Below are 57671 nucleotides of genomic sequence, written 5' to 3'. Positions count from 1 at the left end.
TCGGCGGCATGGTGGGCCAGCTCTTCGGCTCGTTCTCGCTGACCGTCACCGCGGCCCTGCTGGCCTCGCTGCTGGTCTCGCTGACCGTCGTCCCCGTCCTGTCGTACTGGTTCCTGCGCGCCCCCAAGGGGAGCGCCGAGGACCCGGACAAGGCGCGCAGGGAGGCCGAGGAGAAGGAGGCCCGCAGCCGGCTCCAGCGGTTCTACGTCTCGGTGCTGCGCTTCGCCACCCGCCGCCGGATCACCAGCATCGTCATCGCCGTCGCCGTGCTGTTCGGCACCTTCGGCATGGTCCCGCTGCTGAAGACCAACTTCTTCGACCAGGGCGAGCAGGAAGTCCTGTCCATCAAGCAGGAGCTCACCCCGGGCACCGGCCTGGCGGCCGCCGACGAGGCGGCCAAGAAGGTCGAGAAGGTCCTCGCCGAGGACAAGGGCGTCAAGGACTACCAGGTCACCGTCGGCTCGTCCGGCTTCATGGCGGCCTTCGGCGGAGGCACCGGAGCCAACCAGGCCTCCTACCAGGTCACGCTGAAGGACTCCGGGGACTACGAGGCCGCACAGGACCGCATCGACGAGGCCCTGGGCAAGCTCGACGGCATCGGTGACACCACCATCGCGGCGGGCGACGGCTTCGGGAGCCAGGACCTGAGCGTCGTGGTCAAGGCCGCCGACGCGGACACCCTGAGGAAGGCCTCCGAAGAGGTGCGCGCCGAGGTCGCGAAGCTCGACGACGTCACCGACGTCCAGAGCGACCTGGCGCAGAGCGTCCCGCGGATCTCGGTCACCGCCAACGCCAAGGCCGCCGACGCGGGCTTCAGCCAGGCCACCCTGGGAGCAGCCGTCGCCGGTGCGGTGCGCGGCACCCCGTCGGGCAAGGCGATCATGGACGACACCGAGCGCGACGTCCTCGTCAAGTCCGCCCACCCGGCCACCACGATGGAGCAGCTGAAGAACCTCCCCCTCGGCCCGGTCAGGCTCGGGGCGATCGCGGACGTGAAGCTGGTCCCCGGACCGGTCTCCATGACCCGGATCGACGGCCAGCGCGCCGCGACCATCACCGCCAAGCCCACCGGTGACAACACCGGCGCGGTCGGCAGCGCCCTTCAGTCGAAGATCAAGGCACTGGACCTCCCGGACGGCGCCACCGCCACCATCGGCGGCGTCACCGAGGACCAGTCCGACGCGTTCGTGAAGCTCGGCCTGGCCATGCTCGCGGCCATCGCGATCGTCTTCATGCTCCTGGTCGCCACCTTCCGGTCGCTCATCCAGCCGCTGATCCTGCTGGTCTCCATCCCGTTCGCGGCGACCGGCGCCATCGGCCTGCTCATCGTCACCGGCACCCCGATGGGCGTCGCGGCGATGATCGGCATGCTGATGCTCATCGGCATCGTGGTGACCAACGCGATCGTGCTGATCGACCTGATCAACCAGTACCGCGCCCAGGGCATGGGCGTCGTCGAGGCGGTCGTCGAAGGCGGCCGCCACCGGCTCCGCCCGATCCTGATGACCGCCCTCGCGACGATCTTCGCCCTCCTCCCGATGGCGCTCGGCGTCACCGGCGAGGGCGGCTTCATCTCGCAGCCGCTGGCCGTCGTGGTCATCGGCGGTCTGGTCACCTCGACGCTGCTGACGCTGCTCCTGGTGCCGACGCTGTACACGATGGTGGAGCTCTTCAAGGAGCGCCGCGCGAAGAAGAAGGCCGCGAAGCGTGCCAGGAAGGCCGGCCTCCCGGCCCCGGACGCCACGGAGGAGACCACCTCCGAGGAGCCGGAGCCCGCGAAGGCCTGACCGGTCGCACAGGAAGGCCCCGGTTCCTCGACTCGAGGTACCGGGGCCGTCCCGCGTGCGGGTGCGTCTACGGCAGTGCCAGCATCCGTTCCAGCGCCACCTTCGCGTACTTCTCCGTCTCCGGGTCGACCTCGATCCGGTTGACCAGGTTGCCCTCGGCCAGCGACTCCAGCGTCCACACCAGGTGCGGCAGGTCGATCCGGTTCATCGTCGAGCAGAAGCAGACCGTCTTGTCGAGGAAGACGATCTCCTTGTCCTCCGCGGCGAAACGGTTGGCCAGGCGGCGCACCAGGTTCAGTTCGGTGCCGATCGCCCACTTCGAGCCGGCCGGGGCCGCCTCCAGCGCCTTGATGATGTACTCCGTCGAGCCGACGTAGTCCGCGGCCGCGACGACCTCGTGCTTGCACTCCGGGTGCACCAGCACGTTGACACCGGGTATACGGGCCCGCACGTCGTTGACGGACTCCACCGAGAAGCGCCCGTGCACCGAGCAGTGCCCGCGCCACAGGATCATCTTCGCGTCGCGCAGCTCCTGGGCGGTCAGGCCGCCGTTCGGCTTGTGCGGGTTGTAGAGGACGCAGTCCTCCAGGGTCATCCCCATGTCCCGCACGGCCGTGTTGCGGCCCAGGTGCTGGTCCGGCAGGAAGAGGACCTTCTCACCCTGCTCGAAGGCCCACTCCAGGGCGCGCTCGGCGTTCGACGAGGTGCAGATCGTGCCGCCGTGGCGGCCGGTGAAGGCCTTGATGTCCGCGGAGGAGTTCATGTACGAGACGGGCACGACCCGGTCGGCGACGCCGGCCTCGGTCAGCACGTCCCAGCACTCGGCGACCTGCTCGGCGGTGGCCATGTCGGCCATCGAACAGCCCGCCGCCAGGTCCGGCAGCACGACCTTCTGGTCGTCGGTGGTGAGGATGTCCGCGGACTCCGCCATGAAGTGCACGCCGCAGAAGACGATGTACTCGGCCTCCGGCCGGGCCGCCGCGTCCCGGGCGAGCTTGAACGAGTCTCCGGTCACATCCGCGAACTGGATGACCTCGTCGCGCTGGTAGTGGTGCCCGAGGACGAAGACCTTCTCCCCCAGCTTCTCCTTGGCCGCACGGGCGCGCTCCACCAGGTCCGGGTCGGACGGGGAGGGCAGGTCGCCGGGGCATTCGACGCCGCGCTCGCTCCTGGGGTCGGCGTCGCGGCCGAGCAGGAGCAGGGCGAGGGGCGTCGGCTGGACATCGAGGTCCTGGACGGGGTGGGCCGTGGTCACGTCACGCACCCTTTCTTCTCTGCGGGAGGAAGCCTTTTCGTCTAATTGACGCTATCTATCATAACTGCTTCACGTCACTTTGACGATGCCGATAGCGTCGATGTGACGCATCCGCCCGTGCGGCCGGTGTGCGAGCATGAATGGAACAGGCAAACGCCCGGCCCGGAATGAATCCGCGGCCTCGACGGTTGCAACGTCGGCAAGCAGTCTCCGTACAACCCGGGAGAGAAGCAGATGTCCGTATCGGACGAGACCACCACCGTGAGCGACGGCATCCTCCTGTCCGACGCCGCCGCAGCCAAGGTCAAGGGCCTGCTGGAGCAGGAAGGCCGCGACGATCTGGCGCTGCGCGTCGCCGTCCAGCCCGGCGGCTGCTCGGGCCTGCGTTACCAGCTCTTCTTCGACGAGCGTTCGCTCGACGGCGACGTCGTGAAGGACTTCGACGGCGTCAAGGTCGTCACCGACCGGATGAGCGCCCCGTACCTGGGCGGCGCCTCCGTCGACTTCGTGGACACCATCGAGAAGCAGGGCTTCACGATCGACAACCCGAACGCCACGGGGTCCTGCGCCTGCGGCGACTCCTTCAGCTAGAGCGCGCACGGCCGAAGCCCCAACGGCGGCAGCGGCAGCGGCAGCGGTACGGCGGCGGCCCCGGGATTCCGATCCCGGGGCCGCCGCCGTCGTCGTACGCGGGTGGGCGTCAGCCGCGCGGCACCACGGTGCCCGACGCCGCGTCCACCACGTTCCGCTCACCGAGCGGGCGGTCCAGCGTCACCGTACGGGTCAGTTCCTTCGCGATCATGATGCAGGCCTTCCCCTTCTCCGGCTTCGTCTCCGTCAGGGACACCCGGACCGCGGAGCCCTCCTCGCTCGCGCTGGCGGCGTACTTGCTGCAGGCGCCGCCCCAGAAGGTCACCGAGAGCGTGCGCCCGTCGGCGCTGTAGGAGAGGATCGTGCGCCCGGACTTCGTCGTGCCGTCGTCCGGCGTTTTCTCCGCGGGCGCGTCCTTCGTCAGGTAGGCGGGATCCACCGCGACCTGGGTGACGGTGTCGCCCGTACCGCCCGCGCCCGGCCGGACCGTGAAGATCCAGGACGGCACGAGCATCTGGTTCCCGTCCACGTACCGGGCGGCCAGGCCGAAGGTCGCCCTGTCGACCGTCACCGTCGTCGTGGGCTCCGCCCCGGTCCGCTTGCCGCAGCTCATGCCGGAGGGCTTCACGCCGTCCTCCAGCGGTGCGGGACCGGCGCAGTCGCCGGTGTTCCCGCCGCGCGAGGGCTGGGCGGCGTTCAGCTGTTTCAATGCCTCGGACGCGCCGATCACCGGATACTCGGCGCCCTTCTCCAGGCCCTTCAACTGCCCGCTGCCGCCGACCACTTCGCCGTCGGGTCCGACCTGGACGCCGGTCGCCCAGCCGTACGTCGGCAGTCCGCCCACCACCGGGTTCGCGTTCACCACCCGGACCGAGCCCATCAACTGGCGGGCGTCCAGGGCCGCGTCGTCCTGGCCGACCGCCTTCAGCACCGGCACCGCGGCGGCCTTCGCGGCCTTCTCGCTCACCGGGTCCCCGGACCCGCCCGGGGCCACAGGCTTGTCCGAACAGACCTTCGCGCTCTCGCAGTGGTCCGTGCCGCCGGAACCGTACCGGGCGAACGTCCACGTCCCGGGCGCCTGCTTGGCCACCCGCAGCAACGGCCCCGACCCGTCCCCGTCGGAGCCCACCTTCCACGACGTTCCCTCGGCCCGCGGGGTGCCCTTGACGCCCAGCGCCTCGGCCAGCCGGGCCACGTCGGACGCCGGGACGGTCCCCTCGGCGCGCTGGACCGCCGCCTTGTCCGGGCCGTCCGGCAGGGCGCCGGACGCACGGTAGACCAGCCGGCCGCCGTGCGGATCGGGCTCACCCGGGGCGATGCCCTCGGTCGGGGCCGACGGCCGGGGGGAGGGGGTGGCCGGTCCGCCCGCCCGCTCGTCCAGGGAGAGCGGTGGGGGAGTGCCGCCGGAACCGTCCGAGGCGCTGTACTCGCCGCCGCCGTGGCCGTTCGCGGCGGTCGCCCAGTACGCGCCGCCGCCGCCCGCGAGGAGTACGGCCGCCGCCACCGACGCCACGGCGAGCGGGGACCGCCGCCGCCGGGGGCCGGTCACATCGTTGTCGGGTTGCTCGGTGCTCACCGGTTCGCTCCTTCGCCGTCGTACGCCATGGCCCTCGGAGGGCCCGTCCGCCGGTGCGGACACCGTTGGGACGGGGCGCGGGCGCGCGCGGTTCCCTCCTGGGGCGGCCGGTGCGGTGAGGAGCCCGGCCGCTCAGTCGCCGTACTCGGCCGTCGCGTCGATCAGCCGGGCCGAGGCGGGCGGTACCGTCACGCCGTGAATGAGGGAGGGCGCCACGGGGGTGGCGGCGGTCCTCGTGGGTACCACCCAGTGCGGAGCCATACGTGCGCAGTCCCCGCGCAGCTCGGCCAGACCGGTCTCGGACTCGCGCGGGGCGATGTGGTTCGACATATCCGCACCGTAAGCACCCCCGAGCCCAGGAGGAAAGCCCTACTATCGGGTAGTTTTCCCACCTTCGTCCGACTGCTGGAACCGGTAGCGTGAGAGGGCCCGGCAATCGGGGGGTGGGTGAAGGCTCACCTGTCACTCCGCCCCGGGAACCGTCGCCGTTCCCTCGACCTCCGCAGGAGCAGTCACCCCGTGCGTATCGCAGTCACCGGCTCCATCGCCACCGACCACCTCATGACCTTCCCCGGCCGATTCGCCGACCAGCTGGTCGCCGATCAGCTGCACACGGTCTCGCTGTCCTTCCTGGTCGACAACCTGGACGTGCGCCGGGGAGGTGTCGCCGCCAACATCTGCTTCGGCATGGGCCTGCTCGGCACCCGTCCGATCCTGGTCGGCGCCGCGGGCTCCGACTTCGACGAGTACCGCGCCTGGCTCGACCGCCACGGCGTCGACACCGGTTCGGTCCGGATCTCCGAGGTCCTGCACACCGCCCGCTTCGTCTGCACGACGGACGCCGACCACAACCAGATCGGCTCCTTCTACACGGGCGCCATGAGCGAGGCCCGCCTGATCGAGCTGAAGGCCGTCGCCGACCGCGTGGGCGGCCTCGACCTCGTCTCCATCGGAGCGGACGACCCCGAGGGCATGCTCCGCCACACGGAGGAGTGCCGCTCCCGCGGCATCCCCTTCGCCGCGGACTTCTCGCAGCAGATCGCGCGGATGGACGGCGACGAGATCCGCATCCTGCTCGACGGCGCCACCTACCTCTTCTCCAACGAGTACGAGAAGGGGCTCATCGAGTCCAAGACCGGCTGGACCGACGCCGAGATCCTCGCCAAGGTCGGCCACCGGGTCACCACCCTCGGCGCCCAGGGCGTGCGCATCGAGCGCGCGGGCGAGGAGCCGATCGAGGTCGGCTGCCCCGAGGAGAACGTCAAGGCCGACCCGACCGGCGTCGGCGACGCCTTCCGGGCCGGCTTCCTCTCCGGTCTCGCCTGGGGCGTCGGCCTGGAGCGCGCCGCCCAGGTCGGCTGCATGCTCGCCACCCTGGTCATCGAGACCGTGGGCACCCAGGAGTACACGCTGCACCGCAACCACTTCATGGACCGCTTCACCAAGGCGTACGGCCACGAGGCCGCGGCCGAGGTGCGCACCCACCTCGCCTGAGAGGGTCAGGACAGCCGGCGGACCACATAGGCCGAGCCCCGGTCCGCCGGCTCCTCACCCACGTACTCCTGCTCACGCATCGCACACCAGGCCGGAATGTCGAGGCGCGCCGCCTCGTCGTCGGACAGGACCGTCACCGTCCCGCCCACCGGTACCTCCCCGATCACCTTTGCGAGCTCGATCACCGGGATCGGGCAGCGCCGCCCCAGCGCGTCGACCACCAGCGAGGCGGCCGGGGCGGGGGAGGGGGCGGTCGCGGCGGGGGCGCCCAGCTTCTCCCGCACCCCTGCCACCGCCGGGGGCAGCACCTCCAGGAAGCGGTCGACCTCCTCGTCGGACGTGCCCGCCGGCAGCGACACCCGGACGTTGCCCTCCGACAGCACTCCCATCGCCCGGAGCACATGGCTCGGCGTCAGTGTGCTGCTCGTGCAGGACGAACCGGACGATACGGAGAAACCGGCCCGGTCCAGCTCGTGGAGCAGGGTCTCTCCGTCGACATAGAGACAGGAGAAGGTGACCAGATGCGGCAGCCGCCGCAGCGGGTCGCCCACCACCTCCACGTCGGGCACCAGCGTCGGCACCCGGGTCCGGATCCGTTCGACCAGGGCCCGCAGCCGCACCGACTCGGCGGCCGCCTCCGCCCGTACCGCCCGCAGGGACGCCGCCGCGGCCACGATCGCCGGAATGTCCTCGAAGCCGGCCGCCCTCCCCGACTCCCGTTCGTCGACGGGGCCTTGGGCCGCGAACCGCACGCCCTTGCGTACCGCGAGCAGCCCGACCCCGGCCGGTCCGCCCCACTTGTGGGCGCTCGCCGTCAGCAGCGACCAGCCGGCCGGCACCGGCCCCCACCCGAGTGACTGCGCGGCGTCCACCAGCAGCGGCACGCCCGCGGCCCGGCACAGCCCGGCCACCTCGGCGACCGGCTGCTCGGTGCCGACCTCGTGGTTGGCGGACTGGAGGCAGGCCAGTCCGGTGTCCTCGCGCAGGGCGCTCCCGTACGCCTCCGGGTCCACCGCGCCCGTGCCGTCCACGGGGACCTCGGTGAACGATCCGCCCCCGCTCTCGTGGGCGGCGGCCGAATGGAGCACCGCCGAATGCTCGACCGCCGACACCACCAGATGGCGGCCGACACGCCGACGCCCCGCGAGAGCCCCGGAAATTCCGGAGTGGATCGCGCGCGTGCCCGACGAGGTGAACGTCAGCTCGTCCGGGCGGCAGCCGACGGCCTCCGCGGCCGCCTCGCGGGCCGCGTCCAGCAGCAGCCTGGCCCGCCGCCCCTCCCGGTGCAGGCGGGCCGGGTCGGCCCAGCCCTCGTCCAGCGCGGCAAGCAGCGCCTGGCGGGCGACGGGATGGAGGGGGGCGGCGGACGCGGCGTCGAAGTAGGGCACCCGGTCACGCTAGCCCCAGACCGGCCCCCGGCCGGGACCGGCCGTCCGCACGACAGGGGAGAGGGGGCGTCAGATGGGGGCCGGAGGCCCGGATTCCACCCCTTCGGGGAGTCGGGCGGCGCGTTGGGCACCCTCCCCGCGCGACCCCAAATAGCGTCCAGTAGGGTTTGGTCCGCATAAACATCCAAACCCCTGCCCGCGTCAGGGCCGGCGACCGACCAGCGAGACGGGCGCGCCGACCGTGCGGGCGAGACTCTCGGGAAGGCGCTACGTGAGTCCCAACGGCTCCGACCGCTTGTCGCGGCGCCCGATGCGGCGGAAGCTGCCGCAGGTGCTGACTGCGGGCCTGGTCCTGGCGACGGCCTCCGGTTGTTCATACAACTGGGAGGATTTCCCGCGCCTCGGTATGCCCACCCCGGTAACGGAAGAGGCTCCTCGGATCCTTTCCCTCTGGCAGGGCTCGTGGGCGGCAGCGCTCGCCACGGGCGTCCTTGTCTGGGGACTGATCATCTGGAGCGTCATCTTCCACCGGCGCAGCCGGACCAAGGTGGAGGTACCTCCGCAGACCAGGTACAACATGCCCATCGAGGCGCTGTACACCGTGGTCCCTCTGATCATCGTCTCGGTGTTGTTCTACTTCACCGCGCGCGATGAATCGAAGCTCCTCGAGCTCTCCCCGAAGCCCGCCCACACGGTCAACGTGGTCGGCTACCAGTGGAGCTGGGGGTTCAACTACATCGAGAACGTGGACGGCTCCGCCGCCACGGGCAACGAGGTCCCCAAGGAGCTCGACGCCATCCCGGACCGGTTCCGCAAGGACTTCCCCAAGGGTGCGGACGGCGTCTACGACGTCGGCGTCCCGGGGACCCGGAACCCGCAGACCGGCAACCCGGGCCCGACCCTGTGGCTGCCCAAGGGTGAGAAGGTCCGGTTCATCCTGACTTCGCGTGACGTCATCCACTCCTTCTGGGTGGTGCCGTTCCTCATGAAGCAGGACGTCATTCCGGGCCACACCAACTCCTTCGAGGTGACTCCCAACCAGGAGGGCACCTTCATGGGCAAGTGCGCCGAGCTGTGCGGCGTCGACCACTCCCGGATGCTCTTCAACGTCAAGGTCGTCTCCCCGGAGCGCTACCAGGCGCACCTGAAGGAGCTGGCCAAGAACGGCAACACGGGCTACGTGCCGGCCGGCATCGAGCAGACTGACCCGGCCAGGAATGCGGAGACGAACAAACTGTGAGCATCCTCAATGAACCTCAGGGTGCCGCGGCAGCAGACGACTCGTACGAGGACGAGCTGCCGGTCCGGCGCAAGCAGCCGGGAAACGTCGTCATCAAGTGGCTGACCACCACTGACCACAAGACGATCGGCACGATGTACCTGGTCACGTCGTTCGCGTTCTTCTGCATCGGCGGACTGATGGCGCTCTTCATGCGCGCCGAGCTGGCCCGTCCGGGCACGCAGATCATGTCGAACGAGCAGTTCAACCAGGCGTTCACGATGCACGGCACGATCATGCTGCTGATGTTCGCGACGCCGCTGTTCGCCGGGTTCGCGAACTGGATCATGCCGCTGCAGATCGGGGCGCCCGACGTGGCGTTCCCGCGGCTGAACATGTTCGCGTACTGGCTGTACCTCTTCGGCTCGATCATCGCGGTGGCCGGCTTCCTCACCCCGCAGGGTGCGGCCGACTTCGGCTGGTTCGCCTACTCCCCGCTGTCGGACGCGGTCCGTTCGCCGGGCGTCGGCGCCGACATGTGGATCATGGGTCTGGCCTTCTCCGGCTTCGGCACGATCCTCGGTTCGGTCAACTTCATCACCACGATCATCTGCATGCGCGCACCCGGCATGACGATGTTCCGCATGCCGATCTTCGTCTGGAACGTCCTGCTGACCGGTGTTCTGGTCCTGCTGGCCTTCCCGGTACTGGCGGCGGCGCTCTTCGCGCTGGAGGCGGACCGTAAATTCGGTGCGCATGTCTTCGACGCGGCCAATGGCGGGGCGTTGCTCTGGCAGCACCTCTTCTGGTTCTTCGGGCATCCAGAGGTGTACATCATCGCCTTGCCCTTCTTCGGGATCATTTCGGAAGTGATCCCGGTGTTCAGCCGCAAGCCGATGTTCGGTTACATCGGCCTGGTGGCCGCGACGATCTCCATCGCCGGTCTCTCCGTGACCGTGTGGGCGCACCACATGTACGTCACCGGAGGCGTGCTCCTGCCGTTCTTCTCCTTCATGACGTTCCTCATCGCGGTGCCCACCGGGGTGAAGTTCTTCAACTGGATCGGCACGATGTGGAAGGGCTCGCTGTCCTTCGAGACGCCGATGCTCTGGGCGGTCGGCTTCCTGATCACCTTCACCTTCGGTGGTCTGACCGGTGTCATCCTGGCCTCGCCGCCGATGGACTTCCACGTCTCCGACTCGTACTTCGTCGTCGCGCACTTCCACTACGTCGTCTTCGGCACGGTGGTGTTCGCGATGTTCTCCGGATTCCACTTCTGGTGGCCGAAGTTCACCGGCAAGATGCTGGACGAGCGGCTCGGGAAGATCACCTTCTGGACGCTGTTCATCGGCTTCCACGGCACGTTCCTGGTGCAGCACTGGCTGGGCGCCGAGGGCATGCCGCGTCGTTACGCGGACTACCTGGACGCGGACGGCTTCACCGCGCTGAACACGATCTCGACGATCTCCTCCTTCCTGCTCGGCCTGTCGATCCTGCCGTTCTTCTACAACGTCTGGAAGACCGCCAAGTACGGCAAGAAGATCGAGGTCGACGACCCGTGGGGTTACGGCCGTTCGCTGGAGTGGGCGACCTCGTGCCCGCCGCCGCGGCACAACTTCCTCACGCTGCCGCGGATCCGTTCCGAATCCCCGGCCTTCGACCTGCACCACCCGGAGATCGCGGCGCTCGAACAGCTTGAGCACCACTCCGAGGACGACAAGGCCCTCGCCGGCGGCAAGGAGGCGGGCAAGTGAAGATCCAGGGCAAGATGTTCCTCGGTCTGGCGCTGTTCATCCTCATCATGGCCATCACCTACGGCGTGTGGTCCAAGGAGCCGGTCGGCACCACGGCCCTCGTCCTGGCCTTCGGCCTGAGCGTCATGATCGGCTTCTACCTGGCCTTCACGGCCCGGCGGGTCGACGCACTGGCGCAGGACAACAAGGAAGCCGACGTGGCGGACGAGGCCGGCGAGGTGGGGTTCTTCTCCCCGCACAGCTGGCAGCCGCTCTCGCTGGCGATCGGAGGCGCGTTCGCCTTCATGGGAGTCGTCTTCGGCTGGTGGCTGCTCTACTTCGCGGCCCCGGTCATCCTGATCGGTCTGTTCGGCTGGGTCTTCGAGTACTACCGCGGTGAGAACCGCACCCAGTGACACCGCTCCACCCGACGGGGGGCCCGCACTTCGACGAGAAGTGCGGGCCCCCCGTTTGCAGTCGTCCGACGCGCTGAATCGAATGAATCTTCTTAGCGTGGGTTCATGAACCACACGCCGCGTATCCGTCCCGTCATGAGCTGCGCTCTGCTGGTCGCGTCCCTGGCCGCGGGGGCGAGTGCCTGTGGGGAGTCCGACGGCCATCCGCTCTCGGCACAGCCGTACGACGCGGCGGACGAGATCTCCTCCAACGCCCCCGGGGGCGGTGAGAAGGCCGACCCGGACAAGCCCCTCGAGTTCAGCGTCGACGGGGACGACGGCCGGATCACCGATGTGAGCGCCATCGACTCCGAAGGCCGCCATCTGGCGGGCGAACTCACCGCCGACGGCCACCGCTGGCACTCCACCGCCCCGCTCGCCGCCGGAACCACGTACACCGTCAAGGTCAGCATGGAGGACGACGACGGCGCCCCAGGCGTCCGTACGCTCTCCTTCGAGACCGCGGCGGCCCAGAAGTTCCTGAAGGTCGCCTTCGGCCCGCAGGCGGGCACCTACGGCGTCGGACAGCCCGTCACGGCGGTACTCAGCGCCCCGGTCACCGACAAGGCCGCCCGCGCCACGGTCGAACGCGCCCTGAAGGTGCGCTCCACGCCCGCCGTGACCGGTTCCTGGTACTGGGTCGACGACAAGACGCTGCACTACCGGCCGCGGGACTACTGGCCGGCGAAGGCCACCATCGAGGTCACCAGCGAGCTGACGGGCATCAAGGTGACCAAGGCGCTGTACGGCGCCCCCGCGAAAGCGTTGAAGATCACGACCGGCGACCGCATCGAGGCCATCACCGACGCCTCGCAGCACTCCATGACGGTCAAGCGCAACGGAGAAGTGATCAACACCATTCCGGTAACCACCGGCAAGCCCGGCTTCTCCACCCGCAACGGCGTCAAGGTCGTGCTGGGCAAGGAGTACTACGTACGTATGCGCGGGGAGTCCATCGGCATCGCCGAGGGCTCGGAGGACTCGTACGACCTGCCGGTCTACTACGCGACGCGGGTCACCTGGAGCGGCGAATACGTGCACGCGGCCCCGTGGTCCACCGGATCACAGGGCTACGCGAACGTCAGCCACGGCTGCACCGGCATGAGCACCAGCGAGGCCGAGTGGTTCTTCAACACCGTCCGCGAGGGCGACATCGTCACGGTCGTCGGCAGCGAGGGCGAGACCATGACGCCGTTCGACAACGGCTACGGCGACTGGAACCTCTCCTGGGCGAAGTGGCAGAAGGGCAGTGCCCTGAGCAACGACGCCACGCCGGACCGCGTCGACACGGTCAGCACGGCGCGGCTGCGCCCCAAGGTCTGACGGCCGGGTGCACCGCGCCCCGGAGCGACGGCGGGACCGCGGGGCCTCAGGCCCCCACGGAGAGCCTGCTGCGCAGCAGGGCGGACAGGGCGTCCGCGAACTCGACCGGCTCGACCGGAAGGGTCACCGCGGCGTCCGCGCGGCTCCACGTGGCCAGCCAGGCGTCCTGGGGGCGGCCCATCAGGAGCAGCACCGGCGGGCAGCGGAAGATCTCGTCCTTGATCTGCCGGCAGACGCCCATGCCGCCCGCCGGGGCCGTCTCGCCGTCCAACACGCAGACGTCGACGCCTCCGTGCTCCAGCGCGTCCAGCACGGCGGGCAGGGTGGCGCACTCCAGGAACTCGACCTGCGGTACGTCCGCGGCAGGCCTGCGCCCGGCTGCCAGCCTCACCTGCTCACGGGTGTGTGCGTTGTCGCTGTAGACCAGGACCGTGGCGGTCGGCTGCATGGTTCCTCCGTGACATCCGTGTCTTCGGGGCTGTCGGGGCCCTCGGTGCGCGAGGGCTGTCCGATGCGCGGATCGTACTCCGCCCGATGGCCTGTCAGCATCGCTTCGGACAGCGGTTCCCTGGGCCGTTCGGGGAGGACACACCCCTCTGACACACCGAACGGCACCCCCCGGAGTGAGGGCGGGATAAGCGACCGACATAATGTCGGTCGTGGCGACAGCAACGACAGTAGAAACCGGGCACGCGCACCCGTCGGTCAATCGGCCGAACCTCACCAGCGTCGGAACCATCATCTGGTTGAGTTCCGAGCTGATGTTCTTCGCGGCCCTCTTCGCGATGTACTTCACCCTGCGATCGGTGACCGGAGCGGATCACTGGAAGGAAATGGCGTCAGCCCTGAACTTCCCGTTCTCGGCGACGAACACCACGATCCTGGTGCTCTCCTCACTCACCTGCCAGCTCGGCGTCTTCGCCGCCGAGCGGGGCGACGTGAAGAAGCTCCGCGCCTGGTTCGTGATCACGTTCGTGATGGGTTCGATCTTCATCGGAGGCCAGGTCTTCGAGTACACGGAGCTGGTGAAGAAGGACGGCCTCTCGCTGTCCTCGGATCCGTACGGCTCGGTGTTCTACCTGACCACCGGCTTCCACGGTCTGCACGTGACAGGCGGTCTCATCGCCTTCCTGCTCGTCCTGGGCAGGACATACGCAGCCAAGAGGTTCACCCATGAGCAGGCGACCGCAGCCATCGTCGTGTCCTATTACTGGCACTTCGTCGATGTCGTGTGGATCGGCCTGTTCGCCACGATCTACATGATCAAGTAACCGGGCTCGCACCCGATCCATCATCGACGCAGAAGATCCTGACACCGGGGTAATCCGTGAAAAAGCTCTCCGCACGACGACGCCATCCGTTGGCGGCGGTCGTCGTACTACTCCTCGCGCTTGCGGCTACTGGGGGGCTGTACGCCGCGTTTGCGCCCGCGAGTAAGGCGCAGGCCGACGAAACCGCCCAGTCCCTCGCCATCGACGAGGGCAAGAAGCTGTACTCCGTCGGTTGCGCCAGCTGCCACGGAACCGGCGGTCAGGGCAGCTCCGACGGGCCCTCGCTTGTCGGCGTGGGCTCGGCCGCCGTGGACTTCCAGGTCGGTACCGGACGCATGCCGGCCCAGCAGCCGGGCGCCCAGGTCCCGAAGAAGAAGGTCATCTACACCCAGGCCGAGATCGACCAGCTCGCGGCGTACGTCGCGTCGCTCGGCGCCGGCCCGATCGTCCCCACCAAGAGCCAGGTCAGCCCCGAGGGTGCGGACATCGCCAAGGGTGGCGACCTGTTCCGCACCAACTGCGCCCAGTGTCACAACTTCACGGGTGAGGGCGGTGCCCTGACGAACGGCAAGTACGCCCCCAGCCTCGAAGGCGTGAGCCCGAAGCACATCTACGAGGCCATGCAGACCGGCCCGCAGAGCATGCCGTCCTTCCCCGACTCGACGATGCCCAATCAGCAGAAGCGGGACATCATCGCGTACGTCAAGACCGTGAACGGCTCCGAATCCGAGTCCCCCGGCGGCCTCAGCCTCGGTGGCCTCGGTCCCGTCAGCGAGGGTCTGTTCGGCTGGATCTTCGGACTGGGTGGTCTGATCGCAGTTGCCGTCTGGGTCGCGGCCCACACCGCTAAGGCCAAGAAGTCATGAGTAGCCAAGAGATTCCAGAAGAGAACCTGCCCGCAGAGCAGGGCCCCGCGCACGCGGTGGACCAGGCGCACGACCCGTTCGCCGACCCGGGACTGCCGGCCCACAAGCCGCGCATCCAGGACATCGACGAGCGGGCCGCGAACCGGTCCGAGCGCGCGGTCGCGTCCATGTTCCTGTTGTCCATGCTGGCGACGGTGGGCTTCATCGCCTCCTACGTCATCTTCCCGGTCGACAAGATCGTCTACATCTTCCCGTTCGGTCATGTCAGCGCGCTGAACTTCTCCCTGGGGCTGACCCTGGGCCTGGCGCTCTTCCTGATCGGCGCGGGCGCCGTCCACTGGGCGCGCACCCTGATGTCCGACGTCGAGGTCGCCGACGACCGGCATGCCATCGAGGCCCCGCCCGAGGTCAAGGCGAAGGTTCTCGCCGACTTCAAGGCAGGCGCCGAGGAGTCGGTGCTCGGACGGCGCAAGCTCATCCGCAACACCATGTTCGGTGCGCTGGCCCTGGTGCCGCTCTCCGGCGTCATGCTGCTGCGCGACCTGGGTCCGCTGCCGGAGAAGAAGCTCCGCAAGACCCTGTGGGCCAAGGGCAAGCAGCTCGTCAACATGAACACCATGGAGCCGCTGCGCCCCGAGGACGTCGTCGTCGGTTCGCTCACCTTCGCCATGCCCGAGGGCCTGGAGGAGCACGACGAGGACTTCCAGACGCAGATCGCCAAGGCCGCGCTGATGATCATTCGCATCGAGCCGGACAACATCAAGGACAAGCGCGAGCGCGAGTGGGCCCACGAGGGAATCGTGGCCTTCTCGAAGATCTGCACCCACGTCGGCTGCCCGATCAGCCTGTACGAGCAGCAGACGCATCACGTGCTCTGCCCGTGCCACCAGTCCACCTTCGACCTCTCCGACGGCGCCCGCGTCATCTTCGGTCCGGCCGGTCACGCGCTTCCGCAGCTGCGGATCGGCGTGAACAGCGAGGGCAACCTCGAGGCGCTCGGTGACTTCGAAGAGCCCGTCGGTCCTGCATTCTGGGAGCGCGGATGAGTACTGCGACCGATACGAACCGCAAGGCGCCCGCCGGTGAGCGGGTGGCCGACTGGGCGGACGGGCGGCTGGGGATCTACTCCCTCGCCAAGTCCAACATGCGCAAGATCTTCCCGGACCACTGGTCCTTCATGCTCGGTGAGATCTGCCTCTACAGCTTCATCATCATCATCCTCACGGGTGTGTACCTGACGCTGTTCTTCCACCCGAGCATGAACGAGGTCATTTACCACGGCCCGTACGAGCCCATGCAGGGCATCCGGATGTCCGAGGCCTACGCGTCGACGCTGGACATCAGCTTCGACGTCCGCGGTGGTCTGCTGGTCCGGCAGATCCACCACTGGGCAGCGGTCATCTTCCTCGCCGGCATGTTCGTGCACATGTTCCGGGTGTTCTTCACCGGTGCGTACCGCAAGCCGCGCGAGATCAACTGGCTGTTCGGCTTCCTGCTGTTCGTCCTCGGCATGTTCACCGGCTTCACCGGCTACTCGCTCCCGGACGACCTGCTCTCCGGTACGGGTGTGCGCTTCACCCAGGGCGCGATCCTGTCGATGCCCGTGGTCGGCACGTACATCTCGATGTTCCTGTTCGGCGGGGAGTTCCCCGGCGGCGACATCGTCGCGAGGTTCTACTCGATCCACATCCTGCTGCTGCCCGGCATCATGCTCGGGCTCGTGGTCGGCCACCTCATCCTGGTCTTCTACCACAAGCACACGCAGTTCGCGGGTCCGGGCAAGACGAACAAGAACGTCGTCGGCATGCCCCTGCTGCCGGTGTACATGGCGAAGGCCGGCGGGTTCTTCTTCCTGGTCTTCGGCTTCATCGCGATCATCGCGGCCATCGCGTCGATCAACCCGATCTGGGCGATCGGCCCGTACCGTCCCGACCAGGTGTCCACGGGCGCCCAGCCGGACTGGTACATGGGCTTCGCCGAAGGCTTCGTCCGTGTGATGCCCGGCTGGGAGATCAACCTCTGGGGCCACACGCTGGTCCTGGGCGTCCTCATCCCGCTGGTCCTGTTCGGCGTGATCCTCGCCGCGCTGGCGCTGTACCCGTTCATCGAGTCCTGGATCACCGGGGACAAGCGCGAGCACCACATCCTGGACAAGCCGCGCAACGCCCCGACCCGCACGGCGCTCGGCGTCGCCTGGGTGACGATCTACTTCGTCATGCTGATCGGCGGCGGCAACGACATCTGGGCGACGCACTTCCACCTGTCGCTCAACTCGATCAGCTGGTTCGTCCGCATCGCCTTCTTCGTCGGACCCGTCCTGGCGTTCATCGTCACCCGGCGGATCTGCCTCGGCCTCCAGCGCCGCGACAAGGACAAGGTGCTGCACGGCCGCGAGTCCGGGCTCATCAAGCGCCTGCCGCACGGTGAGTTCGTCGAGGTCCACGAGCCGCTCGGACCGGAACAGCTGCACACGCTCACCGCGCACGAGCAGTACAAGCCGATCGAGATCGGCCCGACGGTCGACGAGAACGGTGTCGAGCGCAAGGTCTCGGCGCTGCAGAAGCTGCGGGCCAGGCTCAGCAAGGCGTACTACGGCGAGAACAACCAGATCGCCAAGCCCACCGCCGAGGAGTACAAGGAGATCACCAGCGGCCACGGCCACCACTGATCACCTGAACTGATCGCCACAGCGGGAGCCCCGTCCATTCGATGGACGGGGCTCTTCGCCGTCCCCGGGCCTCGATAGGGTGGACCCATCCCTTTATCGGCTGTGGACCCAGGAGCGGACCATGAACGTTGTGACCCCGGACGGCGGCGACAGCGTGGCGGCTCGTACCTGGCCCGGCGTGCTGACCCCCCTGCTCCGCGGCCAGGACCTGACCGAGGACGACACCGCCTGGGCGATGGACCGCATCATGAGCGGCGAGGCCACCGATGTGCAGATCGCCGGCTTCGCGGTGGCGCTCCGAGCCAAGGGGGAGACCGTCACGGAGGTCTCCGGCCTGGTCCGTGCGATGTACGAGCACGCCACCACGATCCACGTGCCCGGCCGCACCGTCGACATCGTGGGTACCGGCGGCGACATGGCCAAGACGGTCAACATCTCCACCATGTCGGCGATCGTCGTGGCGGGGACCGGCGCCAAGGTCGTCAAGCACGGCAACCGCGCCTCGTCGTCGGCCAGCGGCTCCTCCGACGTCCTGGGCAAGCTCGGCGTCAACCTCGAACTGCCGCCACAGCGCGTGGTCGAGGTCGCCGAGGAAGCGGGCATCACGTTCTGCTTCGCCGTGAAGTTCCACCCCGCCCTCAGGCACGCGGCGAAGGCCCGGGCGGAGCTCGGCGCGCCGACCACCTTCAACATCCTCGGGCCGCTCACCAACCCCGCCAAGGTGCGCGCGCAGGCGATCGGCGTCGCCGATCTGCGGATGGCGCCCATCGTCGCGGGCGTCCTCGCCGAGCGCGGCAACTCCGCGCTCGTCTTCCGGGGCGACGACGGCCTGGACGAGCTGACCACCACCGCGACCTCCCGCGTCTGGATCGCCAGGAACGGCACGGTGCGCGAGGAGACCTTCGACCCGCGGAGCGTCGGCCTGGACCTGGTGCCGGTCGACGCGCTGAGGGGCGCCGACGCCTCGTACAACGCCGACGTGGCCCGTCGGCTGCTCGCCGGCGAGACGGGCCCCGTCCGGGACGCCGTCCTGCTCAACTCCGCGGCGGCGCTCGTCGCACTGGACCCGGGGGAGGGCTCGCTCGCCGAGCAGCTCGCCGCCGGGATCGCGAAGGCCGCCGAGTCCATCGACTCGGGCGCGGCCGCCCGGGCACTGGAGCGATGGGTCGTGGCCAGCAACGCCTGAGGCGGGGCGCACGGACGTGAGGCGGGGCGCAGTCCAGATCATGGACTGCGCCTTGCGCGTTCCCGTGCGTATGGCAAGATGCTGGGCAGGTCATGAGTGACAGCGACTACGGCCCCGGCCCGCTGTCCGGCAACCCTCCGTCCGTGGCGGGGTGCCCCGGGTGAAGACCAGGCCGCAGGCAGCGAGGTCTGCGGCAAGCGCGGACCCCTCGACATCGTCAGATGTCCACCCGTGGGGTCCTGGTCCTCAGGGAGCCTCTTGTGAGCACGCGAATGCGCTAGGGCTTTTCGGCCCTTCTCCGCACACCCTTCTTCTCTTCTCCGTGCTGCCGCGTATCCGCAGGCACGCGGAATTCGCCTGCCTGTTACGGGAGTTCGCCATGTCTGTCCTCAGTGCTGCCACCGACCAGTCGATTTGTGCCCCGCTGCCGGTTCTGGGCAAGGATGTGACTGTTCCGCTGGTCACCGGCGGTGAGGTCACGTACGCCGCGCTCGACTACGCCGCCAGCGCCCCGGCACTCCAGCGGGTGTGGGACGACGTGGCCGCGTACGCGCCGTACTACGGCAGCGTCCACCGGGGCGCCGGCTACCTCTCGCAGCTCTCCACGGACCTCTTCGAGACCAGCCGCGCGACCGTCGCGGAGTTCCTCGGCTGCCGCGCCGAGGACCAGGTGATCTTCACCCGGTCCACCACCGACTCGCTCAACCTGCTCGCCGCCGCGCTCCCCGCCGACTGCCAGGTGTTCGTCTTCGAGACCGAGCACCACGCCTCGCTGCTGCCCTGGCGCGACGCCCGGGTGACGTACCTGAACGCCCCGCGCACCCCTGCCCAGGCGGTCGAGACGCTGGACCGCGCACTCGCCGACCGGGAGCCCTTCGGCCCCGCGCTGGTCTGCGTGACCGGCGCCTCCAACGTCACCGGCGAGCTGTGGCCGGTCAAGGAGCTCGCCGCCGCCGCGCACGCCCACGGCGCCCGGATCGTGCTGGACGCCGCGCAGCTCGCCCCGCACCACCCCGTCGACATCGCCGAGCTGGACGTCGACTGGGTCGCGTTCTCCGGCCACAAGCTGTACGCCCCGTTCGGCTCGGGCGTTCTCGCCGGCCGCTCCGACTGGCTGCGCGACGCCGAGCCGTACCTGGCCGGCGGAGGAGCCTCCCGCCAGGTCGCCCGGCGCGCCGACGGCGGGGTGGACGTCCAGTGGCACACCACCGCCGCCCGCCACGAGGCCGGTTCGCCCAACGTCATCGGCGTGTACTCCATCGCCTCCGCCTGCAAGGCGCTCACCGAGGCGGGATTCGACAGCCTGGTCGCCCGCGAGCAGCGGCTCGTCTCCGAGGTCCGCGCCGGACTCGCCGAGGTCCCCGCCGTCAAGGTGCTCTCGCTGTTCGGCGACGACGCCCCGCGGGTCGGCGTCATCTCCTTCGTGGTGGAGGGCTGGAACAGCTCGCACTTCGCCGCGGCGCTCTCGGCCGAGTACGGCATCGGGGTCCGCGACGGACTGTTCTGCGCCCACCCCCTGGTGCGCACCCTGCTCGGCAGTGAGGCGCAGGACGTCGGCGAGTGCGGCGCGCCGGAGGCGGAGCCGGGCGAGAAGTCGCTCAACGCCATCCGCGTCAGCTTCGGAGCCGGTACGCCGGACGAGCACGTCGAGCGCTTCCTGCGCGCGGTGAGGGAACTCGTCAGCGAGGGCGCCCGGTGGAAGTACCGCACCGAGGACGGCCGTTGCGTCCCGGACCGGGGCACGGCCACCCAGGTCTGAGGCCGCGGAGCACGTTGGGCCGGGTACGGACAGCTGTCCGTACCCGGCCCGACGTGTGCCCTTAGGCGTCCAGGCCGATGGCGAAGGCCGCTTCGAGGTCGTGCTGCGAGTACGTACGGAACGCGACGTGCGTGTCCGTGCCCTCGACACCGGGGATCTTGCTGATCCGGCCGGGGATGACATCGGCGAGGTCGTCGTGCTTGGACACCCGGACCATGGCGATCAGGTCGTACGTGCCGGTGACCGAGAAGACCTCGCTGACGCTGTCCAGCGCGGCGATGGCCTCGGCGATCTCGGGAATCCGGTCCACGCTGGTTTTGATGAGCACGATCGCGGTGATCACGGCTGGCTTTCTCCCTCGGTGGCCGCTGCTGGGGACTTCACTCTAGGGCCTCGCGGCCGCGCGCAGCGGACCACGCTCCCTCATCCCGCCTGATCCGGCCGCAAGGCCCGGGCCCCGCGCCGGTACCGCCCCCAGGCATAGAGGAACCCGGCGGCGAAGCCGACCACGTGGGCGAGGTAGGCCACCCCCGGCCCGCTGCCCGCGCCCCGGGCCGCCAGCCACTGGAGGACGAACCAGAAGACGAGCACGATCCACGCGGGGAAGCGCAGCGGCAGGAACAGCAGGAACGGGAACAGGCTGGTGACCCGGGCGCGGGGGAAGAGGTAGAGGAAGGCGCCCAGGACCGCCGAGATCGCCCCCGACGCGCCGACCAGGGTCTGGTCCGAGGTGGAGTGCGCGGCCGCGTAGGCGAGCAGGGCCAGATAGCCGCAGCCGAGGTAGAAGAACGCGAACTCGGTGTGGCCCATCCGTTCCTCGGCCATGGCCCCGAACACGTACAGGAACAGTATGTTGCCGAGCAGATGCAGCCAGCTGCCGTGGACGAACAGGGCGGTGAGCGGGGTGAGCACGGCGTGCGCCGAGCCGTCCCAGAGCTCACTCGGGATCACGCCCCAGCGTTCGAAGTACCCGGCCTGGGCGGCGAGCAGGGCGTCCGCGGTGCCGTAGACGGGGTTGAACCCCGACAGCGGACTGATCACGAAGACCACGCAGCACAGGGCGATGAGGGCGTACGTCACCGGCGGCCCGCCCGACGTGGCCGCACGAAGGATTCTGCCGGCCGCAGCCCGCCGATCGATCATGAACAGAGCATGACGCAAGTGGAGGGAACGGGACAGACCGCCTCGCCGTGCCGGTGGGAAGCGCCGAGGCCGTAGGGTTACCGGAGGACATCCGCTGTTCGACGGCGCACCGCGAGATCCTTGTCCGGCAGCTCACGGCTCGAGATAAGAGGACACAACGATGACGACGGTTCCCCAGCCGACCGACGGGACCCGCTGGCGCTGCACGCTCTGCGGAAACCTGACGAGGTTCGACGTGACGCGTTCGTCCAAGGTCGTCGAGTACGTTCACCTCGACCTGGCCGGTGAGGCCAGCGTCGAGGAACGCGAGGTGGTCAGTGAGACCATCGAGTCGGTGCGCTGTCGTTGGTGCAACGCGGTGGATCAGATCGAGCTAGTCGACAGGCCGGGTGCCGACTCCTGACGGGGCCGTGCGGACATAAAAAATGAGGTGACGGATGGTGGAGCAGCCCGCTGGCGGCGCCACGCCGGCCGACGCGGCCGGCGACGCCGTGGAGGTGCTCGACCGCCCGCTGCCCGAAGATGTGCGGCGACGGGTCGTCGCGCTGGTCTCGGACGCCTTCGGCGGCCTCACGGTCACCGAACTCCCGGCCCAGCTCCGGCAGTACGCCCGCTTCACGCCGACCCGGCGTGCCAAGTTCGCGGGGAACGCGATGGCGGCGGCGCTGGAGAGCGACGCGCCCTTCCGCCGGCGCATCGGTGAACGCCTGAAGGAGACCCAGCCGGAACTGGCCGGCGCGCTGGTGGCGGGGTCCCCGCCCGCCGCCGCGGACCCCGTCGACGTGGCCGCCGCGGCCTATGTGCTGCGCCCGGCCGGCTGGGTCAAGCTGGTGGCCGCCGCCGGCGAGGAGGCCGAGCGGGCCGGGGCGGAGCGCGCCGACGAGGAGATCCGGCTCGAACTGGAACGGCTGCGCGAGGAACTCGCCCGGGCGCGCGCCCAGACGAAGAGCGAGAACGAACGGCTCCGCGCCGAACTGGACGCCGCCCGCAAGGAGGCCGACTCGCTCCAGCGCAAGCTGCGCAGCGCGGCCAACGAGGTGAAGCGCGGCGAGGCGGCGCTGCGCCGCGGCAAGGCCGAGAGCGACGCCCTGCGGGCCGAGGCGGCCGCCCAGGTGTCCGCCGCCGAGAGCGAGACCCGGCGGCTGCGGGCGAGGCTCGGCGAGGCGGAGGCGTCCGTCGAGGCGAGCCGCAAGGCCGCCAGGGAGGGGCGCTCGGTCGAGGACATGCGGCTGCGGCTGCTGCTCGACACCGTGCTCGAAGCGGCCGGCGGGCTGCGCCGCGAACTGGCGCTGCCGCCCTCCACGATGCGTCCCGCGGACAGTGTGGACGCGGTCGAGCCCGGACGGATGTCGCCCAAGGACATTGCCGCCAGGGCCCTTTCGGAGACCGACCCGGCCCTGCTCGACCAGCTGCTCGCGCTGCCGCAGGCCCATCTGATCGTGGACGGCTACAACGTCACCAAGACCGGTTATCCGCAGATGCCGCTGGAGAAGCAGCGGTTGCGTCTGCTGGGCGGCCTGTCGGTGCTCGCGGCCCAGACGGGCGCCGAGATGACCTGCGTCTTCGACGGGGCCGAACTGGCGGCGCCGGTCCTGCTGGCGCCGCCGCGCGGGGTGCGGGTGCTGTTCAGCAAGCCGGGTGTCACGGCGGACGAGGTCATCCGTCAACTGGCGCGTGCGGAGCCGCCCGGGCGGCCCGTCGTGGTGGTCTCCACCGACCGCGAAGTCGCCGACGGGGTGGCGAAGGCGGGAGCCAGACCCGTGGCGTCCGTCTTGCTCCTGAAGCGGCTTTCGCGCGTCTAGCGCGGGTTGGGCGACTTGCCGGAAATGGGGGAACGGACCGTCAAGTCGCCGCTACACCCCGTGTGCTGTGGGTAAAGAAGTACCTCCTGTGACGAGATTTTGCCCGTGAGGATTTGAACTGATCACAAGATGGTCACTAAGGTCGGGCCTCGAACCTTCGCACGGTTGATCACCCATCCGGGGTGGCAGTGAAGGAACCGCCGAGGCCGTGACGTGCACGGAGCTGGGGACACGTCCTCCCTGGCCCCGATAGGCGGCTCGAGGAAGCAAGGAGCTCGCCTTCGTGGGGTCCCACCGTCGTCCCAAGCGCCCGAGCCGCACTCGCGTGACCGTGCTCACCGCGACCGCCGCCGCGGCCGTGGCTCTGACCTCCCAGGCGGCGCACGCCGACCCCAAGCCGACCAAGAGCGAGGTCAAGGAGAAGGTCGACAAGCTCTACGAAGAGGCGGAGCAGGCGACCGAGCAGCACAGCCTGGCCAAGGAGAAGCAGGAGAAGCTCGAGAAGCAGATCGGCGCTCTCCAGGACAAGGTGGCCCGCGGTCAGCAGGAGCTCAACAACCTCCGCTCCGGCCTCGGTTCCCTCGCCGCCGCGCAGTACCGCTCCGGAGGCATCGACCCCTCCGTGCAGCTCTTCCTCGCCTCGGACCCGGACAGCTTCCTCGACCAGGCCTCCGCGCTCGACCAGTTGACGGCCAAGCAGGCCGAGGCGCTGACCAAGGTCCAGGAGAAGCAGCGGGCCCTCGCGCAGGAGCGCAAGGAGGCCCAGGACAAGCTGAGCGACCTCGCGGAAGTGCGCAAGACGCTCGGCGAGAAGAAGAAGAAGCAGCAGGGCAAGCTCGCCGAGGCGCGCGAGCTGCTCAACACCCTCACCCAGGCCGAGCGCGACAAGATCCGCGCGGACGACCAGCGCGCCAGCCGCGCCGCGAACAGCCGGGTCGACCTCGGCAACGAGGCCCCGGCCTCCGGCCTGGGCGCCGCCGCGCTCCAGGCGGCCGCTTCCCGGATCGGCATGCCGTACTCACCCGGCCAGGCCGGTCCCGGCTCCTTCGACTGCTCCGGCCTGACCATGTGGGCCTACGCCCAGGCCGGCGCCAACATCACCCGCACCACGTACACCCAGATCAACCAGGGCACGCGGATCGGGCAGGGCCAGCTGAAGCCGGGCGACCTCGTCTTCTTCAACGGCAATGCGCACGTCGGTCTCTACGCGGGCAACGGCACCGTGCTGCACGCCCCGCACTCGGGCGCCTTCGTCCGCTACGAGTCGATGAGCACCATCGGCAGCTTCTACGGCGCGGTGCGCATCTGACCACGCCCGAACGGGCGAATTCCCGAGCCCCGCACTGACAGCCGCCCCGCCGGAGACCACAGGTCACCGGCGGGGCGTCACTGTGTGTGCCGTCCCTCCGACCGGCGCGGTCTTTGTCCGCTCCGTGATCGTCCGACTACTGTCTGCCTGCTGTGCAGCTCCGTGCGTCGGTCCGCCCGTCCCGGGTGGCAGGGGCTGCGCACGTCTGCGTACAGCGGAAGGGAGTGCGGCGTCCTGTGGTGTCCCATCGCCGTTCCACACAGCCCGGCACGAGCCGGAGCGTCCGGGTGACCGTTGCGTCGGCCGCGGCGGTGACCGCCGCGGCGGCCCTCGGTACGGCCACCGCGAGCGCCGACCCCCAGGACACACCGCGGAGTGCCGGCGCCCGGGTCGACCGCCTCCTCACCGAGGCCGAGCAGGCGACCGAGCACTACAACGAGGCCGGGGAGAACGCCGCACGGCTGCGCGGCGAGGTCAGACGGGCCCAGGACCGGGCGGCCCGGGGCCAGGAGCGCATCAACCGCATGCGGACGGAGATCGGCTCGGCCGCCCGCGAGCAGTACCGGACGGGCGGCATCGACCCCTCCCTCGCGCTGCTGCTCTCCTCCGACCCGGACAGCTATCTCGACCGGGCCGCCACCCTGACCCGGGTGAACGACCGCCGGGCCATGGCCCTGGCCGGCCTCCGCAAGGCCCAGCAGGCACTCGCGCAGACCCGGGCGGAGGCCGCCCGCTCGCTCGCCGCACTGGAGCGCAGCCGTGCCGCCGTCAGCCGCCACAAACGCACCGTCGAGCGCAAGCTGCTCCAGGCCAAGCGGCTTCTGGAGGAGCTGCCCGGACCCGAGCGGGCCGCCTTCGAGCGGGCCTCGCGCACCGGCCGCGAGGACGGGCCGGCGGCCGGTGCGACCGCGGGTTCGTCCAGGGCGGCGGCCGCCCTGGCGGCCGTCCGTCAGGCGCTGGGCCGTCCGTACGTCTGGGGGGCGAACGGGCCCTCCGGGTTCGACTGTTCCGGGCTGATGCAGTGGGCCTACGCCCAGGCCGGTGTGAGCCTGCCGCGGACCTCGCAGGCCCAGCGGTACGCCGGCCGGATGGTGCCGCTCTCCGAAGCCCGCCCCGGCGACCTCGTGGCCTACCGGGCGGACGCCAGCCACATCGGGATGTACGTGGGGAACGGCCAGGTGATCCACGCCCCGTACCCCGGAGCCCCGGTCCGCTACGACCCCGTCGGCATGATGCCCGTCTCCTCGGTCACCCGGGTCTGACCCACGGCCGGACCGCCGCCGCGCGGGCTGGACCGGGAGGGATCACGGGACAGCCCAGAGGCCGATCGGCACCTGAGGGCCGTCGCGGAGGCTGGGGGGCGCATCTGCCGCGTTGTCGTCGATCACCCTCTCCCCCTAGCCCTGAAGGCATGGGGGGACCCCCTCGCGAGGCCTCACTCCTCCGCCTTGCAGCTGCACGCACCCAGCCCCGCCCCTTCTTCCACCCCCAAGGCGCCGGTCGGCCTTACCCTCGGTCCTGTGGCTGATCAGGGGCGTACCGCGCGGCGGGCACGCGGTGGACGACGGCGCGCGGCGGGCGCCGTGCTCGCCGCGCTGCTGTGTGCGGCCGCCTGCACCGCCCCGGCCGACGAGGCCCCCGACACCACGGCCCGGGACATCCGCGCCACGCTGGACCGCCGGGCCGCCGCCGTGCTGCACCACGACGAGGACGCCTACGTGGCCACCGTGGACCCGGACGCCACCGCGCTGCGGGGCGCGCAGCGCAAGGAGTTCGGCCGTCTCGCGGACGTGCCGATCGGCGCCTGGACGTACCGGGTCACGGAGCTCGCCGCGCACGGGGCCGACCGGGCCACCGCCGACGTGACGCTCGGCTACCGGATCGAGGGTTACGACAGCGCGCCGGTCTCCGTGGACCGGGTGCTCGACCTGGAGCGCGACCCGGCCGACGGCCGCTGGTACCTCACCGCCGACCGGGCCGCCGACGGCGGGGGCAGGCAGCTCTGGGAGCAGGGCGACGTCGAGGTCGTCCGCGGGGCGTCCAGCCTGGTGCTGGGGGTCGGCCGGACCCGGGGCGAGCTGAAGGGGATCGCCGCCACCGCGGATCTCGCCGTGCCCGACGTCTCCGCCGCCTGGCCGGAGCACTGGGCGGGGCGCGTGGTGGTGCTGGTGCCCCGCACGGTGACGGACATGGCGCAACTGCTCGGCTCTCCCGCCTCGAACTACCGGGGCATAGCGGCCGTCACGACCGGCGAGACCGGCGGTTCGGGGAAGACCCCCGCCGACCGGGTGATCGTCAACCCGGAGGCCTACGCCCTGCTCGGTTCCTTCGGGCAGCGCGTCGTCCTCACCCACGAGACCACCCATGTGGCCACCCGCGCCGACACCTCCGCCGCCACCCCCTCCTGGCTCTCCGAAGGCTTCGCGGACTGGGCCGCCTACCGGGACCGGGAGCGCACCGCCACCGAGATCGCCCCCGAGCTGGGCGACGCCGTCCGCCGCGGCGACCTCCCCGCCGCGCTGCCCACGGACGAGGACTTCGGCTTCGCCGGGGACCCGGACCGGCTGGCGAGGGCCTACGAGGGCGGCTGGATGGCCTGCGAGCTGATCGCCGAGCAATGGGGCGAGGCGAAGCTGTACGCCTTCTACCGGGCCGTCGGGGGGCACGCGGGGCGGGACGGGGCGGTGGAGCAGGCCCTGCACGAGGTGCTCGGCGCGACTCCCGAGGACTTCACGGTGCGCTGGCGGGACTATCTGGAGAGCCGGCTCGGCTGAGCGGGGCCGGAGGCGGACCCCGCCGCCTCCCGGGCCGCCGCGCGGGGCGCGGCCTCGTCCCGGCCCGGAACCGTGTCCCGCCACAGCCGCGCGCACGCCAGCAGGGACGCCGCGACCAGGAGTCCGTTGCGCAGGAACATCAGGGTCACGCCCGTCGCGTCGCTGTTCACCACATGGCCGAAGCCGAGCGGGAACTCCAGCTGGGTGACCCCCGTCGCCACCAGCACCAGGGCCGCCGGCCAGGCCATCCGGCTCTCCCGGAAGACCAGGCACACCGCGGCCAGGCCCACCAGCCACAGCATGTACTGCGGGCTGATCACCCGGCTCGTGGTGGTGAACAGCAGCACCGCGGTGAACGCCGCGTCCGCCGTCGTGCTCACCCCGAACGTACGGGCCCGCAGCCGCCACACCAGCAGCCAGCCGAACGCGGCCAGGCTCAGCATCAGGGAGAGGGTGCTCACCAGCGGGACGTGCGGCCCCAGGAACTCCAGCGAGCCGTAGTGCAGCTCCACCCGGCCCTGCCAGCCGAACTGCCGCGCCACATGGAAGACCAGCGCCCCCAGCGACTCGACCTCGGTGCCCCGGTCCCGCTGGAAGCCCAGGAACGCCAGCGCGCCCGGGGCCGCCGCCGTGCACAGGGCCAGCAGCCCGAGCGCCACCCCGCCCGCCGTCGCCCACGCCAGGCGGGTACGGCGGCCGCGGGCGGTGCCGGCCAGCAGCAGCGCCGGCCACACCTTCAGCAGCGCCCCGAACGCGGCCAGCGCCCCCAGCACCCGCGGATGCCGGACCCCCGCCAGCAGCGCCGCCACCGCGACGGCCGTCACCATCACGTCGTACCGGGCGTACGCGGTCGTGCCGAGCAGCGGCACCCCCGCCACCCACACCCACGCCCCGGCCGTCCGCCGGGCGGCGCCCCGGCCCGCGTACAGCAGCAGGGCGAGCACCAGCGCGTCGCACAGGAAGGCCAGGACGAAGAAGGCGGAGGCGTAGTCCAGGAACGGCAGCAGGGCGGGGGAGAGGATCGCGAGCGCCGCGACCGGCGGGTACTGCCAGGTGACGTCGGACTGCGGATAGGTGCCCGACCTCAGGACGTCGTACCAGCCGTGGTAGATCACCGACACGTCGCTCGTCACGTCGAGACCCGGCGGCGTGATCACCTTGCTGACCCAGAGCAGCAGCAGGGCCCTGCTGAGCGCCCACACCGCGAAGGCCGCCGGACGTGTGCCGCTCGAACCCGTCATGACCCGCCCTCGCCCGTTCCGTTCCCCGTACGAGGAGCCATGATGCCCGTCCCCGCTGTGCGCGAGCCATCAGGCGGGGCCGCCCGGTACTGTCGGCGGCGATGGACAAGACCTTGATCGTGACCAATGACTTCCCGCCCCGCCCCGGTGGCATCCAGGCGTTCCTGCACAACATGGCGCTGCGGCTGGACCCGGAACAGGTCGTCGTCTACGCCTCCACCTGGAAGCGCGGCGCCGAGGGCGCGGCCGCCACCGCGGCCTTCGACGCCGAGCAGCCCTTCACGGTGGTCCGCGACCGTACGACCATGCTCCTTCCGACCCCGCGGGTGACCCGGCGGGCCACGGAACTGCTGCGCGCCCACGGCTGTTCGTCCGTCTGGTTCGGCGCCGCCGCCCCGCTCGGCCTGATGGCGCCGGCCCTGCGCCGGGCCGGAGCCCGCCGGCTGGTCGCCACCACCCACGGGCACGAGGCCGGCTGGGCCCAGCTGCCCGCCTCCCGTCAGCTGCTGCGGCGGATCGGCGAGGGCACGGACACGATCACCTACCTCGGCGAGTACACCCGCTCCCGGATCGCCGCGGCGCTCACCCCGGCGGCCGCCGGCCGCATGGTCCAGCTCCCGCCCGGCGTCGACGAGAAGACCTTCCACCCGGACTCGGGGGGCGACCGCGTCAGGGCCCGGCTCGGGCTCACCGACCGGCCGGTCGTCGTCTGCGTGTCCCGGCTGGTGCCCCGCAAGGGCCAGGACACCCTGATCCTCGCGATGCCCGCGATCCTGGCCGAGGTGCCCGACGCCGTCCTGCTGATCGTCGGCGGCGGACCGTACGCCGGGGAGCTGAGGAAGCTGGCCGCGCGGACCGGGGTGGGGGACTCGGTGCGGTTCACCGGTCCGGTGCCGTGGGAGGAACTGCCCGCGCACTACGGGGCCGGCGACGTCTTCGCCATGCCGTGCCGGACCCGGCGGGGCGGGCTCGACGTGGAGGGACTCGGCATCGTCTACCTGGAGGCGTCCGCGACCGGGCTGCCGGTCGTGGCGGGCGACTCGGGCGGAGCGCCGGACGCGGTGCTCGACGGCGAGACCGGGTGGGTGGTGCGCGGCGGCTCGGCCGAGGAGTCGGCGGAGCGGATCGCGGCGCTGCTCGGTGACGCGGAGCTGCGGCAGCGGATGGGGGAGCGGGGCCGGGCCTGGGTCGAGGAGAAGTGGCGCTGGGACCTGCTGGCGGAGCGGCTGAGGGAACTGCTCTGAGCGCCGGACCGGTATGACGAAGGGGCCCGCACCGGACATCGGCGCGGGCCCCTCCGTCGTACGGTCAGGCGCGGTAGATCGACTCCACCTCGTCCGCGAAGTCCTTCGCCACCACGTTGCGCTTCAGCTTCAGCGACGGCGTGATGTGGCCCGCCTCCTCGGTGAACTGAGCCGCCAGGATGCGGAACTTGCGTACGGACTCGGCCTTGGACACCGCGGCGTTGCCGTCGTCGACCGCGCGCTGCACCTCGGCCAGCAGCTCCGGGTCCTCGCGCAGCGACAGGGCCGTCGAACCGACGGGCTTGCCGTGCTCCTCGGCCCAGTGGCCCAGGAACTCCTCGTCCAGCGTCACCAGCGCGCCCACGAACGGGCGGCCGTCGCCGACGACCATGCACTCCGCCACCAGGGCGTGGCCGCGGATGCGGTCCTCGATGACGGCGGGAGCGACGTTCTTGCCGCCCGCCGTCACGATGATCTCCTTCTTGCGGCCGGTGATCGCGAGATAGCCGTCCTCGTCGAGGGTGCCGATGTCACCGGTGTGGAACCAGCCGTCGGCCAGCGCCTCGGCCGTCGACGCCTCGTTGTTCCAGTAACCGGCGAACAGGTGCTCGCCGTGCAGCAGCACCTCGCCGTCGTCGGCGATGCGCACGACGGAACCGGGCAGCGGCTGGCCGACCGTACCGATCTTCTGCCGGTCCCACGGGTTGAAGGCGGTGGCCGCGCAGGTCTCCGTCAGGCCGTAGCCCTCCAGGACGGTGAAGCCGATGCCGCGGTAGAAGTGGCCGAGCCGCTCGCCCAGCGGTGCGCCGCCGGAGATGGCGTACTCGCCGCGACCGCCGAGCACGGCCCGCAGCTTGCTGTAGACCAGCCGGTCGAAGACCTTGTGCTTGAACTTCAGGCCGACGGACGGGCCCTGGGGGGTGCTGAGCGCGCGGCTGTAGGCGATCGCCGTGTTCGCCGCCTTGTCGAAGATCTTGCCCTTGCCGTCGGCCTGGGCCTTGGCGCGGGCCGAGTTGTAGACCTTCTCGAAGACACGGGGCACCCCGAGGATCAGGGTCGGCCGGAACGCGGCCAGCTCATCGGTGAGGTTCTTGATGTCCGGTACGCAGCCGAGCTTGATCGGCGCCATCACGGAGGCGACCTCGACCAGCCGGCCGAAGACGTGCGCGGCGGGCAGGAAGAGCAGCACGGAGCACTCGCCGGTACGGAACAGCGGCTTCAGCCGCTCCACCACGTTGCCGCACTCCGCGAAGAAGCTGCGGTGCGTCAGCACACAGCCCTTGGGGCGGCCGGTGGTGCCCGAGGTGTAGACGATGGTGGCCGGATCGTCGGCCTTCGCGCTCGTCATCCGCAGGTCGAGCGCCTCGTCCGAGATCTCCTCGCCGAGCGCCGACATCTGACGGACCGCGTCCTCCTCGATCTGCCAGATGCCCTTCAGGCCGGGCAGATTCGCCTGGACCGAGACCACGGACGCCTGGTGCGCCTCGGACTCCACGATGCACAGCGTGGCGCCGGAGTCACCGAGGATCCACTGGATCTGCTCGGCGGAACTCGTCTCGTACACCGGCACCGTGACCGCGCCGGCGCTCCAGATCGCGAAGTCGAGCAGCACCCACTCGTAACGGGTGCGGGAAAGCAGGGCGACCCGGTCGCCGGGTTCGACACCGGCGGCCATCAGGCCCTTGGCCACGGCTCTGACCTCGGCCAGGAACTGGGTGGCGGTGACGTCCGTCCAGACGCCTGCCACTTTGCGGCTCATCACCGCGACATCGGCATGCTGAGCGGCATTGCGGCGGATGAGATCCGTCAGGTTGCCGTCCGAGGGGACCTCGTACAGGGCCGGAAGGCTGAACTCGCGCAAGACTGCTGCTCCTCATCGGGCTCCGGTGCCACGGCTCTGTGTGACGCACCGGCTGCGGTCCAAGACAGGCGGGTGCTCAGTGGGGTGAGCACGACTGGACTGCCCGGACGTTACCCACCGGTACTCGGTTCCCGATAGGGGGTTCCGGTCAGATGTCTTATGCATCACACATATCGGTCGTCCTTATCCGCGCAGAGTAGTGCACCCCGTCCCACCCCCGTGGGTAACCGCAGGTCCAAGGGCCCCTACCCTCCCGTCCCCCCGGGTTCTAGGGTGATCGTCATGCGAGCAGGACGGAACAGCCCGAGTGCCACCGCGCGGCGGCGCACCCGCGTCCACGTGGTCAGCGACGTGCACGGGAACACCGAGGCGCTGGCCCGTGCCGGGGAGGGCGCCGACGCGCTCGTGTGCCTCGGTGACCTGGTGCTCTTCCTCGACTACGCGGACCACTCGCGCGGCATCTTCCCCGATCTCTTCGGCGTCGAGAACGCCGACCGGATCGTCGCCCTGCGCACCGAGCGCCGCTTCGAGGAGGCCCGCGACTTCGGCCGGCAGCTCTGGGCGGGGAGGGACCGCAACGCCGCCATCGTCTCCGCGGTGCGCAAGCAGTACGCCGAGATGTTCGCGGCGCTGCCCACCCCGACGTACGCCACCTACGGCAACGTCGACATCCCCGGCCTCTGGCCCGAGTACGCGGGCCCCGGCACCACCGTCCTGGACGGCGACCGCGTCGAGATCGGCGGCCGCGTCTTCGGCTTCGTCGGCGGCGGCCTGCAGACCCCGATGCGCACCCCGTACGAGATCAGCGACGAGGAGTACGCGGCGAAGATCGAGGCCGTCGGCCCGGTCGACGTGCTGTGCACGCACATCCCGCCCGAGGTCCCGGAGCTCACGTACGACACCGTGGCCCGCCGCTTCGAGCGCGGCAGCCGGGCGCTGCTCGACGCCATCCGCCGCACCCGCCCCCGCTATTCCCTGTTCGGCCACGTCCACCAGCCGCTGGCCCGCCGGATGCGGATCGGCGACACCGAGTGCGTGAACGTCGGCCACTTCGCCTCGACCGGGCGGCCCTGGGCGCTGGAGTGGTGACCGCGGGCCCGGCCCGAACCGGCCGGTCCCTGGGACGAGGCGCCGCGCTCACGCGATAGCCTTCTGGCGGCAGGCCTCTGCCGACCGACCGGTACACCGCACTGGAGGGCCACAGCGATGGCTGAACACACCAGCTCGAGCATCACGATCGAGGCGGCACCGGCCGACGTCATGGGCGTGATCGCCGACTTCGACCGCTATCCGGAATGGACCGGCGAGGTCAAGGAGGCCGAGGTGCTCGGCACCGACGACCGCGGCCGCGCGGAGAAGGTCCGCCTCGTCCTGGACGCCGGCGCGATCAAGGACGACCACACCCTCGCCTACACCTGGATCGGCGACTACGAAGTCAGCTGGACCCTGGTCAAGTCCCAGATGCTGAGGGCCATCGACGGCTCCTACGCCCTGGCGCCGCTCGGCGACGGCGACCGCACCGAGGTCACGTACCGGCTGACCGTCGACGTCAAGATCCCCATGCTCGGCATGATCAAGCGCAAGGCCGAGAAGGTCATCATCGACCGCGCCCTGGCCGGTCTCAAGAAGCGTGTCGAGTCCGTCCCGAAGGGCTGACCCGGTGCGTACGGTCCTGGTCACCGGTCTCGGCGGCGCCGGCCGTACCACCGTCGCGGCGGCCACCGCACTGGCGGGCGCCCGCGGCGGCGCCCGCACCCTGCTGATCTCGGCCGACACCGTGCCCGGCTTCCCGACGGCCACCGAACCCACGGCCGTCTCCGACGGGCTGTGGTCCGTCCGGATCGACTCCGGCGCGCACTTCCGCAGCGAACTCCTCGCCCTCCAGGACAAGTTGTCCGGCGTGCTCGACCTGCTCGGCGGCAACCGCATGGACGGCGAGGAGCTCACCGAACTCCCCGGCAGCGGCGCACTCGCGATGCTCCACGCCCTGCGCCGCGCCGCACGGGGCGACTGGTCCCGCGCCGGCTACGACCTCCTCGTCGTCGACCTGCCGCCGCTGCACGAAGCCCTCGCCCTGCTGGCCCTGCCCGGACAGCTCCGCCGCTACCTGCGCCGGCTGCTCCCCCAGGAACGCCAGGCCGCCCGCGCCCTGCGCCCGATGCTCGCCCAGCTCGCAGGCGTGCCCATGCCCGCCCAGTGGCTGTACGAGGCCGCCGCCCGGCGCGACGCCGAGCTGGCAGAGGTCCAGACGCTGATCGAGGACCGCGCCACCACCCTCCGGCTCGTCGCCGAACCGGGCCCGGCCGCCGAGGACGCCCTGCGCGCCGCCCGCACCGGGGTCGCCCTGCACGGGCTGCGGGTCGACGCCCTCGTCGCCAACCGGGTGCTGCCCCGGCACGCGTCCGACCCCTGGTTCGCCGCGCTCGCCGCCCAGCAGGAGAAGTGCCTCGGCCACTGGCACGAGGAACGGTCCGCCGGGAGCCCGCCGCTGCACATGCCCCATCTCGGGCGCGATCCGCAGGGCCCCGGCGACCTCGCCGGACTCGCGGACGACACCCCGGGGTTGTCCCCGGACAGCCGCGACGGCGGCCGCGCGGAGGACCCCTGGTGGATCGAGGAGGCCGCGGCCCCCGAAGGACAGGACGACTCCGACGGCATACTCGTCTGGTGCCTGCGCCTTCCCGGCGCCGTCAAGAAGGATCTCCAGCTCGTCCGGCGCGGCAACGAGCTGCTCCTCAGCGTCGGGCCGTTCCACCGCATCGTGCCCCTGGAGTCCGCTCTGCGCCGCTGCACCGTCTCCGGCGCCGCCCTCACGGACGGCGTGCTGAGGGTCCGCTTCACGCCGGACCCCGCACTCTGGCCGAGGACGAGCTGAAGGCGCGGGCCGACCGCCGCCCGGTGCCGGCCGGTCCTACCGCCGTTCGGGTACCGTCGTTGGTAGAAGCCCCGGCTGCCGGCCGCCGGCAGCCACGTCGCAGGAGTCCGCCATGAGCGAAGCCACCGATCGTCCCGCCGACGACGACGCGTGGGCGAAGGCCTGCGCCGAGGACCTCGCCGCCGAGAAGGCCCGCCGCCGCACCGCGTCCGGCCCGCCGCCCGGCTCCGCCGCCGAGGAACTGCGCAAGCTGGTCGACGCCGTGGCCGACAAGCTCGGGTCCCTCCAGACGCCCCTGCTCGGGGTGGCGGCCCAGGGGGCCGTGCAGCAGGTCATCAAGCAGGCGAAGTCCGCCGTCGAGCCCGTTATCGAACGCAATCCGGACGTTTTCGATCACATTGCCGCCGCCGGCAGTGAACTGCTCGCGGCTTACCGCTCGGCGGTCGAGGGCCAGGAACGCCGCTGGACCCAGGGCGCGGGGGACCCCGCAGGCACCGAATCGAAGGCGGACGACCCCACGGACCCCCGCGACGAGGGGTCGGGTGCCGGCGAACACATCGACCTGGACTGACCGGCGCCGACAGGAGGGGGCCCCGCCTCGGGTACGGTTGCCCCAGCGGGGCTCGACCGAAACTGAGGGATTCATGGGACTCACCATCGGCGTCGATATCGGCGGCACGAAGATCGCAGCTGGAGTGGTGGACGAAGAGGGCCACATCCTCTCGACCTTCAAGGTGCCGACCCCGCCGACGGCCGAAGGCATCGTGGACGCCATCGCGGCTGCGGTGTCCGGCGCGAGCGCGGGACACCCGGTCGAGGCGGTCGGCATCGGCGCGGCCGGATACGTCGACGACAAGCGGGCCACGGTGCTGTTCGCACCGAACATCAACTGGCGGCACGAGCCGCTGAAGGACAAGGTCGAGCAGCGCGTCGGCCTGCCGGTGGTCGTCGAGAACGACGCCAACGCCGCGGCCTGGGGCGAATACCGCTTCGGCGCGGGCCAGGGCCACGAGGACGTCATCTGCATCACGCTGGGCACCGGCCTCGGCGGCGGCATCATCATCGGCAACAAGCTGCGCCGCGGACGCTTCGGCGTGGCCGCCGAGTTCGGCCACATCCGGGTCGTCCCCGACGGTCTCCTCTGCGGCTGCGGCAGCCAGGGCTGCTGGGAGCAGTACGCCTCCGGCCGCGCCCTCGTGCGGTACGCGAAGCAGCGAGCCAACGCCACCCCGGAGAACGCCACGATCCTGCTCGCGCTCGGCGACGGCACGGTCGAGGGCATCGAGGGCAAGCACATCAGTGAGGCCGCCCGGCAGGGCTGCCCGGTGGCCGTCGACTCGTTCCGTGAGCTGGCCCGCTGGGCCGGCGCCGGACTGGCCGACCTCGCCTCGCTCTTCGACCCGTCCGCGTTCATCGTCGGCGGCGGCGTCTCGGACGAGGGCGAACTCGTCCTCGACCCGATCCGCAAGTCGTTCCGGCGCTGGCTGATCGGTGGCGAGTGGCGCCCGCACGCCCAGGTGCTCGCGGCCCAACTGGGCGGCAAGGCCGGTCTGGTGGGCGCGGCGGACCTGGCCCGGCAGGGCTGATCCACCGGCCACGGAAACCACCGACGCCCGCCGCGCCCCTCTCGGGGAGCGGCGGGCGTCCGCCGTATCGTGAACTCCATGGCCATGATGTCCCTGCCAGACTCCCGCACCGAGCAGGACGGCTCGGCCGTCGTCAGAGTGCTCAGCTACAACGTCCGCTCGATGCGAGACGACTGCGCGGCGCTCGCCCGCGTCATCGCGGCCTGCGCACCCGATCTGGTCCTCGTGCAGGAGGCCCCGCGCTTCTTCCGCTGGCGCAAGGCCGCCGCCCGGCTCGCCGCCCGCAGCGGCCTGGTGGTCCTGGGAGGCGGCGCCACCGCGGCCGGACCCCTGTTGCTCTGCTCACTGCGCGCCACGGTGGAGCGCACCGAGGACATCCTCCTGCCGCTCACCCCGGGACTGCACCGCCGAGGCTTCGCCACCGCGGTGGTCCGGGTCGCGGGCGCCAGGTTCGGCGTGCTGAGCTGCCACCTGAGCCTTGAGCGCGCGGAACGCCTCGCCCAGGCCGAACGGCTCCTGGAGACGGTGGACGCGATGGGCGTCGACCACGTGATCGTGGCCGGCGACCTCAACGACGTACCGAGCGGGCGGGCCTTCCGGCTGCTCGCCGGGCGCCTCCAGGACTGCTGGGCGGTCCGGCCCCGGGGCGGTGAGCACACCTTCCCGCCGCACGACCCGCACAAGCGGATCGACGCCGTCTTCGCGACCGGCGGCATCGAGGTGCTCGGCTGCGGGGTGCCCACGGGGCTGCCCGGGGTCCGCGAGGCCGACCTGCTGGCCGCGACCGACCACCTGCCGGTCCTGGCCGCGCTCCGCGTGCCGGGTTCCTCGCGGGGCGGCGGGGTGGAGTCCTCAATCGCCGGACGGGCTTGATCGCTGCGGGTGCTCCGCGGGGTGGCGGTGCTCCGGCGGGCCGGTTCCGTCCTCAGGCGCCGGACGGGCTTGGTGTGTGCGGGTCCTCCGCGTTGCGCGGGGTTCCGTCCTCAATCGCCGGACGGGCTGGGGGGTGCGGTTGCGCGGTGTTGTGCGGGCCTTTGCCTCTGTCCGGTGGGTGGGGGTGGGGTCCCTCCGGGGAGACTCCTCAGAAATGGCATGTGCGGCCCGGCGGGAAAAGAACCGGAGTCGTACGCCATTTCCTGCGGGGACTCCCCTGCACGCCCCCACCCGGCATCAGTCGCGTGTGCACACCGGCCCTGCGACTGCCGCAGACGCAAGACGGGCAGGGTTCGGGGGCGTGCAGGGGAGTCCCCGCAGGACGACGAACACCGACCCGGGTCCGCTGCGTACCCGCCGAACGTTCGTCGTCCGAGGAGACGCCCCGGAGGGACCCCGAACCCCCACCCACCGGACACGGGCGCAAAACCTCGCGGAGCACCCGCACCACCCAAGCCCGTCCGGCGTTTGAGGACGGAACCCCGCGCCCCGGACAGGGGCAACCATGAAAAGGCACCGCCCCCCGCAGGGGACCCGCACCGCCCAAGCCCGTCCGGCGTTTGAGGACGGAACCCCGCGCCCCGGACAGGGGCAACCATGAAAAGGCCCCGCCCCCCGCAGGGGACCCGCACCGCCCAAGCCCGTCCGGCGCTTGAGGACGGAACCCCGCGCCCCGGACAGGGGCAACCAAAACAAGGCACCGCCCCCCGCAGGGGCCCCGGGCCCCGGACAGGGGCAACCACGACAAGGCGTCGCCCCCCGCAAGGGGCGCCGCGAGGGTCTGGTCAGACCACCGCGCCGCGGCCCGGGTCGTCGCCGTCCTCGTCGTCGTGTTCCATCCGGGCCACCAGCGTCGCGAAACCGCCCAGGAAGCCGCCGACGCCGACCGTGGTCAGCCACCAGGTCATCTCCCACTGGAGCAGCACCGCCAGGAGCAGCAGGACGGGGCCGCCGATCACCGCGAGCCAGGCGAACTTCGACGTGACGTCGGCCTCCGGCAGCGGCGGCGGCTCCGGCGGCACGAAGTGTCCCTCGCCGGTGTCGTCGCCCTCGACGGGCTCCGCCGGCTCGTAGTCGCGCGGGCCGCCGACGCCCGGAGCGAAGACCACCGAGCTGCCGAGCGGCTTCTCCGGCGGCTTGGGCGGCCGCTTGCCGATGCCCTTGTCCGGGTCCAGCGCGGTGGTGTCCTCCTCCGGGAGGGCGAGGTCCTCGATGGACCGGAAGGGCCTGGCGCCCGGCGGGTCCGGCGGTTCCTGCCCGTACCCGGCGACGATCGCCTTCCAGACGGCGTCCTCGTCGACCGGGCGCTCGCCGTCCGCCCCGCCGGGCGTGGCCGGGGTCTCCGGCGCCGGCGCACCGCCGTCCTCGTCGGGGACGGGCGCTCCCCCGGCGGGGAGCGGCTCCCGCTCCTCCTCGCTGCCTGTGCGCTCCGCGTCGTGCTCAGCCACCGGACGTGCTCCCCTTCGTTCCGACGCTCGGGGCGAGGCGGCCGATGAACGAGTAGCTCTCGTCGAAGATCCGCTCCGCATCGTGGTCCAACGTCGCGACGTGGTAGCTCTGTTCCAGCAGGATCTCCTCGACGTCGGTCGAGGACACCCGGCTCAGGATGCGGGCGGTGTCGGCGGGCGGCACCACATGGTCCTGCGGGCTGTGCAGCAGCAGGATCGGCTGGGTCACCTGGGGAAGCTCGGCGTCGACCAGCCGGAAGAACTTCCGCACCGAGTACGCCGCGTGCAGCGGCACCCGGTCGTAGCCCAGCTCGTGGGAACCCTCCAGCGCGATGTCGCTCGCCAGCCCCTTCGTGCTCGGCACCAGATGGCGGACGATCGGCAGGGCGTGTGCCGCGAGACCGTGCACCTTGTTGGCCGGGTTGACCAGCACCAGGCCCCGTACCGCGTCGCCGTGCTTGGCGGCCAGCCGCAGCGACAGCGCGCCGCCCATCGAGAGCCCGAACACGAAGACTTGCTCGCACCGCTCCACCAGCGCCCGCAGTTCCCGGTCCACCTCGGCGTACCAGTCCTGCCAGCCGGTGACCTGCATGTCCTGCCAGCGCGTGCCGTGCCCGGGCAGCAGCGGGAGCGAGACCGTGAGCCCGCGCTCCGCCAGATAGTCGGCCCAGGGGCGCAGCGACTGCGGGGAGCCGGTGAATCCGTGACAGAGGAGGACGCCGACCTCTCCGCCCTCGTGGCGGAACGGCTCGGCTCCAGGAAGGACCGGCACCGGGGTCTCCTGTTCGTGAGGCTCGAAAGGGGAGCGAAAGGGGGAGTGCGGAAGGATTACTTCACCGTACGCGACCGGGCCGACACCGACCAGGGCCGTCACCGGCCGGGGCCGCGGCGTCCCGCCCGTGCCGGGCGGGAACGCGGGCGGCCGCACGGGTTAAGGTCTGTCGGACAGCACACAGGAGGCACCCGAGTTGATCTACGGCGCTATGAAGTTCTCCATCGGCGGGTCTCTGAAGCTCGCCTTCAGGCCGTGGGTGGAGGGCCTGGAGAACGTTCCCGCGCAGGGACCCGCGATCCTCGCCAGCAACCATCTGTCGTTCTCCGACTCCTTCTTCCTGCCGGCCGTCCTGGACCGCAAGGTCACCTTCATCGCCAAGTCCGAGTACTTCACCGCGCCCGGGGTCAAGGGAAAGCTCACCGCCGCCTTCTTCAAGGGCGTCGGACAGCTGCCGGTGGACCGCTCGGGCGCCCGCGGGGCCGGTGAGGCGGCGATCAAGGCCGGCATCGAGGTCATCGAGAGCGGCGGCCTGTTCGGCATCTATCCGGAGGGCACCCGGTCGCCCGACGGCCGCCTCTACCGCGGTAAGCCCGGCGGCCTCGCCCGGGTGGCGCTCGCCACCGGCGCGCCGGTCATTCCCGTCGCGATGATCGACACGGAGAAGATCCAGCCCCCCGGCCAGGTGATGCCCAAGCTGATGCGCCCGGGGATCAGGATCGGCAAGCCGCTCGACTTCAGCCGCTACCACGGCATGGAGGGCGACCGCTTCATCCTGCGCTCGGTCACCGACGAGGTGATGTACGAGATCATGAAGCTCTCCGGCCAGGAGTACGTCGACGTCTACGCGACCGCCGCGAAGCGGCAGCTCGCCGACGAGGCGAAGCGACGCGCCGAGGCCGCGAAGAAGACGCCGTCAGGGACGGAAGCGGACCGCCACGACGCCTGAGGGCGCGAGGGGTTCGCCGGGGGTGGGGGAGAACAGCATGGCCAAAGGTGTGCGTGTGGTGAGGATGTCGGTGGAGCAGCCCTTGTGGCGTGCCCTGACCGCGTACCGCATCCTGACGATGCTCTACGCGATCCTGCTCGCCGCTTTCGGAGGCGAGAAGTACGAGCGGTCGTGGGTGGCGGTCGTCTTCCTCGCGGCCATGGCCGTCTGGACGCTCGTCACCCTGCCGAAGGTGGCGGGCGCCGCGGCCTGCACCAAACGCTTCCTGGGCGCGGACCTCACGCTCGCGCTCATCGGCATCCTCGTCACCCCGCTCGCCGACTTCCAGGCCCAGCACGTCGACGGTCCGACGCTGCCGTCCATCTGGACCGCCGGTTCCGTCCTGGCGTTCGCCATCAAGGGCGGCTGGCGGTGGGCGGCGTTCGCCTCCACCTTCGTCGCCGTCGCCAACCTGATCGAACGCGGCGCACCCAGCCGCGACACCCTGCACAACGTCCTGCTGGTCTGGGTCGCGTCCATCGCCATCGGATACGTCGTCGAGGTGGCCCGCGCCAGTGAGCGCACCCTCGCCCGCGCCCTGGAGATCGAGGCCGCCACCCGTGAGCGCGAGCGCCTGGCCCGGGACATCCACGACAGCGTGCTCCAGGTCCTCGCCATGGTGCAGCGCCGCGGCGCCGCGATCGGCGGCGAGGCCGCGGAGCTCGGCCGGATGGCCGGGGAGCAGGAGGTCGCCCTGCGCACCCTGGTCTCCAGTGGCCTGGTGCCTCCCACCCGCGTCTCCGAGGACGCGGCCGAGGGTGCCGTGGTGCGGACCGTCGAGACGGACGACGACGAGACCGACGCCCCGGCCGTGACCGATCTGCGCGCCCTGCTCGCCCCGCACGCCGGATCCCGGGTCACCTTCGCGGAGCCCGGCGCGCCGGTGCTGCTCACGCCCGCGGCGGCCGGGGAGCTGGCGGCGGCGGTCGGCGCGGCCCTGGACAATGTCCGGGTGCACGCGGGGGAGGACGCCCAGGCGTGGATCCTGGTCGAGGACTGGCCGGACGAGGTGATCGTCACGGTCAGGGACGACGGGCCCGGGATCCCGGAGGGCCGGCTCGCCCAGGCCGAGGGCGAGGGCCGTCTCGGCGTCGCCCTGTCGATCCGCGGGCGGCTGCGCGACCTGGGCGGCACCGCGGAACTGATCTCGGTCCCCGGCCAGGGCACCGAAGTCGAATTGAAGGTACCGAAGATTTCACGGGGGAAGGCGGGTTCAGTCCGATGAGCGCAGCAACCGAAGAGGGCGCCGGGCAGCAGCGGCCCATCAGGGTCATGGTGGTCGACGACCACCCGATGTGGCGCGACGCCGTCGCCCGCGACCTCACCGAGAACGGCTTCGATGTGGTGGCGACCGCGGGCGACGGCCCGCAGGCCGTGCGCCGGGCCGGGGCCGTCACCCCCGACGTCCTCGTCCTCGACCTCAACCTGCCCGGGATGCCGGGCGTCCAGGTCTGCAAGGAACTCGTCGGAGCCCAGCCCGGGCTGCGGGTCCTGGTGCTCTCCGCGAGCGGTGAGCACGCCGACGTCCTGGAGGCGGTCAAGTCCGGTGCCACCGGCTATCTGCTGAAGTCGGCGAGCACCCAGGAGCTCACCGACGCGGTCCGCTCCACGGCCGTCGGCGACCCCGTCTTCACCCCCGGCCTCGCCGGACTGGTGCTGGGCGAATACCGCAGGCTCGCCTCCGAGCCCGCACCCGTCGCCCCCGACGAACCGAAGGCCCCGCAGCTCACCGACCGGGAGACCGAGGTGCTGCGGCTGGTCGCCAAGGGCCTCTCGTACAAGCAGATCGCCGAGCGGCTGGTCATCTCGCACCGCACCGTCCAGAACCATGTCCAGAACACCCTGGGCAAGCTCCAGTTGCACAACAGGGTGGAGCTCGTGCGGTACGCCATCGAGCGCGGACTCGACGACGCCTGAGGTCAATTCCCGCGCATTGCCCGGGAATTGACCATCCCGCCCATCCCGGAGTGACCTGGATCACCCTTAGCGTGGAGCTGAGTGAGCTCACTTCGGCGAAGGGATGCTTCATGCGGGTCGGAGTACTGACCGGGGGCGGCGACTGCCCCGGGCTCAACGCGGTCATCCGCGCCATCGTCCGCAAGGGCGTGCAGGAGTACGGCTACGACTTCATCGGCTTCCGCGACGGCTGGCGGGGAGCGCTGGACGGCAGGACGGTCCCGCTCTCCATCCCGGCGGTGCGCGGCATCCTGCCGCGCGGCGGCACCATCCTCGGGTCCTCGCGCACCAACCCGCTCAAGGCCGATCACGGGGTCCGCCGGATCAGGGAGAACCTCGCCGCGTACGAGGTCGACGCACTCGTCACCATCGGCGGCGAGGACACCCTCGGCGTGGCGGCCACCCTGTCCGACACCTACGGCATCCCCTGTGTCGGCGTACCCAAGACCATCGACAACGACCTCTCCGCCACCGACTACACCTTCGGCTTCGACACCGCCGTCGGGATCGCGACCGAGGCCATCGACCGGCTGCACACCACGGCCGAATCCCATATGCGGGTCCTTGTGGTCGAGGTGATGGGCCGCCACGCGGGCTGGATAGCGCTCCACTCCGGGCTGGCCGGCGGCGCCAACGTCATCCTCATCCCCGAACAGCGCTTCGACGTCGACCAGGTCTGCGGCTGGGTGGACTCCCGGTTCCGGGCGAGCTACGCACCGATCGTGGTGGTCGCCGAAGGGGCCGCGCCCGCGCAGGGGGAGATGGTGCTCAAGGACGGCTCGCAGGACTCCTTCGGCCACGTCCGCCTCTCCGGCGTCGGCGAGTGGCTGGCCAAGGAGATCGAGAACCGCACCGGCAAGGAGGCCAGGACCACCGTCCTCGGCCACGTCCAGCGCGGCGGCACCCCGAGCGCCTTCGACCGCTGGCTGGCCACCCGCTTCGGCCTGCACGCCATCGAGGCCGTGCGGGACGGCGACTTCGGGAAGATGGTCGCTCTGCGGGGCACGGACATCGTCCGGGTGCCGATCGCGGAGGCCACCGCCCGGCTCAAGACGGTCGACCCGGCGCTCTACGCGGAGGCGGGGATCTTCTTCGGCTGAGCGGCGCCCCCGGCCGGGCCGCCGTATATTCGCGAGGACCGGCCCCGCGGGGCCCGCTCCCGGAGCGGGTCCCGCACCCGGGCCCTTCGTTCGGACCATTCGCGGGAGACGTCGTGGAAATCCTGGCCTTCGGTGTGCAGTCCGACGAGAAGCCGCTGATCGAACAGGCCTTCGCGGGGAAGCACGAGGTGCGCTGCCTGGACGTCTTCCTGAACCGGGACACCGCCCCCATCGCGGCGGGCCACGAGATCATCTCCACCAGCGTCAACGCCGACCTGGGCGGCCAGGTCCTGCAGACCCTCGCGGCCGGCGGGACCCAGATGATCGCCCAGCGCTCCACCGGCTTCAACAACATCGATCTGGACGTCGCCGCCCGCCTCGCCCTGCGGGTCTCCCGGGTCTCCTGGTACTCGCCGCACTCCGTCGCGGAATTCGCCTGGACCCTCGCCATGGCCGTCAACCGCCGCGTGGTCCGCGCCACGACCCGCACCCGGGACTTCGACTTCCGCCTCGACGGCCTCCTCGGCCGGGACATGCACGGCCGCACGGCCGGCGTCATCGGCACCGGCAAGATCGGCGAGTCCTTCACCCGTATCGCCCACGGCTTCGGCATGAACCTGCTCGGCTGGGACATCGCCGAGAATCCCGCCTGCGTCGAGCTCGGGATGCGGTACGTCGACAAGGAGCAGCTCCTCGCCGAGTCCGACCTGATCAGCCTGCACGTCCCGCTGCTGCCCTCGACCCACCACATCATCGGCAAGGAGGCGCTGGCCCGGATGAAGGACGACGCGATCCTGGTCAACTCCAGCCGAGGCGGACTCGTCGACACGAGGGCCCTGGTCCAGGAGTTGAGGGCGGGCCGCTTCCTGGGGGTCGGACTCGACGTGTACGAGGCGGAGGCCGGGCTCTTCTTCCTCGACAAGTCGCTGGAGGGCGTCGACGACGACACCCTGGCCCGGCTCGTCACCTTCCCGAACGTCCTCGTGACCTCGCACCAGGCGTACTACACGGAGGACGCGCTGGCCCAGATCATCGCGGCCACCGTCCAGAACGTCGACGACTACCTGGCCGGCCGCCGCAGCGGCAACGTGCTGGTCCCGCCGCCGCCCGGGCCCTGACGGCCCGGGCGGCCCGCGGGCGTCAGCCCCGTACCGGAAGCCCCGCCAGCAGCTCGCCCACGATCGTCGACCCGCGCAGCGTCAGCACTGACTCGGGGTGGAACTGCACGGAGGCGAAGCCGTCCCCGCGCAGCGCGTGGAGCTCCCCGGTCGCCGGGTCCAGACTCGCCTCGATGCCGTGTGCCGCCAGTTCGACGGCCGCCGCGTCGTCGCAGCGCGCGGTGAAACTGTTGTAGAAGCCGACGGTCTCGGGGCGGCCGAACAGATCGATCCGGGTCTGCGCGCCCTGGTAGGGGACGGTCTTGCGGACGATGTCGAGCCCCAGCTCCGCCGCGATCAGCTCATGGCCCAGGCACACCCCGAGGAGCCCGTGCCGGTGGTCGCGTACGAGCTCCGCCGTCAGCGCCCGCAGCAGCCGCATCTTCGGATCGGCCTCGTCACCCGGGTCGCCGGGGCCGGGGCCGAGCACGACGGGGCCCTCGTGCGCCCGCACGGCCTCGCGCAGTCCCGGCTCGTCGTAGCGGCGCACCGACACCTCCAGACCCGAGGCGCGCAGCAGATGTCCCAGCATCGAGGTGAACGTGTCCTCGCCGTCGACGACCAGCGCGTGACCGGACAGCGCCTCGGTGCGCTCCTGCATCCGCAGCCAGAACGGCGCGAGCCCCTCCCGCCGTGCGTCCAGCGCCGCCCGCACCCGGGGATCGTCCGCCAGGTGCGGCCGCGCGCTCTCGGCCTGCGGCCGCCCCGGCCGCACGCCCAGGGCGGTCAGCACACCCGCCGCCTTGGCGTGGGTCTCGGCGACCTCGCTCTCCGCGTCGGAGTGGCGCACCAGGGTCGCCCCGACCGGCACCCGCAGCTCTCCCCGGGCCGAGATGTCGGCGGTCCGGATCAGGATCGGCGAGTCCAGCGTCTGCGTGCCGTCGGGGGCCCGCCGCAGCAGGGCCAGCGCGCCCGCGTAGTAGCCGCGCCCGCCGGACTCGTACCGCTCGATGACGCGGCAGGCGTTCTGGACGGGGGAGCCGGTGACCGTCGCCGCGAACATCGTCTCCTTCAGCACCTCCCGCACATCCAGCGAGGAGCGGCCGCGCAACTCGTACTCGGTGTGCGCGAGATGGGCCATCTCCTTGAGCCGCGGCCCGATCACGACCCCGCCCATGTCGCCGACGGTGCACATCATCTTCAGTTCCTCGTCGACCACCATGGAGAGCTCCTCGGTCTCCTTGCGGTCGCCGAGGAACGCCAGCAGGTTCTCGGCGGTAGGACCCTCGGCGGGGTAGCGGTAGGTGCCGCTGATCGGATTCATCACGACCGTCCCGCCGGACATCCGTACGTGCACCTCGGGGCTGGCGCCCACGAGCGTCCTGTCCCCGGTGTGGACGACGAACGTCCAGTAGGCCCCCCGCTCACCGGCCAGCAGCCGGCGGAACAGCGCGAGCGCGTCCGCCCGGCCGAAGCCCGGGATCTCGCCCCGGAAGGTCCGCCGGATGACGAAGTTCGCGCCCTCGCCCCGGCCGATCTCGTCCTCGATGACCCGCCGCACCGTCCCGGCGTACTCCTCGTCGGACACGTCGAACGCACCGCCCTCGACCCGTACCGCGTGGGCGGGCAGCGCGTCCAGCGTCTCGCCGAGGGGCAGCTCATGGGTCTCGTCCGCGACCAGCACGGACAGCGGGGTGCCGTCGTCGCGGACGTCGAAGCCGCGCTCCGCGATCTGCCGGAACGGCACCAGGGCGAGAGCGGGCCGCTCACCCACGGGGATGTCGGCGAGCTTGGCGGCCTCGCCGACCTGGCCGATCAGCACCTCGACGGTGTCGTGGTCGTGGCCGGGGGTGCGCCTGCGCAGCAGGGCGAAGGGCGGGCAGTCGTCGCCGAGGAGCTTCTGGACGAGCGTGTGGGCTGCGGTGTGCGGTGCCATCGGGGGTTGTTCCTTCCACTGGGATCAGCTGGGAGGAACGGCCCCGGACATGGGAAAGGCCGCCCCTCGGGCGGCCTCTGCGTCGGTGTGTGCGCGCAAATCAGTGGGCCGCCGGATGAGCGGTCCACCACCAGTTACGGGTCGAGTGCGCGAACATGCCCGAACCCTAACCCATGAACCGGACGCGAAGGGGCCCGTTCCACCCAATGGGCGGAACGGGCCCCTTCACCGGTCGGTCCGACGAGGTCAGACCAGCAGGTTGTAGATGCTCCAGCCGCCGCCGACCTTCGCCATCGGCGCGAACGGCTTGGCCATGTCACCCGTGGACCGGTAGTACCAGAGCACGCCCGAGGTGTCCCGGGCGATGAGGTCCGGGATTCCGTCACGGTTCAGGTCGCTCGGGCCGAGGAGGTCCTTGAAGACGCCCCAGCCCTTGCCGACCTGGGTGCGGGCGGCGTACGGCGCGGTCGCGCTGCCGGTGCCCTTGTAGAGCCACAGCACCCCGGACTTGTCCCGGGCGACCAGGTCCGCCTTGCCGTCGGCGGTCAGGTCGCCGGTGGAGACCAGCGTGTTGTAGACACTCCACCCGCCGCCGATCCGCGCCTTCGTCGCGAACGGCTTCGCCGGGTCGCCGGTGCCCTGGTAGAACCAGAGGACGCCGCCGGCGTCACGGGCGATCAGGTCGGCCTTGCCGTCGGCGTTCAGGTCGCGGGCGCCCCACATGCCGTTGTAGACACCCCAGCCGCCGCCCACCTTGAGGCGGGTCGCGAACGGCTTGTCCGGGTTGTTGCCGCCCCGGTAGTACCAGAGGTAGCCGCTCGTGTCGCGGGCCACCATGTCGCCCGTACCGTCGGCCCGCAGCGCCGTCATCGCGGTGATCGCGTTGTAGCCCTGCCAGCCCGGACCCACCCGGTAGCGGGTGTAGAACGGCGTCGTGGCGCTGCCGGTGCCCTGGTACTGCCAGAGCACACCGGCGGAGTCACGGCCCAGGATGTTGTAGCGGTTGGTGCCGGCGTCCGGCGCGACACTGGTGCCGGTCTGGACGTCGCTCGCCTTCACCCAGGCGAGGCGGTGGTTGTAGCGGATCGGGTAGAAGAGGTTCGTGCTCCCCTTCACCAGCGTGCGGTCGTTGGCCGCCGTGCCCGCGAACGTACCCGCGAACCAGTAATCGCCGGCCTGCGCCGGTCCCACCTGGGGATAGGCCTGACCTGCGGGAATGCTGTACTTGGTCAGCGAGTCGTTGTTCTTCGACTGCACCGGTACACCGGTGCCCGTGTAGGCCGCGTCCTCCGGGTAGGCGCGCCCGTACACCTGGATGGACGTCACGCCCGCCTTGGGCTTCAGCACCGGCTGGGCGGTCTTGGCGACCGGGTGGGTGAACTGGCCGCTCGGGTTGTAGAACCAGGCCTTCTGGCCGCCGTACCAGATGGCGGTCCAGTCGGTCCGGGCCTCGGCGACGACGTACTTGCCGCCCGCGACGACCTTGTTGCCCCAGTTGGGGCCGTCCGTGCTGCGCACATTGGGGATGTACGGGTCAGTGATCTTCGAAGCCGTCGTGGAAGGCGAGGTGTAGAGATAGCCGAAGTTCGTCGGCTGCTTGGCGACGGGAATCCCGTTGCCTGAAGAGTCGCTGCCGTACGTCAGCTCCGGCTGGTTCGCCGTGGTGAACGGGGGCACCACCGTGACGACCTGGCCGGCCTTGACCGGGCCGCCCGCGCCACTGGCGCCGGTCGGGGCGCCGATCAGGGACATGTAGTGGTTCCAGTCCCAGAAGGGGCCCGGGTCCCAGTGCTGGCTGGCTACGTTGCCGTCCAGCACGCCCGGTACCTCGTCGTGGCCGATGATGTGCTCACGGTCGAGCGGGATGCCGAACTTCTGGGCGAGGAACTTCACGAGCGCCGCGGACGACTCGTACTGCGGCTCGGTGTACCAGCTGCCCGACTTGATCGCGTAGCCCTCGTGCTCGATACCGACCGAGTGCATGTTCGCGGTCTTGTTGGCCGCGTGCCATGCCTCGTTCTTGGTCTCGACCATCTGGGTGACCAGACCGTCCTTGGCGCGGATCAGATAGTGCGCACTGGCGTAGGACGCCGGGTTCTGGAACGTCGCCAGCGAACCGTCGTAGCCACCCTCGGTGTCGTGGATGACGATGTAGCGGATGTCCTCGCCACTGGCCGGGCGGTCGGCGACGTTGTAGTTGCCGAAGTCGTCGGGGGTGCTGCTGTTCTGCTTGAACCCGGCGGGCCGGAAGTCGCAGTTCAGCCCGGACGGGCACTCCGGTGCGGGGACCGCGGTGGTGCTCGCGTTCGTCGCCGCCAGGGGCATGTTCGCGGGCTTGACCGGGACCACCGACGGGTCGGCGGGCAGCGAGAGCTGCTGGCCGTCCGCGGTGAGGGCGCTCTCGCCGCTCTTCACCGACTCGAAGACACGGTTGGCGAAGAGCGTGGCGCCCTTCGTGTCCGGGGCCTGGCTGTAGCGCGCGACGGCGGGGTACCACTTGCCGGCCTCGTCGGGCAGCGAGTCCGTGGCCTCGCGCTGGTACTTCGCGAGCAGCGCCGCGCCGGCGCGGATGCTCTGCTCCGTGTCGTCCTGCACCGCGGAGGCCGGCTCGTCGATCAGCTTCGCGGCCTCGTCGAGCGTGTGCAGCTCGGCGGCGTCGGTGTCGACCGGCTTCGGCAGACCGCGCAGGGCGCGCTTGGCGTCGAAGTGCTTCATCACGGCCGGGTCGCCGCTCATGTTGAGGTGCGCGAGCCGCTCGGCGTCCGTCGGCTGCTCGATGTCGTCCTCGGTGACCCGGGTCAGACCCATCACGTTGTACGCGCCGCTGGTGCTCGGCTCGCCGTCGTGGCTCTCCCAGCGCGTCTGACGGTAGGAGACCGCCATCAGCACGCTCTGCGGTACGTCGAACTCGGACGCCGCCTCGGCGAACTGCTTCTGCAGCTCGGCGGAGGCCGGCACCGCCTTCGCGTCGGTGGTGGCGGTGCCCTGCGAGGCCATCGCGAGCGTGCCGATGGCCGCCGTGGCGACTACCGCGGCGCCGGCCCCGTACAGCAGCCGTCGCTTCTTGAGGTCCCTGCGGTGATTCCGCTTCAAAGCCCCACCCCTGTGTGGTCCACGTGTTCAGTTCAGAAAGCCGTGAGGCTAGCAGGCACCGCTGTGCTCCTCGTCACTGACCGTGCCCCATGTCCGTCTCATCCGTTGAGCACCCGGAAAACAGGTGGACGCGACCCCGTAATGTGGGAGCCGTGACCGTGAACGCCAATACCTCCGTCGCCGGTGGCAACACCTGGCGAGACCTTCCCGCGGCGCAGCAGCCCGAGTACCCCGACTCCGAGGCCCTGCGCGATGTACTCGCGGACCTCGCGTCGTATCCGCCGCTCGTCTTCGCGGGCGAGTGCGACCAGCTGCGCGCCCGCCTGGGAGCCGTCGCCAAGGGCGAGGCGTTCCTGCTGCAGGGCGGTGACTGCGCCGAGGCCTTCGACGCCGTGTCGGCCGAGCACATCCGCGCCAAGCTGAAGACGCTGCTCCAGATGAGCGCCGTCCTCACCTACGCGGCCTCCGTGCCCGTCGTCAAGGTGGGCCGGATCGCCGGTCAGTACTCCAAGCCGCGCTCCAAGCCGACCGAGACCCGCGACGGCGTGACGCTGCCGACCTACCGCGGCGACTCCGTCAACGGCTTCGCCTTCACCGAGGCCGAGCGCATCCCGGACCCGGAGCGGCTGAAGCGGATGTACCACGCGTCCGCCTCGACGCTGAACCTCGTCCGCGCGTTCACCACCGGCGGTTACGCCGACCTGCGCCAGGTGCACGCCTGGAACCAGGACTTCGTGAAGTCGTCACCGTCCGGCCAGCGCTACGAGGCCCTGGCCCGCGAGATCGACAACGCGCTGAACTTCATGAAGGCGTGCGGCACGGACCCGGCGGAGTTCAAGGCCGTCGAGTTCTACGCCTCGCACGAGGCCCTGCTGCTGGACTACGAGTCGGCGCTGACCCGCGTGGACTCGCGGACCGGCCAGCTGTACGACACCTCGGCCCACATGGTGTGGATCGGTGAGCGCACCCGCCAGATGGACGGGGCGCACATCGAGTTCGCCTCGAAGATCCGCAACCCCATCGGCATCAAGCTCGGCCCGACGTCCACCGTCGACGAGGCCCTCGGCTACATCGAGCGCCTCGACCCCGAGCGCGAGCCCGGCCGGCTGACCTTCGTCGTCCGGATGGGCGCCGACAAGGTCCGCGACAAGCTCCCCGAGCTGGTCGAGAAGGTCACCGCCTCGGGCGCGACCGTGGCCTGGGTGACCGACCCGATGCACGGCAACACCTTCGAGGCGGCGTCCGGCCACAAGACCCGCCGCTTCGACGACGTCCTGGACGAGGTCAAGGGCTTCTTCGAGGTGCACAAGGGCCTCGGCACCCACCCCGGCGGCATCCACGTCGAGCTCACCGGTGACGACGTCACCGAGTGCGTCGGCGGCGGGCACGAGATCTTCGTGGACGACCTCCACCAGCGTTACGAGACGGCCTGCGACCCGCGGCTCAACCGCAGCCAGTCGCTGGACCTCGCGTTCCTGGTCGCCGAGATGTACCGGGACCAGTAGGCGTCACCGAACGCAGCGCACGTACGACTGTGGGGCACGGATCGATGTGATCCGTGCCCCACAGGGCGTTCCGGGGCTTTTGGCGGCCTTGAGCGGCGGGTAAGGTTAGGTTAGCCTCACCGATTAACGGGGCGGCACCCACGATCCATCCCGCCGGGAGGTGAACCGCATGTACGTCTGCTCGTGCTTCGGCGTTACGGAGCAGCAGGTCAAGAAGCATGCGGAAGAAGGCGCCTGTACGCCCCGCCAGATAGCCTCCGCCTGCAAGGCGGGGACCGACTGCGGCGGATGCGTCCGCACCATCCAGGCGATGCTCGGCCGCGGGGCCTGCGCGCGCGGTGAGCTGCTCGACCGGAAGCGGACGCCGGACGCCGCGGACCGTGTCACGGCCGGTACCGCTCCCGATGCCGCTCAGCGCATCGGCCCCGGCACCGGCCCCGTTCCCGGCATCCCCGCCCGGCCCCTCGCGTTTCCCGAGGCTGCCTGAGCCAGGGGGCGGACGGGCGGGTCAGCTCTCCGGCTGCTCGATCAGCTGCGCGATGTAGAGCGGCTCGCCCAGCTTCTCGACGAGTTCCAGCTGGGTGTCCAGGTAGTCGATGTGGTGTTCCTCGTCCGCCAGGATCGACTCGAAGATGTTCGCGGACGTGATGTCGCCCTTGTTGCGCATCAGCTCGATGCCGCGCTTGAGGCGGTCGATCGCCTCCACCTCGACCTGGCGGTCCGCCTGGAACATCTCGGTGACCGTCTGGCCCACCCGCACATGGAAGAGGCGCTGGTAGTTCGGCAGTCCGTCCAGGAAGAGGATGCGGTCGGTCAGGATCTCGGCGTGCTTCATCTCGTCGAAGGACTCGGAGCGCGTGTACTTCGCGAGCTTCGTCCAGCCGAAGTTGTCCTGCATCTTCGCATGCAGGAAGTACTGATTGATGGCAGTCAATTCGGCGGTCAGCTGTTCGTTCAGGAACTCGAGGACCTCGGGGTCGCCCTGCATCGCAGAGGCTCCTTCCAACCGGTGAACTGGGCACGTTGGCCGCATCCTCGCATCGCACCCGGTGAGCGTCCAGTAAGTGCACGCTTAGTATGAGTTGCCCGAATCGCCTCTGCCCTGGTCATGACCACCCCTGCCTGTCTGTCACCATGGAGTCATGGGTCAGCCGGAAAGCCGGGAACACCGCGCAGCAGAGCAGTCCGAGCTTCCGCCGGGACAGCGCCTGCAGCGTGGCTGGCCGGTTACCCATTACGGGCCGGTGCCCAAGTTCAAGCCGGACCGCTGGGAATTCCGGGTCTTCGGAGCCACCGCGGATGGCGACAAGCACTGCTGGAACCACCGGGAATTCTCCGCGCTGCCGTTCTCCTCGGTCGTCGCCGACCTGCACTGCGTGACCAAGTTCAGCATGCTCGGCGCCGAGTGGGGCGGAGTCCTCGCGCGTGACGTCGTGGCGCTCGCGCCCCCCGCGCCGCAGGTGACCCATGTGATGGTCTGGGCGGAGTACGGCTTCAGCTCGAACCTCCGGCTCGACGACTTCACCTCCGAGCGGTCCCTGTTCGCCACCCACAAGGGCGGCGAGCTGCTGACCGCCGAACACGGCTTCCCGCTCCGGCTCGTCGTCCCGCATCTGTACGCCTGGAAGGGGCCCAAGTGGGTCCGGGGCATCGAGTACATGACCGCCGACCGCCGTGGCTTCTGGGAGGAGCGCGGCTACCACAACATCGGCGATCCGTGGAAGGAACAGCGCTACTCCTACCAGGAGGAGCCCGGGGAGGGCCCCGAGCTCTGAAGGCGCCCCGGGGCACCGCCTCCCCGGCGCCCGGACCCGCTCAGCCCGCGCCGCGCAGCTCCTTCAGCCGGGCCACGTCGGCCGCATGGCCCTCCTTGCCGCCCGGAGTCTCGATGATCAGCGGAACGCCCTCGGTGGCCGGGTGGGAGAACAGCTCCCGGAACGGCTCCTCGCCGATGTGACCCGCGCCGATGTTCTCGTGCCGGTCCTTGTGCGCCCCGGTCACGTCCTTGGAGTCATTGGCGTGGATCAGCTTCAGCCGCCCCTCGCCGACCGTCCCCACCAGCAGGTCCAGGGTCTCCTTCATGCCGGCCGGGCCCGCCAGGTCGTGTCCCGCCGCGAAGATGTGGCAGGTGTCGAGACAGACGCCGAGCTTCGGATGGGCGTCGAGCGCGTCGAAGTACGGGCCGAAGTCCCAGGTGCGCGAGCAGAGCGAGAAACCCTGCCCCGCGGTCGACTCCAGCAGCAGGAACGGGTCGTCGTCGTGCGTCAGCTCGTCCAGCAGCGGCAGCATGTGGGTCCGCACCTGCGCCAGCGCCTCCTCCCGCGGCCGGCCGTTGGTCGCCGAGCCGGTGTGCACCACGACGCCCAGGGCACCGATCTCGCGCGCCCGGCGCAGCGAATGCCGCAGGGAGTCCACGGACCGCTCCACGGTCGCCGGGGTGTGCGAGCCGAAGTTGATCAAGTACGGGGCGTGGACGTACGCCGGTAGGGACTCGGTGGCGCACTCGGTCCGGAACAGCTCGTCCTGCACCGGGTTGCCGACCGGGGTCGCCCAGCCGCGCGGATTGGCCACGAAGACCTGGACGGCCTCCGCGCCCATCTCGCGCGCGTAGGGCAGGCCTGCCTTGGAGAGGCCGCCGGCCACCGGAATGTGGCCACCGACGGGGTTACGCATAGGGAGGGGTCCTGTCTGGAGTCCCGCGTCGTCCGCGCGGAGGGCGGGCGCAGCGGTGGTCGGCGCGTGCTGTCGGTGGGGGGCCGTAGGCCATGGGGGAGTCACCGGTCCTGCGGCCGCGCGCGGCGAGCGTGCGTGCCGGGGCGCGGACGCGGGACTCCGGACAGGACCTACAGCCCCTTGGTCCTGATGGTGATGGTGCTGCCCTCGGGGGCCTGGTCGCCGCCGTCGACGGACTGGCTCTCGATGGTGTCGCTGAAGGAGAGGAACGGGCGGTCGACCTTGACCTCGAACCCCGCGTCCTCCAGCTCGCCGCGGGCGTCGTCGACGTCCTTGCCGGTGACGTCCGGGACGTCGATCATCTGCGGGCCCTTGGAGACCGTCAGCGTGACGGTGTCTCCCTCGGCCGCCTCGGCGCCCTCCTCGACCGACTGGCGGGCGACGGTGCCCTCGTCCTCCGGCGAGTTGATCCTGCCGGGTGCGACGACGACCTCCAGGCCGGCGTCCTCCAGCTCCGCCGTGGCGTCGTCGACCGACTCGCCGGTGACATCGGGGACGTCGACCGGGCTCCCCTTGGAGACCACGAGCGCGACCGCGGAGTCCGCGTGGCGTTCGGCGCCCGCCTCGGGTTCCGTACGCACGACCTCGCCGGCGCTCACGTCGTCGCTGAACTCCTTGGTGACCATGCCGGGCACCAGGCCCCGCTTCTCGAGCGAGCGTCTGGCCCCGGCGAGCGCGACGCCGTGGACATCGGGGACCGTCACGATCTCCGGGCCGCGCGAGAGGACCAGCGAGACCGAGTCGTTGCCCCGGATCCGGGCGCCCGGCTTCGGGTCGCTGCTGATCACCTTGCCGCGCTCGACGGTGTCGCTGTAGGCCCGCCGCACGCCCTTCAGCTCCAGACCCTCGTCCGAGAGCCGTTCCCTGGCAGCCTTCTCCGTCTGGCCCAGCAGTGCGGGGACCCGGGTGAACTGCCCTGAGTTGATGTACCAGACACCACCGCCGACCCCCAGGACGAGCAGGACGGCGACGACCACCGCGACGACAGCGCGCGGCGGCCTCCCCCGGCGCGACGCCGTGCGGCGGGAGGGCGGCGGCTGCGGGGGCATCTCCAGCCGGCTCGTGTGGTGTGCGGTGCCCTGGTCCGCCGGGAGCACCCGCGGGATCACGCTCGTGCGGTCGTCGGCGCCGTCGCGCACCTCGGCCAGGGCCTGCGGCGGCACGGCGTCCAGCTGAGCCTCGCCGAGGCGGGCCCGGGCCACGCGGGCCTCCGCGAGCAGCGCCACGGCGTCGAACGGGCGGGCCGCGGGGTCACGGGCGGTGGCGCTCGCCACCAGCTCGTCGAGCACCGCCGCCAGGCCCGGGACGACGGCCGACGGGGCGGGCACGTCCTCGTTGAGGTGCTGGTAGATGACCTGGGCGGGGGTGTCCCCGGCGTGGGGCTTGCCGCCCGTCAGCATCTCGTACAGCACGACCCCGCACGCGTACACGTCGGCGCGGGTGTCGGCGGTGCCGTGCTCGATCTGTTCGGGGGCGAGATACGAGACGGTCCCCAGGATGGTCCCGGTGGTGTTCGTGACCGAGCCGACGGCACGGACCAGGCCGAAGTCGGCGACCTTGACCCGGCCGTCATCGCCTATCAGCACGTTCTCCGGCTTCATGTCCCGGTGGACGAAGCCCGCCCGGTGCGCGGCGCCCAGGGCGGCGAGCACCGGTTCCAGGATGTCCAGGGCGGCGCGCGGCTGCAGAGCGCCCCGCTCGCGCAGGACGTCGCGCAGCGTGCACCCCGCCACGTACTCCATCGCGAGGTACACGTACTGACCCTGGGCGCCCTGGTCGAAGACCGCGACCACATTGGGGTGCGCGAGCCGGGCCACCGACTTGGCCTCGCGGATGAAGCGCTCGACGAACGAGGCGTCGGTCGCGAGCGCCGGGTGCATCACCTTGAGGGCGAGCACCCGGTCGAGCCGGGTGTCCATGGCCCGGTAGACCGTGGCCATGCCGCCCACGGCGATGCGGGCATCGACGCGGTAGCGGCCGTCGAGCAGCTGCCCGACGAGAGGGTCCTGGAGGGTCGTATCCACGCAGCCGAGTCTACGAGCCACCGCGGACACGCCCGACTGGCCGGGACCGTACTGCAGCCGAGCCGTGACAGGGACATGCGATCCACCGCCCCGGAAGGGCCGCACCCCGGGGGCCGGGACGCGAGGGGCGCGAGGAGATGAGATCCGCCTCACGTACGGGGCGTACGGGCCGGCCCCGGTTCAGAACGCGGGCCGCTCCGGATCCAGCACCGCCCGCCCCGCCGTCGGCGAGGAGGCCTCGGCGAAGTGGCGGCGGGGGATCCGCCCCGCGCGGTACGCGAGCCGCCCGCCCTCCACCGCGTGGCGCATCGCGGCCGCCATCAGCTCGGGCTCCTGGGCCCGGGTCACCGCCGACGCCAGCATCACGGCCGCACATCCCAGCTCCATGGCCAGCGCCGCGTCCGACGCGGTGCCGGCGCCAGCGTCCAGGATCACGGGGACCCGCGCCTGCTCGACGATCAGCTGGAAGTTGTGCGGGTTGCGGATGCCCAGGCCGGAGCCGATGGGGGAGCCGAGCGGCATGACCGCCGCACACCCGACGTCCTCCAGCTTCCGGGCCAGCACCGGGTCGTCGTTCGTGTACGGCAGGACGGTGAAGCCGTCGTCCACCAGGGTCTCCGCCGCGTCCAGGAGCTCCACGGGGTCGGGCAGCAGGGTGCGCTCGTCCGCCACCACCTCCAGCTTGACCCAGTCGGTGCCCAGCGCCTCGCGCGCGAGCCGGGCGGTGAGCACGGCCTCGCCCGCCGTGAAGCAGCCCGCCGTGTTCGGCAGCACCCGGATGGAGAGGCGCTCCAGCACGGAGAGCACGGAACCCTGCACCGTCGGGTCCAGCCGGCGCATCGCCACGGTGGTCAGCTCGGTGCCGGAGGCGGTCAGGGACCGCTCCAGCACGTCCAGGCTGGGGGCCCCGCCCGTTCCCATGATCAGCCGGGAGCCGAAGACGGTGTCCCCGAGGGTGAAGAGGTCGTCGGACATGGTCAGCCTCCCTGGACCGCGGTGAGGACCTCGACCCGGTCCCCGTCGGTGAGCGTGGCCGCGGCCCACTGGCCGCGCGGGACGACGGTCTCGTTCAGGGCGGCCGCGACGCCCGAGGGCGCACCGGTCATCGAGGCGACGAGGGCGTCGAGGGTGGTGCCGTCGGCCACGGCGACCGGATCGCCGTTCACGGAGACGGTCACGGAGCCGGAGAGGGGCGCGGGCTCGGTCATGCGGGCTGCTCCTGACGTACGGGGGCGGCGGGTGAGAAACGGCCGGGGGAGAAGGGGCGGGCCACCTCGGGCAGCTCGCCGCCGGTCAGCAGCTGCGCCATGGCGTCCCCGGTCACGGGGGTGAGCAGCACCCCGTTGCGGTGATGGCCGGTGGCGAGGTGGAGGCCGGGCAGCGCGGTGCGGCCGAGCAGCGGGGCGTTGTCGGGGGTGGCGGGGCGCAGTCCGGCGAGGGTCTCGGTGAGCGGCAGCTCGGTGATGCCGGGCACCAGCTCGTGTGCGTCGCGCAGCAGCTCGTACACGCCGCCCGCCGTGACGGTGGTGTCCCAGCCCATCTCCTCGCTGGTGGCGCCGACGACCAGCTCGCCGTTCTCGCGCGGTACGAGATAGACGTGGCTGCCCCGGACCACGGCCCGCACGGTGCGGGAGAGGAAGGGCGCGTAGGCGGCGGGCACGGTCAGCCGCAGTACCTGGC

At 71.0% G+C, this 57671-nt stretch carries 51 protein-coding genes, 1 pseudogene and 1 riboswitch (2 of these 53 running past the window's edge); of the genes and pseudogenes, 33 read left to right on the top strand and 19 right to left on the bottom strand.

All coding sequences use genetic code 11. The annotated features are described in order from the left end of the window. On the top strand, positions 1-1787 hold the 3' portion of the coding sequence (locus tag E6R60_RS22290; protein WP_136328393.1) for an efflux RND transporter permease subunit. It extends 1366 nt beyond the left edge of the window; the window shows 1787 of its 3153 coding nt (coding positions 1367-3153); its start codon lies beyond the left edge, outside the window; the stop codon is at positions 1785-1787. Between the two features lie 67 nt (positions 1788-1854). On the opposite strand, the gene nadA is transcribed toward E6R60_RS22290, so the two are convergent. Further along, positions 1855-3051, bottom strand: coding sequence for a quinolinate synthase NadA (gene nadA, locus E6R60_RS22285; protein WP_168713662.1), 1197 nt, complete (start codon positions 3049-3051; stop codon positions 1855-1857). A 225-nt stretch (positions 3052-3276) separates the two neighbouring features. On the opposite strand from nadA, the gene E6R60_RS22275 reads away from it, so the two are divergent. Beyond that, complete coding sequence (locus E6R60_RS22275) at positions 3277-3633, top strand: iron-sulfur cluster assembly accessory protein (protein WP_030970782.1); 357 nt, start codon at positions 3277-3279, stop codon at positions 3631-3633. A 109-nt stretch (positions 3634-3742) separates the two neighbouring features. Here E6R60_RS22275 and E6R60_RS22270 read toward each other — a convergent pair whose 3' ends face one another. Further along, on the bottom strand, positions 3743-5209 hold the full coding sequence (locus E6R60_RS22270; RefSeq protein WP_136328390.1) for a hypothetical protein: 1467 nt from the start codon (positions 5207-5209) through the stop codon (positions 3743-3745). Positions 5210-5341: 132 nt separating this feature from the next. Continuing rightward, the gene (locus tag E6R60_RS22265; RefSeq protein ID WP_136328389.1) at positions 5342-5539 is read right to left on the bottom strand and encodes a hypothetical protein; all 198 of its coding nucleotides are present in this window, start codon (positions 5537-5539) and stop codon (positions 5342-5344) included. A 189-nt stretch (positions 5540-5728) separates the two neighbouring features. Between E6R60_RS22265 and E6R60_RS22260 the strand changes: the two genes are divergently transcribed. Next, positions 5729-6703 carry a carbohydrate kinase family protein gene (locus E6R60_RS22260; RefSeq protein WP_136328388.1) on the top strand — a complete coding sequence of 325 codons (975 nt, stop codon included), beginning with the start codon at positions 5729-5731 and terminating at the stop codon, positions 6701-6703. A gap of 5 nt (positions 6704-6708) precedes the next feature. On the opposite strand, the gene E6R60_RS22255 is transcribed toward E6R60_RS22260, so the two are convergent. Next, positions 6709-8091 (bottom strand): cysteine desulfurase/sulfurtransferase TusA family protein, encoded by a 1383-nt coding sequence (locus E6R60_RS22255; protein WP_136328387.1) that lies wholly within the window; start codon positions 8089-8091, stop codon positions 6709-6711. A gap of 271 nt (positions 8092-8362) precedes the next feature. On the opposite strand from E6R60_RS22255, the gene coxB reads away from it, so the two are divergent. From coxB to E6R60_RS22235, 4 genes are all read left to right on the top strand, one after another. Beyond that, positions 8363-9331 carry a cytochrome c oxidase subunit II gene (gene coxB, locus E6R60_RS22250; protein ID WP_136328386.1) on the top strand — a complete coding sequence of 323 codons (969 nt, stop codon included), beginning with the start codon at positions 8363-8365 and terminating at the stop codon, positions 9329-9331. Further along, positions 9328-11064 carry a cytochrome c oxidase subunit I gene (gene ctaD, locus E6R60_RS22245; RefSeq protein WP_136328385.1) on the top strand — a complete coding sequence of 579 codons (1737 nt, stop codon included), beginning with the start codon at positions 9328-9330 and terminating at the stop codon, positions 11062-11064. Before coxB ends, ctaD begins: the two co-directional genes overlap by 4 nt. Beyond that, entirely contained in the window at positions 11061-11459 is a 399-nt protein-coding gene (locus E6R60_RS22240) for a cytochrome c oxidase subunit 4 (protein WP_136328384.1), read from the top strand. Before ctaD ends, E6R60_RS22240 begins: the two co-directional genes overlap by 4 nt. Before the next feature lie 105 nt (positions 11460-11564). Beyond that, on the top strand, positions 11565-12821 hold the full coding sequence (locus tag E6R60_RS22235) for an Ig-like domain-containing protein (protein WP_136328383.1): 1257 nt from the start codon (positions 11565-11567) through the stop codon (positions 12819-12821). Positions 12822-12867: 46 nt separating this feature from the next. Here E6R60_RS22235 and E6R60_RS22230 read toward each other — a convergent pair whose 3' ends face one another. Next, a complete protein-coding gene (locus E6R60_RS22230; RefSeq protein ID WP_136328382.1) occupies positions 12868-13269 on the bottom strand; it encodes a hypothetical protein in 402 nt (133 codons plus the stop codon). 202 nt (positions 13270-13471) lie between these two features. Here E6R60_RS22230 and E6R60_RS22225 point away from each other — a divergent pair, with 202 nt between their 5' ends. The 6 genes from E6R60_RS22225 (at position 13472) to E6R60_RS22200 (ending at position 20571) form a co-directional block, all read left to right on the top strand. Beyond that, the gene (locus E6R60_RS22225) at positions 13472-14092 is read left to right on the top strand and encodes a heme-copper oxidase subunit III (RefSeq protein WP_136328381.1); all 621 of its coding nucleotides are present in this window, start codon (positions 13472-13474) and stop codon (positions 14090-14092) included. Positions 14093-14148: 56 nt separating this feature from the next. Beyond that, a complete protein-coding gene (locus E6R60_RS22220) occupies positions 14149-14958 on the top strand; it encodes a c-type cytochrome (protein WP_136328380.1) in 810 nt (269 codons plus the stop codon). Beyond that, positions 14955-16004, top strand: coding sequence for a Rieske 2Fe-2S domain-containing protein (locus E6R60_RS22215; protein WP_136328379.1), 1050 nt, complete (start codon positions 14955-14957; stop codon positions 16002-16004). Before E6R60_RS22220 ends, E6R60_RS22215 begins: the two co-directional genes overlap by 4 nt. Next, positions 16001-17626, top strand: coding sequence for a cytochrome bc complex cytochrome b subunit (locus E6R60_RS22210; protein WP_136328378.1), 1626 nt, complete (start codon positions 16001-16003; stop codon positions 17624-17626). The genes E6R60_RS22215 and E6R60_RS22210 overlap by 4 nt, the downstream gene beginning before the upstream one ends. 121 nt (positions 17627-17747) lie before the next feature. Then, positions 17748-18812 carry an anthranilate phosphoribosyltransferase gene (gene trpD / locus E6R60_RS22205; RefSeq protein WP_136328377.1) on the top strand — a complete coding sequence of 355 codons (1065 nt, stop codon included), beginning with the start codon at positions 17748-17750 and terminating at the stop codon, positions 18810-18812. Between the two features lie 88 nt (positions 18813-18900). Then, a riboswitch (SAM riboswitch) is annotated at positions 18901-19018 on the top strand. Positions 19019-19191: 173 nt separating this feature from the next. Further along, positions 19192-20571, top strand: coding sequence for an aminotransferase class V-fold PLP-dependent enzyme (locus E6R60_RS22200; protein ID WP_136328376.1), 1380 nt, complete (start codon positions 19192-19194; stop codon positions 20569-20571). A gap of 61 nt (positions 20572-20632) precedes the next feature. Here E6R60_RS22200 and E6R60_RS22195 read toward each other — a convergent pair whose 3' ends face one another. After that, the gene (locus E6R60_RS22195; RefSeq protein WP_136328375.1) at positions 20633-20914 is read right to left on the bottom strand and encodes an Lrp/AsnC ligand binding domain-containing protein; all 282 of its coding nucleotides are present in this window, start codon (positions 20912-20914) and stop codon (positions 20633-20635) included. Continuing rightward, positions 20911-21714 (bottom strand): annotated as a pseudogene (locus E6R60_RS22190) (rhomboid family intramembrane serine protease). Before E6R60_RS22190 ends, E6R60_RS22195 begins: the two are co-directional and overlap by 4 nt. A 160-nt stretch (positions 21715-21874) precedes the next feature. On the opposite strand from E6R60_RS22190, the gene E6R60_RS22185 reads away from it, so the two are divergent. The 5 genes from E6R60_RS22185 (at position 21875) to E6R60_RS22165 (ending at position 27599) form a co-directional block, all read left to right on the top strand. After that, positions 21875-22117, top strand: coding sequence for a hypothetical protein (locus E6R60_RS22185; RefSeq protein WP_136328374.1), 243 nt, complete (start codon positions 21875-21877; stop codon positions 22115-22117). Between the two features lie 37 nt (positions 22118-22154). After that, positions 22155-23516, top strand: coding sequence for an NYN domain-containing protein (locus E6R60_RS22180; RefSeq protein ID WP_206309488.1), 1362 nt, complete (start codon positions 22155-22157; stop codon positions 23514-23516). A gap of 283 nt (positions 23517-23799) precedes the next feature. Next, on the top strand, positions 23800-24825 hold the full coding sequence (locus E6R60_RS22175; RefSeq protein WP_206309485.1) for an NlpC/P60 family protein: 1026 nt from the start codon (positions 23800-23802) through the stop codon (positions 24823-24825). Positions 24826-25061: 236 nt separating this feature from the next. Continuing rightward, positions 25062-26087 carry a C40 family peptidase gene (locus tag E6R60_RS22170; RefSeq protein ID WP_136328371.1) on the top strand — a complete coding sequence of 342 codons (1026 nt, stop codon included), beginning with the start codon at positions 25062-25064 and terminating at the stop codon, positions 26085-26087. A 258-nt stretch (positions 26088-26345) separates the two neighbouring features. Continuing rightward, positions 26346-27599 carry a hypothetical protein gene (locus E6R60_RS22165; RefSeq protein ID WP_206309484.1) on the top strand — a complete coding sequence of 418 codons (1254 nt, stop codon included), beginning with the start codon at positions 26346-26348 and terminating at the stop codon, positions 27597-27599. Here the strand turns inward: E6R60_RS22165 and E6R60_RS22160 are convergent. Further along, positions 27575-28840 carry a glycosyltransferase family 87 protein gene (locus E6R60_RS22160; RefSeq protein WP_136328370.1) on the bottom strand — a complete coding sequence of 422 codons (1266 nt, stop codon included), beginning with the start codon at positions 28838-28840 and terminating at the stop codon, positions 27575-27577. The two genes, E6R60_RS22165 and E6R60_RS22160, sit on opposite strands and share 25 nt — an antisense overlap. Before the next feature lie 101 nt (positions 28841-28941). Here E6R60_RS22160 and E6R60_RS22155 point away from each other — a divergent pair, with 101 nt between their 5' ends. Then, positions 28942-30084 (top strand): glycosyltransferase family 4 protein, encoded by a 1143-nt coding sequence (locus tag E6R60_RS22155; protein WP_136328369.1) that lies wholly within the window; start codon positions 28942-28944, stop codon positions 30082-30084. 64 nt (positions 30085-30148) lie between these two features. On the opposite strand, the gene E6R60_RS22150 is transcribed toward E6R60_RS22155, so the two are convergent. After that, the gene (locus E6R60_RS22150; RefSeq protein WP_136328368.1) at positions 30149-31945 is read right to left on the bottom strand and encodes an AMP-dependent synthetase/ligase; all 1797 of its coding nucleotides are present in this window, start codon (positions 31943-31945) and stop codon (positions 30149-30151) included. 282 nt (positions 31946-32227) lie between these two features. Here E6R60_RS22150 and E6R60_RS22145 point away from each other — a divergent pair, with 282 nt between their 5' ends. The 6 genes from E6R60_RS22145 to E6R60_RS22120 all read left to right on the top strand — a co-directional run bounded on the left by E6R60_RS22145 (position 32228) and on the right by E6R60_RS22120 (position 37279). Beyond that, on the top strand, positions 32228-33034 hold the full coding sequence (locus tag E6R60_RS22145; protein WP_136328367.1) for a metallophosphoesterase: 807 nt from the start codon (positions 32228-32230) through the stop codon (positions 33032-33034). A 117-nt stretch (positions 33035-33151) separates the two neighbouring features. Next, positions 33152-33601 (top strand): SRPBCC family protein, encoded by a 450-nt coding sequence (locus tag E6R60_RS22140; RefSeq protein WP_136328366.1) that lies wholly within the window; start codon positions 33152-33154, stop codon positions 33599-33601. 4 nt (positions 33602-33605) lie between these two features. Next, a complete protein-coding gene (locus E6R60_RS22135) occupies positions 33606-34820 on the top strand; it encodes an ArsA-related P-loop ATPase (RefSeq protein ID WP_136328365.1) in 1215 nt (404 codons plus the stop codon). A 112-nt stretch (positions 34821-34932) separates the two neighbouring features. Then, a complete protein-coding gene (locus tag E6R60_RS22130; RefSeq protein ID WP_136328364.1) occupies positions 34933-35391 on the top strand; it encodes a DUF5304 domain-containing protein in 459 nt (152 codons plus the stop codon). A gap of 73 nt (positions 35392-35464) precedes the next feature. After that, positions 35465-36406 (top strand): ROK family glucokinase, encoded by a 942-nt coding sequence (locus tag E6R60_RS22125; RefSeq protein WP_136328363.1) that lies wholly within the window; start codon positions 35465-35467, stop codon positions 36404-36406. Positions 36407-36484: 78 nt separating this feature from the next. Next, positions 36485-37279, top strand: a complete 795-nt coding sequence (locus E6R60_RS22120) for an endonuclease/exonuclease/phosphatase family protein (protein WP_136328362.1) — start codon at positions 36485-36487, stop codon at positions 37277-37279. A gap of 845 nt (positions 37280-38124) precedes the next feature. Here E6R60_RS22120 and E6R60_RS22115 read toward each other — a convergent pair. After that, the gene (locus tag E6R60_RS22115; protein ID WP_136328361.1) at positions 38125-38787 is read right to left on the bottom strand and encodes a hypothetical protein; all 663 of its coding nucleotides are present in this window, start codon (positions 38785-38787) and stop codon (positions 38125-38127) included. Further along, positions 38780-39559, bottom strand: a complete 780-nt coding sequence (locus E6R60_RS22110) for an alpha/beta fold hydrolase (RefSeq protein WP_136328360.1) — start codon at positions 39557-39559, stop codon at positions 38780-38782. Before E6R60_RS22110 ends, E6R60_RS22115 begins: the two co-directional genes overlap by 8 nt. Positions 39560-39755: 196 nt before the next feature. Here E6R60_RS22110 and E6R60_RS22105 point away from each other — a divergent pair, with 196 nt between their 5' ends. The 5 genes from E6R60_RS22105 (at position 39756) to E6R60_RS22085 (ending at position 44721) form a co-directional block, all read left to right on the top strand. After that, entirely contained in the window at positions 39756-40508 is a 753-nt protein-coding gene (locus E6R60_RS22105) for a lysophospholipid acyltransferase family protein (RefSeq protein ID WP_206309483.1), read from the top strand. A gap of 37 nt (positions 40509-40545) precedes the next feature. Then, positions 40546-41772: a DUF5931 domain-containing protein gene (locus E6R60_RS22100; protein ID WP_136328359.1), complete on the top strand. Its 1227-nt coding sequence runs from the start codon at positions 40546-40548 to the stop codon at positions 41770-41772. Beyond that, entirely contained in the window at positions 41769-42464 is a 696-nt protein-coding gene (locus E6R60_RS22095; protein ID WP_136328358.1) for a response regulator transcription factor, read from the top strand. Before E6R60_RS22100 ends, E6R60_RS22095 begins: the two co-directional genes overlap by 4 nt. Positions 42465-42574: 110 nt before the next feature. Beyond that, the gene (locus E6R60_RS22090; protein ID WP_136328357.1) at positions 42575-43603 is read left to right on the top strand and encodes a 6-phosphofructokinase; all 1029 of its coding nucleotides are present in this window, start codon (positions 42575-42577) and stop codon (positions 43601-43603) included. A 113-nt stretch (positions 43604-43716) separates the two neighbouring features. Continuing rightward, positions 43717-44721, top strand: coding sequence for a 2-hydroxyacid dehydrogenase (locus E6R60_RS22085; RefSeq protein WP_136328356.1), 1005 nt, complete (start codon positions 43717-43719; stop codon positions 44719-44721). Positions 44722-44743: 22 nt separating this feature from the next. On the opposite strand, the gene E6R60_RS22080 is transcribed toward E6R60_RS22085, so the two are convergent. Together E6R60_RS22080 and E6R60_RS22070 are read right to left on the bottom strand one after the other, a co-directional pair. Continuing rightward, positions 44744-46636: an anthranilate synthase family protein gene (locus E6R60_RS22080; RefSeq protein ID WP_136328355.1), complete on the bottom strand. Its 1893-nt coding sequence runs from the start codon at positions 46634-46636 to the stop codon at positions 44744-44746. Positions 46637-46882: 246 nt separating this feature from the next. Next, on the bottom strand, positions 46883-49729 hold the full coding sequence (locus E6R60_RS22070) for an N-acetylmuramoyl-L-alanine amidase (protein ID WP_136328354.1): 2847 nt from the start codon (positions 49727-49729) through the stop codon (positions 46883-46885). 158 nt (positions 49730-49887) lie between these two features. Here E6R60_RS22070 and E6R60_RS22065 point away from each other — a divergent pair, with 158 nt between their 5' ends. Further along, complete coding sequence (locus tag E6R60_RS22065; protein ID WP_168713661.1) at positions 49888-51234, top strand: 3-deoxy-7-phosphoheptulonate synthase class II; 1347 nt, start codon at positions 49888-49890, stop codon at positions 51232-51234. Positions 51235-51403: 169 nt separating this feature from the next. After that, the gene (locus tag E6R60_RS22060; RefSeq protein ID WP_136328352.1) at positions 51404-51721 is read left to right on the top strand and encodes a (2Fe-2S)-binding protein; all 318 of its coding nucleotides are present in this window, start codon (positions 51404-51406) and stop codon (positions 51719-51721) included. Positions 51722-51742: 21 nt separating this feature from the next. Here E6R60_RS22060 and bfr read toward each other — a convergent pair whose 3' ends face one another. After that, on the bottom strand, positions 51743-52222 hold the full coding sequence (bfr, locus tag E6R60_RS22055) for a bacterioferritin (RefSeq protein ID WP_136328351.1): 480 nt from the start codon (positions 52220-52222) through the stop codon (positions 51743-51745). A 154-nt stretch (positions 52223-52376) separates the two neighbouring features. Here bfr and E6R60_RS22050 point away from each other — a divergent pair, with 154 nt between their 5' ends. Continuing rightward, entirely contained in the window at positions 52377-53009 is a 633-nt protein-coding gene (locus tag E6R60_RS22050; RefSeq protein WP_136328350.1) for a sulfite oxidase-like oxidoreductase, read from the top strand. Positions 53010-53049: 40 nt separating this feature from the next. Here the strand turns inward: E6R60_RS22050 and E6R60_RS22045 are convergent, their stop codons facing one another. From E6R60_RS22045 to thiO, 5 genes are all read right to left on the bottom strand, one after another. Then, on the bottom strand, positions 53050-53907 hold the full coding sequence (locus E6R60_RS22045; protein WP_136328349.1) for a deoxyribonuclease IV: 858 nt from the start codon (positions 53905-53907) through the stop codon (positions 53050-53052). Between the two features lie 170 nt (positions 53908-54077). After that, the gene (pknB, locus tag E6R60_RS22040) at positions 54078-55991 is read right to left on the bottom strand and encodes a Stk1 family PASTA domain-containing Ser/Thr kinase (protein WP_136328348.1); all 1914 of its coding nucleotides are present in this window, start codon (positions 55989-55991) and stop codon (positions 54078-54080) included. 180 nt (positions 55992-56171) lie between these two features. Then, a complete protein-coding gene (locus E6R60_RS22035) occupies positions 56172-56966 on the bottom strand; it encodes a thiazole synthase (protein ID WP_136328347.1) in 795 nt (264 codons plus the stop codon). Positions 56967-56968: 2 nt separating this feature from the next. Continuing rightward, entirely contained in the window at positions 56969-57199 is a 231-nt protein-coding gene (gene thiS, locus E6R60_RS22030) for a sulfur carrier protein ThiS (RefSeq protein ID WP_136328346.1), read from the bottom strand. Further along, on the bottom strand, positions 57196-57671 hold the 3' portion of the coding sequence (gene thiO / locus E6R60_RS22025; protein WP_136328345.1) for a glycine oxidase ThiO. Its footprint extends 703 nt past the window's final position; 476 of the gene's 1179 nt are visible here — the last part of the coding sequence; its start codon lies off the right edge, out of view; it ends in the stop codon at positions 57196-57198. Before thiO ends, thiS begins: the two co-directional genes overlap by 4 nt.

This window comes from Streptomyces sp. A0642 (assembly GCF_004795105.1).
Taxonomy (GTDB): domain Bacteria; phylum Actinomycetota; class Actinomycetes; order Streptomycetales; family Streptomycetaceae; genus Streptomyces.
The sequence above is the reverse complement of the archived record's forward strand: the minus strand, read 5'-3'. Positions and strand labels throughout refer to the sequence as shown.

Excerpts from the sequence above, each read along its gene's own strand:
- E6R60_RS22275 (WP_030970782.1), top strand. The coding sequence starts at position 3,277 with ATGTCCGTATCGGACGAGACCACCACCGTGAGCGACGGCATCCTCCTG.
- E6R60_RS22265 (WP_136328389.1), bottom strand. The coding sequence starts at position 5,539 with ATGTCGAACCACATCGCCCCGCGCGAGTCCGAGACCGGTCTGGCCGAG.
- E6R60_RS22235 (WP_136328383.1), top strand. The coding sequence starts at position 11,565 with ATGAACCACACGCCGCGTATCCGTCCCGTCATGAGCTGCGCTCTGCTG.
- E6R60_RS22230 (WP_136328382.1), bottom strand. The coding sequence starts at position 13,269 with ATGCAGCCGACCGCCACGGTCCTGGTCTACAGCGACAACGCACACACC.
- E6R60_RS22225 (WP_136328381.1), top strand. The coding sequence starts at position 13,472 with ATGTCGGTCGTGGCGACAGCAACGACAGTAGAAACCGGGCACGCGCAC.
- E6R60_RS22215 (WP_136328379.1), top strand. The coding sequence starts at position 14,955 with ATGAGTAGCCAAGAGATTCCAGAAGAGAACCTGCCCGCAGAGCAGGGC.
- E6R60_RS22210 (WP_136328378.1), top strand. The coding sequence starts at position 16,001 with ATGAGTACTGCGACCGATACGAACCGCAAGGCGCCCGCCGGTGAGCGG.
- trpD (WP_136328377.1), top strand. The coding sequence starts at position 17,748 with ATGAACGTTGTGACCCCGGACGGCGGCGACAGCGTGGCGGCTCGTACC.
- E6R60_RS22200 (WP_136328376.1), top strand. The coding sequence starts at position 19,192 with ATGTCTGTCCTCAGTGCTGCCACCGACCAGTCGATTTGTGCCCCGCTG.
- E6R60_RS22185 (WP_136328374.1), top strand. The coding sequence starts at position 21,875 with ATGACGACGGTTCCCCAGCCGACCGACGGGACCCGCTGGCGCTGCACG.
- E6R60_RS22160 (WP_136328370.1), bottom strand. The coding sequence starts at position 28,840 with ATGACGGGTTCGAGCGGCACACGTCCGGCGGCCTTCGCGGTGTGGGCG.
- E6R60_RS22155 (WP_136328369.1), top strand. The coding sequence starts at position 28,942 with ATGGACAAGACCTTGATCGTGACCAATGACTTCCCGCCCCGCCCCGGT.
- E6R60_RS22145 (WP_136328367.1), top strand. The coding sequence starts at position 32,228 with ATGCGAGCAGGACGGAACAGCCCGAGTGCCACCGCGCGGCGGCGCACC.
- E6R60_RS22140 (WP_136328366.1), top strand. The coding sequence starts at position 33,152 with ATGGCTGAACACACCAGCTCGAGCATCACGATCGAGGCGGCACCGGCC.
- E6R60_RS22130 (WP_136328364.1), top strand. The coding sequence starts at position 34,933 with ATGAGCGAAGCCACCGATCGTCCCGCCGACGACGACGCGTGGGCGAAG.
- E6R60_RS22125 (WP_136328363.1), top strand. The coding sequence starts at position 35,465 with ATGGGACTCACCATCGGCGTCGATATCGGCGGCACGAAGATCGCAGCT.
- E6R60_RS22120 (WP_136328362.1), top strand. The coding sequence starts at position 36,485 with ATGGCCATGATGTCCCTGCCAGACTCCCGCACCGAGCAGGACGGCTCG.
- E6R60_RS22100 (WP_136328359.1), top strand. The coding sequence starts at position 40,546 with ATGGCCAAAGGTGTGCGTGTGGTGAGGATGTCGGTGGAGCAGCCCTTG.
- E6R60_RS22095 (WP_136328358.1), top strand. The coding sequence starts at position 41,769 with ATGAGCGCAGCAACCGAAGAGGGCGCCGGGCAGCAGCGGCCCATCAGG.
- E6R60_RS22090 (WP_136328357.1), top strand. The coding sequence starts at position 42,575 with ATGCGGGTCGGAGTACTGACCGGGGGCGGCGACTGCCCCGGGCTCAAC.
- E6R60_RS22080 (WP_136328355.1), bottom strand. The coding sequence starts at position 46,636 with ATGGCACCGCACACCGCAGCCCACACGCTCGTCCAGAAGCTCCTCGGC.
- E6R60_RS22060 (WP_136328352.1), top strand. The coding sequence starts at position 51,404 with ATGTACGTCTGCTCGTGCTTCGGCGTTACGGAGCAGCAGGTCAAGAAG.
- bfr (WP_136328351.1), bottom strand. The coding sequence starts at position 52,222 with ATGCAGGGCGACCCCGAGGTCCTCGAGTTCCTGAACGAACAGCTGACC.
- E6R60_RS22050 (WP_136328350.1), top strand. The coding sequence starts at position 52,377 with ATGGGTCAGCCGGAAAGCCGGGAACACCGCGCAGCAGAGCAGTCCGAG.
- E6R60_RS22045 (WP_136328349.1), bottom strand. The coding sequence starts at position 53,907 with ATGCGTAACCCCGTCGGTGGCCACATTCCGGTGGCCGGCGGCCTCTCC.
- E6R60_RS22035 (WP_136328347.1), bottom strand. The coding sequence starts at position 56,966 with ATGTCCGACGACCTCTTCACCCTCGGGGACACCGTCTTCGGCTCCCGG.
- thiS (WP_136328346.1), bottom strand. The coding sequence starts at position 57,199 with ATGACCGAGCCCGCGCCCCTCTCCGGCTCCGTGACCGTCTCCGTGAAC.